This is a genomic window from Flavobacterium sp. 40-81 (assembly GCF_001898245.1).
Lineage (GTDB): Bacteria > Bacteroidota > Bacteroidia > Flavobacteriales > Flavobacteriaceae > Flavobacterium > Flavobacterium inviolabile.
Window position 1 is genome coordinate 115,173 of record NZ_MKTM01000021.1, and the last position, 57,671, is coordinate 172,843.

General features: G+C 37.7%; 54 protein-coding genes and 1 tRNA gene (2 of these 55 cut by a window edge). 39 read left to right on the plus strand and 16 right to left on the minus strand.

The annotated features are described in order from the left end of the window. The 8 genes from BGO42_RS07805 to BGO42_RS07840 form a co-directional block, all read left to right on the plus strand. Positions 1-2,683, plus strand: partial view of a DUF6443 domain-containing protein gene (locus BGO42_RS07805; protein WP_273245184.1) — the 3' portion only. 869 nt of this gene lie to the left of the window's left edge; the window shows 2,683 of its 3,552 coding nt (coding positions 870-3,552); its start codon lies off the left edge, out of view; it ends in the stop codon at positions 2,681-2,683. Further along, the gene (locus BGO42_RS07810; RefSeq protein ID WP_273245186.1) at positions 2,684-3,133 is read left to right on the plus strand and encodes a DUF4265 domain-containing protein; all 450 of its coding nucleotides are present in this window, start codon (positions 2,684-2,686) and stop codon (positions 3,131-3,133) included. It begins immediately after the preceding gene. A gap of 122 nt (positions 3,134-3,255) precedes the next feature. Continuing rightward, positions 3,256-3,618, plus strand: a complete 363-nt coding sequence (locus BGO42_RS07815) for a ribonuclease E inhibitor RraB (RefSeq protein ID WP_273245188.1) — start codon at positions 3,256-3,258, stop codon at positions 3,616-3,618. 85 nt (positions 3,619-3,703) lie between these two features. Further along, the gene (locus tag BGO42_RS07820; protein WP_273245190.1) at positions 3,704-4,135 is read left to right on the plus strand and encodes a DUF4265 domain-containing protein; all 432 of its coding nucleotides are present in this window, start codon (positions 3,704-3,706) and stop codon (positions 4,133-4,135) included. Positions 4,136-4,181: 46 nt separating this feature from the next. Further along, positions 4,182-4,514 (plus strand): DUF6572 domain-containing protein, encoded by a 333-nt coding sequence (locus BGO42_RS07825; protein WP_273245192.1) that lies wholly within the window; start codon positions 4,182-4,184, stop codon positions 4,512-4,514. A gap of 540 nt (positions 4,515-5,054) precedes the next feature. Further along, complete coding sequence (locus BGO42_RS07830; RefSeq protein ID WP_273245194.1) at positions 5,055-5,354, plus strand: hypothetical protein; 300 nt, start codon at positions 5,055-5,057, stop codon at positions 5,352-5,354. Positions 5,355-5,524: 170 nt separating this feature from the next. Next, positions 5,525-6,163, plus strand: coding sequence for a hypothetical protein (locus tag BGO42_RS07835; protein ID WP_273245195.1), 639 nt, complete (start codon positions 5,525-5,527; stop codon positions 6,161-6,163). A 157-nt stretch (positions 6,164-6,320) separates the two neighbouring features. After that, a complete protein-coding gene (locus tag BGO42_RS07840) occupies positions 6,321-6,812 on the plus strand; it encodes an OB-fold protein (protein ID WP_273245196.1) in 492 nt (163 codons plus the stop codon). An 11-nt stretch (positions 6,813-6,823) separates the two neighbouring features. On the opposite strand, the gene mobC is transcribed toward BGO42_RS07840, so the two are convergent. The 5 genes from mobC to BGO42_RS07865 form a co-directional block, all read right to left on the minus strand. Further along, positions 6,824-8,815, minus strand: coding sequence for a conjugal transfer protein MobC (gene mobC / locus BGO42_RS07845; RefSeq protein WP_273245198.1), 1,992 nt, complete (start codon positions 8,813-8,815; stop codon positions 6,824-6,826). A gap of 12 nt (positions 8,816-8,827) precedes the next feature. Further along, on the minus strand, positions 8,828-10,135 hold the full coding sequence (locus BGO42_RS07850; protein WP_273245200.1) for a relaxase/mobilization nuclease domain-containing protein: 1,308 nt from the start codon (positions 10,133-10,135) through the stop codon (positions 8,828-8,830). Further along, the gene (locus tag BGO42_RS07855) at positions 10,123-10,506 is read right to left on the minus strand and encodes a plasmid mobilization protein (protein ID WP_273245202.1); all 384 of its coding nucleotides are present in this window, start codon (positions 10,504-10,506) and stop codon (positions 10,123-10,125) included. The genes BGO42_RS07850 and BGO42_RS07855 overlap by 13 nt, the downstream gene beginning before the upstream one ends. Before the next feature lie 215 nt (positions 10,507-10,721). Further along, on the minus strand, positions 10,722-11,627 hold the full coding sequence (locus tag BGO42_RS07860) for a DUF8464 domain-containing protein (protein WP_273245204.1): 906 nt from the start codon (positions 11,625-11,627) through the stop codon (positions 10,722-10,724). Between the two features lie 95 nt (positions 11,628-11,722). Beyond that, positions 11,723-12,208, minus strand: a complete 486-nt coding sequence (locus BGO42_RS07865) for a P-loop NTPase fold protein (RefSeq protein ID WP_273245206.1) — start codon at positions 12,206-12,208, stop codon at positions 11,723-11,725. A gap of 280 nt (positions 12,209-12,488) precedes the next feature. Between BGO42_RS07865 and BGO42_RS07870 the strand changes: the two genes are divergently transcribed. The 3 genes from BGO42_RS07870 to BGO42_RS07880 all read left to right on the plus strand — a co-directional run bounded on the left by BGO42_RS07870 (position 12,489) and on the right by BGO42_RS07880 (position 15,833). After that, positions 12,489-13,064, plus strand: coding sequence for a conjugal transfer protein TraO (locus tag BGO42_RS07870; protein WP_273245208.1), 576 nt, complete (start codon positions 12,489-12,491; stop codon positions 13,062-13,064). A gap of 16 nt (positions 13,065-13,080) precedes the next feature. Continuing rightward, positions 13,081-13,512: a TraQ conjugal transfer family protein gene (locus BGO42_RS07875; RefSeq protein ID WP_273245210.1), complete on the plus strand. Its 432-nt coding sequence runs from the start codon at positions 13,081-13,083 to the stop codon at positions 13,510-13,512. A gap of 260 nt (positions 13,513-13,772) precedes the next feature. Continuing rightward, complete coding sequence (locus BGO42_RS07880; RefSeq protein ID WP_273245212.1) at positions 13,773-15,833, plus strand: hypothetical protein; 2,061 nt, start codon at positions 13,773-13,775, stop codon at positions 15,831-15,833. A gap of 54 nt (positions 15,834-15,887) precedes the next feature. Here BGO42_RS07880 and BGO42_RS07885 read toward each other — a convergent pair whose 3' ends face one another. Next, a complete protein-coding gene (locus tag BGO42_RS07885) occupies positions 15,888-16,022 on the minus strand; it encodes a hypothetical protein (RefSeq protein WP_273245214.1) in 135 nt (44 codons plus the stop codon). Between the two features lie 210 nt (positions 16,023-16,232). Between BGO42_RS07885 and BGO42_RS07890 the strand changes: the two genes are divergently transcribed. Continuing rightward, positions 16,233-16,514 (plus strand): hypothetical protein, encoded by a 282-nt coding sequence (locus BGO42_RS07890; protein ID WP_337955186.1) that lies wholly within the window; start codon positions 16,233-16,235, stop codon positions 16,512-16,514. Between the two features lie 201 nt (positions 16,515-16,715). Here BGO42_RS07890 and BGO42_RS07895 read toward each other — a convergent pair whose 3' ends face one another. Beyond that, positions 16,716-17,093: a hypothetical protein gene (locus tag BGO42_RS07895; protein ID WP_273245218.1), complete on the minus strand. Its 378-nt coding sequence runs from the start codon at positions 17,091-17,093 to the stop codon at positions 16,716-16,718. A gap of 77 nt (positions 17,094-17,170) precedes the next feature. On the opposite strand from BGO42_RS07895, the gene BGO42_RS07900 reads away from it, so the two are divergent. Together BGO42_RS07900 and BGO42_RS07905 are read left to right on the plus strand one after the other, a co-directional pair. Continuing rightward, a complete protein-coding gene (locus BGO42_RS07900; RefSeq protein WP_273245220.1) occupies positions 17,171-17,986 on the plus strand; it encodes a LytTR family DNA-binding domain-containing protein in 816 nt (271 codons plus the stop codon). A 459-nt stretch (positions 17,987-18,445) separates the two neighbouring features. Further along, a complete protein-coding gene (locus tag BGO42_RS07905; protein ID WP_273245222.1) occupies positions 18,446-18,715 on the plus strand; it encodes a hypothetical protein in 270 nt (89 codons plus the stop codon). Positions 18,716-18,783: 68 nt separating this feature from the next. Here the strand turns inward: BGO42_RS07905 and BGO42_RS07910 are convergent, their stop codons facing one another. From BGO42_RS07910 to BGO42_RS07925, 4 genes are all read right to left on the minus strand, one after another. After that, positions 18,784-20,133, minus strand: coding sequence for a TlpA family protein disulfide reductase (locus tag BGO42_RS07910; RefSeq protein ID WP_273245224.1), 1,350 nt, complete (start codon positions 20,131-20,133; stop codon positions 18,784-18,786). Positions 20,134-20,160: 27 nt separating this feature from the next. Continuing rightward, entirely contained in the window at positions 20,161-21,558 is a 1,398-nt protein-coding gene (locus tag BGO42_RS07915; protein ID WP_273245226.1) for a RagB/SusD family nutrient uptake outer membrane protein, read from the minus strand. A 16-nt stretch (positions 21,559-21,574) separates the two neighbouring features. Next, entirely contained in the window at positions 21,575-24,937 is a 3,363-nt protein-coding gene (locus BGO42_RS07920) for a SusC/RagA family TonB-linked outer membrane protein (protein WP_273245227.1), read from the minus strand. A gap of 181 nt (positions 24,938-25,118) precedes the next feature. After that, on the minus strand, positions 25,119-26,309 hold the full coding sequence (locus BGO42_RS07925) for a FecR family protein (RefSeq protein ID WP_273245230.1): 1,191 nt from the start codon (positions 26,307-26,309) through the stop codon (positions 25,119-25,121). Between the two features lie 89 nt (positions 26,310-26,398). Between BGO42_RS07925 and BGO42_RS07930 the strand changes: the two genes are divergently transcribed. Then, positions 26,399-27,532 (plus strand): hypothetical protein, encoded by a 1,134-nt coding sequence (locus tag BGO42_RS07930; protein ID WP_273245232.1) that lies wholly within the window; start codon positions 26,399-26,401, stop codon positions 27,530-27,532. A gap of 799 nt (positions 27,533-28,331) precedes the next feature. Further along, positions 28,332-29,225, plus strand: a complete 894-nt coding sequence (locus BGO42_RS07935) for a hypothetical protein (protein WP_273245234.1) — start codon at positions 28,332-28,334, stop codon at positions 29,223-29,225. A 167-nt stretch (positions 29,226-29,392) separates the two neighbouring features. Here the strand turns inward: BGO42_RS07935 and BGO42_RS07940 are convergent, their stop codons facing one another. Further along, on the minus strand, positions 29,393-29,986 hold the full coding sequence (locus BGO42_RS07940; RefSeq protein WP_273245236.1) for an RNA polymerase sigma factor: 594 nt from the start codon (positions 29,984-29,986) through the stop codon (positions 29,393-29,395). A 279-nt stretch (positions 29,987-30,265) separates the two neighbouring features. Here BGO42_RS07940 and BGO42_RS07945 point away from each other — a divergent pair, with 279 nt between their 5' ends. Together BGO42_RS07945 and BGO42_RS07950 are read left to right on the plus strand one after the other, a co-directional pair. After that, complete coding sequence (locus BGO42_RS07945) at positions 30,266-31,480, plus strand: hypothetical protein (protein WP_273245237.1); 1,215 nt, start codon at positions 30,266-30,268, stop codon at positions 31,478-31,480. 18 nt (positions 31,481-31,498) lie between these two features. After that, a complete protein-coding gene (locus BGO42_RS07950; protein WP_273245239.1) occupies positions 31,499-32,032 on the plus strand; it encodes a hypothetical protein in 534 nt (177 codons plus the stop codon). Positions 32,033-32,087: 55 nt separating this feature from the next. Here the strand turns inward: BGO42_RS07950 and BGO42_RS07955 are convergent, their stop codons facing one another. Further along, positions 32,088-32,558 (minus strand): JAB domain-containing protein, encoded by a 471-nt coding sequence (locus BGO42_RS07955; RefSeq protein ID WP_273245241.1) that lies wholly within the window; start codon positions 32,556-32,558, stop codon positions 32,088-32,090. Positions 32,559-32,953: 395 nt separating this feature from the next. On the opposite strand from BGO42_RS07955, the gene BGO42_RS07960 reads away from it, so the two are divergent. From BGO42_RS07960 to BGO42_RS08060, 21 genes are all read left to right on the plus strand, one after another. Beyond that, the gene (locus BGO42_RS07960) at positions 32,954-33,406 is read left to right on the plus strand and encodes a hypothetical protein (RefSeq protein WP_273245243.1); all 453 of its coding nucleotides are present in this window, start codon (positions 32,954-32,956) and stop codon (positions 33,404-33,406) included. 145 nt (positions 33,407-33,551) lie between these two features. Continuing rightward, positions 33,552-33,890 carry a DUF4134 domain-containing protein gene (locus tag BGO42_RS07965; protein ID WP_273245245.1) on the plus strand — a complete coding sequence of 113 codons (339 nt, stop codon included), beginning with the start codon at positions 33,552-33,554 and terminating at the stop codon, positions 33,888-33,890. A 10-nt stretch (positions 33,891-33,900) separates the two neighbouring features. Then, positions 33,901-34,329 carry a hypothetical protein gene (locus BGO42_RS07970; protein ID WP_273245247.1) on the plus strand — a complete coding sequence of 143 codons (429 nt, stop codon included), beginning with the start codon at positions 33,901-33,903 and terminating at the stop codon, positions 34,327-34,329. Between the two features lie 38 nt (positions 34,330-34,367). Further along, a complete protein-coding gene (locus BGO42_RS07975; RefSeq protein ID WP_273245249.1) occupies positions 34,368-39,887 on the plus strand; it encodes a helicase-like domain-containing protein in 5,520 nt (1,839 codons plus the stop codon). A 10-nt stretch (positions 39,888-39,897) separates the two neighbouring features. Further along, positions 39,898-40,212, plus strand: coding sequence for a DUF4133 domain-containing protein (locus tag BGO42_RS07980; RefSeq protein WP_273245251.1), 315 nt, complete (start codon positions 39,898-39,900; stop codon positions 40,210-40,212). A gap of 11 nt (positions 40,213-40,223) precedes the next feature. After that, a complete protein-coding gene (locus tag BGO42_RS07985) occupies positions 40,224-40,736 on the plus strand; it encodes a hypothetical protein (RefSeq protein ID WP_273245253.1) in 513 nt (170 codons plus the stop codon). A 3-nt stretch (positions 40,737-40,739) separates the two neighbouring features. Continuing rightward, entirely contained in the window at positions 40,740-41,552 is an 813-nt protein-coding gene (locus BGO42_RS07990; RefSeq protein ID WP_273245255.1) for a hypothetical protein, read from the plus strand. 39 nt (positions 41,553-41,591) lie between these two features. Next, positions 41,592-44,069, plus strand: coding sequence for a TraG family conjugative transposon ATPase (locus tag BGO42_RS07995; RefSeq protein WP_273245257.1), 2,478 nt, complete (start codon positions 41,592-41,594; stop codon positions 44,067-44,069). 7 nt (positions 44,070-44,076) lie between these two features. Then, the gene (locus tag BGO42_RS08000) at positions 44,077-44,754 is read left to right on the plus strand and encodes a conjugal transfer protein TraI (RefSeq protein WP_273245258.1); all 678 of its coding nucleotides are present in this window, start codon (positions 44,077-44,079) and stop codon (positions 44,752-44,754) included. Between the two features lie 11 nt (positions 44,755-44,765). Next, positions 44,766-45,269: a hypothetical protein gene (locus BGO42_RS08005; protein ID WP_273245260.1), complete on the plus strand. Its 504-nt coding sequence runs from the start codon at positions 44,766-44,768 to the stop codon at positions 45,267-45,269. Beyond that, a complete protein-coding gene (locus BGO42_RS08010) occupies positions 45,223-45,840 on the plus strand; it encodes a hypothetical protein (protein ID WP_286749039.1) in 618 nt (205 codons plus the stop codon). The genes BGO42_RS08005 and BGO42_RS08010 overlap by 47 nt, the downstream gene beginning before the upstream one ends. Before the next feature lie 7 nt (positions 45,841-45,847). Next, positions 45,848-46,477 (plus strand): TerB family tellurite resistance protein, encoded by a 630-nt coding sequence (locus tag BGO42_RS08015; protein ID WP_273245264.1) that lies wholly within the window; start codon positions 45,848-45,850, stop codon positions 46,475-46,477. Positions 46,478-46,620: 143 nt separating this feature from the next. Then, the gene (gene traJ, locus BGO42_RS08020) at positions 46,621-47,694 is read left to right on the plus strand and encodes a conjugative transposon protein TraJ (protein ID WP_502686362.1); all 1,074 of its coding nucleotides are present in this window, start codon (positions 46,621-46,623) and stop codon (positions 47,692-47,694) included. Between the two features lie 14 nt (positions 47,695-47,708). Then, complete coding sequence (gene traK / locus BGO42_RS08025; RefSeq protein ID WP_273245268.1) at positions 47,709-48,332, plus strand: conjugative transposon protein TraK; 624 nt, start codon at positions 47,709-47,711, stop codon at positions 48,330-48,332. Position 48,333: 1 nt separating this feature from the next. Further along, complete coding sequence (locus BGO42_RS08030; protein ID WP_273245269.1) at positions 48,334-48,741, plus strand: hypothetical protein; 408 nt, start codon at positions 48,334-48,336, stop codon at positions 48,739-48,741. Continuing rightward, entirely contained in the window at positions 48,722-49,993 is a 1,272-nt protein-coding gene (gene traM, locus BGO42_RS08035; RefSeq protein ID WP_273245271.1) for a conjugative transposon protein TraM, read from the plus strand. Before BGO42_RS08030 ends, traM begins: the two co-directional genes overlap by 20 nt. A gap of 24 nt (positions 49,994-50,017) precedes the next feature. Continuing rightward, positions 50,018-50,878: a conjugative transposon protein TraN gene (gene traN, locus BGO42_RS08040; protein ID WP_273245273.1), complete on the plus strand. Its 861-nt coding sequence runs from the start codon at positions 50,018-50,020 to the stop codon at positions 50,876-50,878. A gap of 41 nt (positions 50,879-50,919) precedes the next feature. Then, complete coding sequence (locus tag BGO42_RS08045) at positions 50,920-52,014, plus strand: DNA cytosine methyltransferase (protein WP_273245275.1); 1,095 nt, start codon at positions 50,920-50,922, stop codon at positions 52,012-52,014. Between the two features lie 9 nt (positions 52,015-52,023). Next, on the plus strand, positions 52,024-53,187 hold the full coding sequence (locus tag BGO42_RS08050; protein ID WP_273245277.1) for a hypothetical protein: 1,164 nt from the start codon (positions 52,024-52,026) through the stop codon (positions 53,185-53,187). Between the two features lie 31 nt (positions 53,188-53,218). Continuing rightward, entirely contained in the window at positions 53,219-54,256 is a 1,038-nt protein-coding gene (locus tag BGO42_RS08055) for a hypothetical protein (protein ID WP_273245279.1), read from the plus strand. An 11-nt stretch (positions 54,257-54,267) separates the two neighbouring features. Next, positions 54,268-54,552 (plus strand): hypothetical protein, encoded by a 285-nt coding sequence (locus BGO42_RS08060; protein WP_273245281.1) that lies wholly within the window; start codon positions 54,268-54,270, stop codon positions 54,550-54,552. A gap of 759 nt (positions 54,553-55,311) precedes the next feature. Here BGO42_RS08060 and BGO42_RS08065 read toward each other — a convergent pair. From BGO42_RS08065 to ribB, 3 genes are all read right to left on the minus strand, one after another. Continuing rightward, complete coding sequence (locus BGO42_RS08065; RefSeq protein WP_273245283.1) at positions 55,312-56,706, minus strand: site-specific integrase; 1,395 nt, start codon at positions 56,704-56,706, stop codon at positions 55,312-55,314. A 293-nt stretch (positions 56,707-56,999) separates the two neighbouring features. Beyond that, positions 57,000-57,084 (minus strand) — tRNA-Ser (locus tag BGO42_RS08070). Between the two features lie 146 nt (positions 57,085-57,230). Continuing rightward, positions 57,231-57,671: the final stretch of a 3,4-dihydroxy-2-butanone-4-phosphate synthase gene (ribB, locus tag BGO42_RS08075; protein WP_273245285.1), read on the minus strand. The gene runs 696 nt beyond the window's last position; the window shows 441 of its 1,137 coding nt (coding positions 697-1,137); its start codon lies beyond the right edge, outside the window; it ends in the stop codon at positions 57,231-57,233.

Below are 57,671 nucleotides of genomic sequence, written 5' to 3' on the forward strand. Positions count from 1 at the left end.
ATTAGATAGAGCTGTTGCCACCAGTCAAATGTATTCACCATTTGGAACACAAGAAAGAGGCTGGGTAATCACGAAATACGATGCTTTGGGTAGAACGGCCTATACCGGTTGGTTTGCATCAAACCAATCGAGAAGTTCTTTGCAAAGCCAGTATAATTCAGCAACAAATAACTTTTATGAGGTAAGATTAAAGCCAGGGATGACAACAGTTATTGACGGGGTGGGTGTTCACTACACCAATCTGACCGTACCAACAACTGGACTTAAGCTGTTAACTGTGGCTTATTATGACGATTACTTATATCCGAATGCACCGGCGTTACCCTCGCAGATTGAAGGACAAAATGTAACCACATCCGTTGTTGGATTTCCCACAGGGAGTTGGACGCGCATACTAACTAATGGTTCTGAAACCTTAAATGAACAAAGCTATCTATTGTATGATGTCAAGGGCAGGAATATCAGAACTTATACCACCAATCATTTAGGCGGTTACACACAAGTTGATACCAAGCTGGATTTTACAGGTAAAACGGTTTATGCAAAAACATATCATAAGCAAAATGGCAGTGCCACTTTACTACAGCTGACGGATTCTTTTACCTATACCGATCAGGATCGTTTATTGCTCCACAAACAGCAAATCAATGGTGGTGCTGAACAATTGATTGTAAAAAACACCTATGATGAATTAGGACAGTTAACTTCTAAAAATATTGGAGGTGAAGACAGCACTGGAGAGGTAGGACTTCAAAAGGTGGATTATCGCTATAACATCCGTGGCTGGATGACCGACATCAACAATGAAGCACCAACAGGCAGTCCTAATTTTATGAAAAGTCCAGATGATCTTTTTGGATTCCGCATAAATTACAATGAAGTAACAGAGAGCCAAAACGGTACAATTTCTAAAACAGCAAGTAGTATAAATGGAAAAGTTACACCACTATACAACGGGAATATAGCCGAAACGTTCTGGCAATCCAGCGGGGATGGTACTATACGTAAATACGGCTATGAGTACGATAACCTAAACCGGTTAACAGGTGCATTCTACCAAAAACCGAAGACATTAAATCCAATTCCTGGCTCTTATAATGAATTGGTATCTTATGATAAGAATGGAAATATAACGACCTTAAAGCGTACCGGGAATTTAGACAATCCTGTGTTTTCAATTGATATTGACGATCTAACCTATACCTATGATAATGGTAATAAGCTTTTAAGGGTAAATGATATAACAAATAATCCGGAAGGATTTGGAGATAATATTTACGGCAGTACTATAGATGACTATTCGTATGATGCAAACGGTAATATGACTAAAGATGAAAATAAAAAGATTTCATCAATAGCTTATAACCATCTAAATCTTCCCACCGAAATAAACTTTAGCGCGGGGGACAAAATTAACTATATTTACAATGCCGCAGGTGTCAAGGTTCGCAAAAAAGTAACTCTTTCTGGAAATACGACTGTATCGGATTATTTAAATGCATTCCATTACGAGAATCAAGTACTGAAATTCTTCTCCCATCCTGAAGGATATGTGTCGGTCACCAGCGGAACGTTCTTTAATTATGTATTCAATTATACCGACCATATTGGTAATATTCGTCTAAGCTGGGCTTGGGATGACCAGAATGAGGGTTTAAAAATCATTGAGGAAAGTCATTACTATCCGTTCGGATTAAAGCACCGAGCTTATAACACTAACCAATATAGTTTTGTTCCACCAGTAAATGGCGTTCCAGGCTATGCAGTTCCGACACTCGAACAGGCAGGCGGCAGAACGCCGGTAAACCCTTTTAAGTATAAATATCAAGGTCAAGAACGTCAGGAAGAGATTGGGCTTAATTGGGATAGTTTTAAGTGGCGCAATTATGATTATGCAATCGGTAGGTTTATGTCTATTGATCCGCTTGCTGAACAATATGCCTACAATTCTACTTACGCTTTCCAGGAAAATAAACTTGGATTGGGTGTAGAACTTGAAGGACTGGAATTGGTGATTAACAGAGGTAGAGAAAACTATATGAAAGATGAATATTCAGCTTTCAAAGGAGTAGTCAATACCATTAAAGGATTGTTCAGCGATAATCCGGGTGAACGAGGGGCTGCTGCAAACTCCATTGCCGATAACTTCCCAGGTGTTCAGGCTGTTCAAACGTACGATAGATATAGAAGCGGTGAAAGCATAAGCTTTCAGGAGGCTGTAGCTGCGGTTGCTGATTATGCTAACTTTGCAACGATTGTAACTGGAGCTGCAGCGGTTAAAGGGGGAAGTGTAAAAGGGGTGACCCAATCCGAAGCTTCAACGACCACTCTAAATACTAGAGTCAAAGTACAAACTGAGGCTGGTAATTTATCTGAAGCATTAACAAAAGCTGAAGCGAGAGCCGCCAAGTTAAGTGAAAAGCAAAGACCTTCGCTTCCCTTTACACAGGCAGGAAAATCGGCAGTTATAGATTTGAATAGAATAAAGAATGGAGGAAAGACAATTTGTGAAAGATGTAATATTGAGACCACGAAAGCAACGCAGTCAAAGAAGGGAGTGACTCCAGCTAAAAACGAAACACAAGTTGACCACATTCATCCAGAATCTAAGGGAGGAAGTGGAACTCCTGACAATGGGCAAGTACTATGTAGGGATTGTAATATTAAAAAAAGTAATAAATAGATGGAAAATGATTTGAATAATAAAGTAAAAGTAGGCTTTGTACAAAAAGTTGCAGATAATCAGTTTGAGACTGAAACCTTATGGTGTAAGAAGTACGGACAAAATTTTCAAGTAGATAATATTCCCTTTATCGCCAAGAGGATATCGTTAGGAGATATTGTAAAGGCAGAGTACGATGATGATGATGAGTTGTATTACTTTGAAGATTTCGTAGAATCATCTGGTAATACTACTGTTAGAATTTTCTTTTATAAAGATGAGTTGATTGATTCTACACGAGAATGGCTAATTCATAGGAAATGTAATTCTGAAGTATTACAAGCTAGAAGCATTGTTTCGGTAAACATTCCTAAAGAAGTTGATTACTTTCCGGTTAAGGCATTTCTTGAGAAAGGTGAAAAGGAAGGAAATTGGGTATATGAGGAGTCCTGTCTGGAACATCAATACTAATTAGGTGGTACTCTTTTAAACATCTAAAGCCCTTAATTATAAATTGCGAGTACAATACCAAAAATAAAGATAGTGTATCTCTTAAGTAGATTCATATAAGAATCATGATTCAGTATTTTACTATGATAACAAAAGAAACAATTATTGACTTTTTTAGAAACGTAGAAGAAGGCAAAGATTTTGATACAAGTGGGAAATTACTCTGGAGCTATTATTTTTTAGATAGAGATAGTAATAAGCTAAAAGCTTTTTCCTTGGTATTGGAGAAATTAGGTATGCGATTTAAAGACATTTTTGAAGCAGAAAAGGAACATCTTGATGATGAAACTGAGTATTTTCTCCAAATGGAACGCATTGAACACCATGATGTCGATAGTTTGGATGAGTTGAATTCAGCTTTGTACAGGCTTGCTGAGGAGTCTTTTGTCGAATATTATGACGGTTTCGACGTAGGAAATATTATCAGCACGGAAAATATTCGTTAGTTGAGGGATTAACGGGTTTAAATAATGAAACCTTAAATCATACTATAAAAATTCAGAGAGTGTAAACTAGATAAGCATTAGTACAATGAATGCAGAATTTAAACAGAAGATAAAGTTCGTCTACAAGGATTTAGAAGGAAACATCGCAATTGAAAGCGTTTGGGCAGAGAAGCACGGAGATTTTTATAAAATAAAAAATGTACCATTTTTTGCTCCCAATATTGCATTTGACGACATAATAAGTGTTGAATATGATGACGAAGAATTGTTTTTTGATGAAATAATTGAAGAGTCTGGTAATAGTACAATACAAATTATTGTGTTTAATGAAAGTTTAATTCCGGAGATAACAGGAGAAATTGAAAGATTTAATTGTGGTTGGGAAGGTAGCCATTTAAAAGGATACATTTCAGTCAATGTACCCAAAGATGTTAGCTACTTAGGCCTTAAGCAATTTTTAGATTCTAAATCTAATGATTTAGATTATAAGGAAGCGTGCCTGGCACACACAGTATAATTATTATTATTTACTACTTAAGTATCTTGTAAATTTAAATATATATATGGCAGTAGATAATAAAGATGTTATAGATGCAGTAAGTATAAACACTGAAGGAAAAGTTGTTTTAACCATTTCGGATCATCTCGAATGGAATGGGGACGAGAATAATCATATATTAATTTTACAAGAAAAGATTAATAGCTATTTGGATTTTGTGGAGGGCGACCAAATTATAGAGAGTTATCCACAAGCAATAGGTAAGCAATTTGTAATTCAAGTCGTTTTTAAATATTCGCCCTCATCCGACGGGATACTTTTTTTAAATGAAGTTGAAAATATTTTGAAGGAGAATGGTTATGTTTTACACTATTATGTTTTAACTAACGAAGATTGATTGATATAAAAATAGTCTAATTTCAGTTACATTAAATATGATTTATTATAGGCTTATACTGTTATTCCTGACCTTTTATTGCCAAAAAAACTATTCACAGGCGTCAAACTGTGAGCAAATGCATGTTGGGAAATTCGAGTTAAAATCTAAAGTATCAGGTACGACTACGATAATAAGAACGGCTACGACTCAGACGGAAATCAATAAATTAATGGATGTAAAGAGCATTTATGATATTGTATGGATAGATAAATGTACTTACGAATTACGAAATCGTAGATTGCTAAAGGGGGATACTAAGTATAATGGGGAACCCAATGATGTTTTTAAGATTCAAATTTTGAAAGTGGAAGGCATAAAGGCATGGCTTAAGACTACAGCGAATTTTACTGATTTTGTTACCGAAAGTGTGGTTTACAAGATTGAGTAGCCACCCGCAATTAAGTACAAACGTTAGAAATAAAAAATTTAAGAAGATGCAATTAGTGTCTTCTTAGACTTCTATTGCCAAAAAAATCGCCAAATTATACTAAAACAACCATGAAAACAAAAATTACAAGTACAAAGCTAATTTTCATTGGTCATTGCGTTTTGACGATACCAGTAATACTAATTTTTTCAACTTTTTGGTATCTCATTTCTACAGCTATTATAACACCGATTAAGGAGATTGGCATCATCGGTTTGGCCATTTCCTGGTTGTACTGGCTTATCGCGGCGGAATCTTATATTTTGTGGAATTTAAAAAGGACAAATGCTGAAACCTTGATTTCCGCAGCAAGATTAGGTTTGCTCCCAATTTCTAAGAATATGATTGCTAAGGTCGCTGGTTATGCGTAAACTAAATTGTTTTGTAGCAAGAAAATTAGTTGTTTTTGGGGGCAGACAGAATCTGCCCCATTTTAAAAAAATTAAGCTTTAAAAGCCCCAAATTTTTGCTTAAAGATTGTTTGCCGGAAGTTCAGCAATAGAACTTTCAGGAATATTTTTGTCAATTTTTTCAAATTAATATGGATTTTATTACGCGCATTTTTAGAACAAAACCAACTATAAACACTGTAGATGAATTTTGGACTTGGTTCCAAAGAAAAGAACGGAGGTTCTTAAAAATAGTGAGAGAACAAGTACGCATTGAGGAATGCTTTTTTGATTTGCTCTCTCCGGTATTAAATCAACTTAACTCGGAGGCATTCTTTCTACTTAACGATGAGGATGAAGGGATAATCGAGCTGATCTTTACGGCTGATGATATTATTAATAATGCTTCATTTATTGAGGGCTTGGTAGATAGTGCACCGGCGTTAGAACAATGGAAGTTTACTGCTTTCCAGCCTGCACTTGATATTGAGAAGTCTGCACTGGAAATTGCAGGATTTCATTTCAATAAAGACACAATAAGTTTTTATCAGACCAGTACGAGAAAAAGTAGTGAAAATGTCTATACAATTGTGTATTCAGATTATGATAAAAATAATGAGAATATAATTCAACGCGGTGTCTATTCGTTTTTGCAAGCTTACGTAGGAGAACTGGTTTTCAATACAAAAATTGCTCGAATAAAAGTTGTTGGAAGTGCAGATATTGAACATCAACCGTTTCCTATTGAATGTCTGAAGGATGCCATACATTGGAAAGGAACAGAAATATAGGAGCCGTAATTGGAGGTTACCTATTCCTCTGCCAATGACTGATATATCCGGTTTTTGAAGGGGGCTTCTGACCGGATTTTTTTAAACTTACCCACACTCTATTACTTTTTTGCGGAACCAAGAAATTGGTTCCGCTTTTAAAAAAACGATAATGATTATGAAAAATGAAGTTAGAGATGTAGTACTTGTAGTTTCTGCAACGATATTAATTTGTGTTTTTGCTGTATTTGGAATACGAATTGTGTTAGAAGACGGGGTTGTGTTACAAGCTTCAAAAGGTAACTGTATTCACACAGATGCAGATGCAGTATCCTATATTGCAACTCATAACGATATTGAATTCGTATTGACTCCACGAGTGATGAACCTTATTTTTAAAGATAAATCCATCAAGTCAAGTGTTTTTGAAAATAAAAGCGTACTCATTTATGGAACAGTTTTACGTAAAGATAGAGATATAGCGAATTTTTCATTTATTGAATTAAGGTTTGATGAAGTGACAAACGTTGGGTGTTACTTTGATATATCCCCACCAAAAGGGTTTTCAAATTTGCAACCAGGACAGGAAGTTAGCATAAAAGGTACTTTTAAAGGAGTTGTTTTTGACAGCATCATAATTTCGGAATCAGAATTAATTGAATGTAATTAAATATTTAGAATTCATTTTCTAATAATTAAGTGCACTAAGGCTGGATCATTCAACAACCTTTCAAACTCTGCATTAACAATGTCCTGTACGTCTTCCTTAATGTGTAAATAGTTTTGCTGAACCATGTTTGTATTGACCTGCCTGATAAGAGGTATATCCTGATATGCTTTTTCCTCTTTCTGTATCGCTTCAAAATCGTTTTGGATTTCGCAGTGAAAGGCTTTGAGTTCTATCTTCTGACTTGGCGTATCAGCGACCATTCCGACAAATTGCCCAGAACTAAGTGCTGCAATTTTTGAAGCGGGTACAGCATAATCCAATTGTTTGCTTTTGCTTATCGATGTATCACCGCTGTTGATCGAGAGACTCTCCCTATCCTGCATAATCTTTCCGATTCGTTCGGATAGCTGTTTGGCACTATCGCCAGTTACCTGTCCTGAAATGATGTTCCCTACAGTGTTGGTTATCACATCAGCCTGTTCCCTGCCATAATCTTTTCTTAGCTGACTTGCATCCTGTATTCCCAGGCATACGGAAATCAGGTTAGACCTGCCGGTTACGATTGTTGGAATTATGTCGGTAGTCAGAGTTGGAAATTCGTCAAACACCAGCATACTTTTCAGTTTGTTCTTCTGGTTTACAACTTTTAGCATACGATTGACGTAGAGCGAAAGGACAGCACCGTAAGTTTGGATTTTTTGCGGATTATTTCCCATGCAAATGACCTTTGGGTTCTCAGGATTGTTAAGATCGATACTGAAGTCATTTCCGGATAGCACATAGTAAAGCTGGGGCGATGCCAACCTAGCCAAGGCAATCTTTGCACTGGCGATCTGTCCCTCCAATTGTTCCATTACATCGTTCAGATAGGCGTTGACAAAAGGATTGATCAGCACTTCTATTTCTTTTTCTGTACGGAGCAGTGTGAACAGGGCATCATAGGGCAATTGAATTAATTCGATAACGTGCGGAAGGGTGCAGAATAGCCCGTCCTGATACTTCCGTAGAAACCAAATGACCGCGGTTACAAAGTTGATGGCACTTTCGACAAAAAACTCACCCGTTTTTTTCTGCCACTCGCGATTTAATCCGAGCAATATTGTTCTTGCACTTTCAGTAGCATCCGTAATATCGGTCATTCCTAAAGGATCGAAAACATTACCTCGATGCGAGCGAGACAGATCATCAAAGTTTATAAAAATACATTCTGGTTTGCCCTTGTACCGGTGTTTGTTTTTTAGCCAGTGATTGTAGGCGATGAGCGATAGATCAGGAAATTTAAAATCATAAACAAAAAGTGTATAAGGATCGGACTTAGCTAATGCTTGCGTGATAAAGTGTCGGATCACAAATGCCGATTTTCCGGCACCAGGGGAGCCTGACACAATCGTCGCGCGGACAGGCGAGATAATATTTATCCACGAGTCCCTAAATTTGTTTTTGAGCCTGTACCGAGCAGGTAGATTAATCGATAGTTCGTTTTCGAGGAGGCGCTCTTCCTGTGGGAAAGTTTCAGCCTCCGAATTGAAAATATCATTGTTATTAAAGCTGCTTTTAATAATCCTGGAAAGCAAAGTCCCTCCTGAAAGAATCAACAAATAGCCAATCGCAGTTAATAATATATATACTACCGCTACGATCGTAATATCTGTGCCTATAAATAGTGAAAAGTAGCTGATAAAATAAATCAGCAGCCCACAAACGATATAGGTAAACGCTATTTTATGATTGAGCTTTTGGTCCTTTTTACCCCGCGCTCCGATCAAGGAAATAATTAAAAATCCTAAAGCGATTAATTTGGGTTTATTGAAATCAGTGAGCAATCCGGTTTTAATGATATTGCTTAGTATTTTGTCCGAAAAGGGGCTTACCAATTCCCAATTTTTGAACGCGGTATAACATGCGTAATAAAAGTGTATTGCCAGTATTACGATACTAATTAACCGTGTCATATCCAGAATCTTCCTCAGCGCCTGTTCATTCTCTCCTGTCTGGTGTGCCATAGCTTTTAATTTTTATAAGTTATTATTGTTATCCCGTCTCCTGCGTTTTCTTCTTCTTTTCTTTCTTTTTAATTGGTTTGGAATAAAATCCAAGGTGTTCTCTACTTCAAGTAATGTGTCAATTAATCCTTTCTCGGCCGGTACTGAAGTATCGGATACAGCATTTGTGTCCGGTACGTGTTGTGTAAGTGGAGCTGCATTTCGATCCGTTGGGATTTCGGTTTCCGATTCTTTTGTAAGGATCTGTTCCGTTGGCTTATTATCTTTTGCGGTACAGCGTTCGAGAATTGCTTTTGCACTGTAATCTTTTCCGAGTTCACTGCCATTGAAAACACATTTGGAAGTATGATCTACATAAGTAATACCATATAGCCTGCCGTCTTCACTTGTTCGCTTTACGATAGCGATTCCCTGTTTTGCCATTAGATTTATGAACTCATCAATTGAGATACGAGAGTTCATCAGTATCTTATCCGTAACGTTCTTTATTCTGCTCTTGAAAGGTTTTCGGCTTTTAGCATTCTCCTGGAATTTTTGTTCCAGAATTTTCATTGTCGGTCTGTTATAAAAATCACTTGCTTTAATCGGTACACCTGTCGGATTACCGGCTTCGTCCAAGATTCTATACACCATACCATTTGCTTTAAACACTCTTGAGTTTTCAGTACCTCTATCGGCTAAAACATTATATTGGCTGAGAACAGCATTAAGTTCTTTTAAGCTTGTAAAGTTGTAATTCGTAAGGATTTGATTTAATACATTAGCGATTGCTTTTTTTGACTGTATTTTTCCATAATTCACTTTGCCTAGAGGGATTGCTTCCAGTTTATTATTTCGGTTGTTATTTCTACCTTCAGCTACAACCAAATTGAATTTTTTTTCAATGGCTTTACGGGCTTCCTCAGATTGGTTCTTACCAATATTCTGCATATCAATACGGCTACCATCTTGCCTTACTTTTACCGATACCAAATGAATGTGAGGATGTCCGGCATCATAGTGTTGATACACCAAATACGGTTGATTTCCAAATCCAATCCGATCCATATATTCATGGGCAATTTCCATCATTTTTTCTTGTGATAAGTTTGTTTCTGACGGATCAAAATTTAAGGAGATATGTACACTGTTACGCTTACAGTTTGTGTTTAATTCTGCCTGTTTCAACAAACGGTTGAGTTTCATCGAGAATGTTAAATTTTCAACGTCAACCGGATAATTTCCTTCACCAATACATAGGGCGACTCCCTCTTTAACTTTGTTCTCATTGTAATTGAAAATACGATGAATGGAATGACCTGTTTTGATTATTGCAACCATCTTTCCGCATACTTTTGGATCAGGCTTTTTATCTCCTCGATCTTGTTAAACAGGGTATGTTTCTCGATATCATGCTGCATGATCCAGGCTTTAAACTCTCCAATAGTTTTAAGCGTGTGAAGTTTTTTTACCGCCTGATTGTAGTTGTTACCGATGCGGTTTAACTCCATTCGAATCGGTATTAATTCAGCCATTAAATCATCATTTGATTTATCCCTATAAGCTTTTACTATCGGTCGTTCTAGGAGTTTGTCGCGAACATACTGACTTAATTTTCGGCTTGTCGAAGTGCCGAAATATTTATTTACCGTACGATATTCTTCCTCTGATAGCCGTACATGCAACCATTTTGTTTTTGCTTGATTTTCCATCTTCACTTATCATTTTTAATCGTTCAAGCTTCATTTTTACGTTATTTTGTCCTGATCTACGAGTTCCGAGTATAAGATCAAAAGAGGCGGTTGTGATACAACCGGACATCTGGCCGTTTGCAGGAACGAGGCAAACTGGCATAGCCACTTGTAAGTTTAAAGTGGCTGAAATGCATTTAAGGAGCTACAAATCGCTAATATCAGCCTTTAAGGATTTAGGGCTTTTTCCGATGGTTTTTCCGATGTAAGGTAATTTTAGCAGTTTGCGTATGCCATTCGTTAAGATCCTTGTATCCTTTATAAGTGTGGCTTTTGTCAATAAAGGTCTCATCTGTACTGAGGGCTTCTTGTGTTGCTTTTGTGCCGCCAGTATCCCGATCCAGGTAGAGGTATTTAAATTTATACTCCTGTATTTTCATCAGCGATTTTTTAAAGAAGGACAGAGAGTTTAGAATCAGGAAGTCCGGATCAGTTTGGTAATGATTTTTAGAGATCGTTTTGAAAGTTAGAAAATCAAAGAAACCCTCAAATACCATCACCTGATCCGAGCCATTTTGGATAATCGTATAATCTTTAGGCGAACTGCTGGTTTTGAAGTATTTGTTTCGGATTTCCCAGCCTCCGGAACTGTTTTTAAAACCTATGCCGAAGTAGGTTTTGCTATCGAGAGAAAAGAGAACTTCACGACAATATTGTTTGGCTATTTCACTGTCAATCTGCCTTTTTTTTAAGTAGGATAATAAAGCTTCTGAAGAGAGTTCCAGATCTTTTAATATAAGGATTTTTGCTGCCGGTTCTAACTTAGTTCTACCGGCAAATTGTGGTTGCTGTTGAAAAGAAAAACCGGTACTTAGTTTATCTAAAAAGTCGGCGACGCTACATTGAAAATATTGGGTTGCAAAATCAATCAGATTCCCTCCTCTACCCAGGCCGTGATCGTACCATTTATTAATCCGCCGATTGATTTTAAAAGAAGGTGTATGCTCTTCTCTTAGTGGTGATAGATACCAGTAATCATCGTTTCTAATTTTTGTAGGTTCATGACCTAATGTAGACAGGTATTGCACCATATCTAATTCCTTTGCCTCGGCAATGGATGGTTTTGTTTTTCTGAATTCCATACTGCACACTTCCTTTTCACCTTTATCAGTGAAACAAAGTTAAACAGGTAGTTTAGTAAAAACCTATCCTCGCTGTATTATGATTGGGGTGTTGCCTATCTTGAGTTATTGATAAAACCTAATACCTCTTCAATGGGTATCTGGTATCTTTCAAGATCATCGAAGCATATTATTTTGCCGGAATAATTTAGATTGTCAATTACCATGCCTTTAAAAATATCGGAAAAGCTACTGGATCGGGTAAAGAATTTGGTTACCGCGTTCGCTGCATTACCTATAAACTTTGTTGAAGATTTAATTACCTTGTTTTCGCTATTTGATAAGTACGGCGTCAGCCCTAAGAGCATTTGATACTCAAGCCCTTCAATCCTACTAATGCCATTTAGAGATATATAAATTGGTTTTAGTTTTTTGCAAAGCACAAGTGGATCTAGCTTTTCCTTCCAGAAATGAGTTTTACCACTTCCCCAGCTTCCATTTATCATTATTGCGTACTGCGTGTTTTCAGCCTTTAGGTAATCGTTAAAAATATCTTGGATATGGTCTGCTGTCATAGTTGAGCGCTCAATTGTTTCCTTCAAAAATAATTAAATTAAGTTCTGCATCCTAAAGATTAACCCACACCATATTTTGATTAGGAAACATTTAAATCTGCTGGGTATTTTTGTTTCAGCAAAAGCTTAATGAAAATGATAAAAGTGAGCGAGATAAAGAAAAGTTTTACAGCAGTATTTTTTTCTGCGGCTATCTGGTACTTTCTGATAACCGGTTTAGCCAGTTCCGGCTTCTGGAACGCAATCATTTTAACAGACCACAACAATGTTAATCAACCATAGTATTAACAATTTAAATAAATAATCAATGAAAAAGTACATGATTTACACAATGCTGGCAGTGCTGCTGGCTTCAGGTGCTGCTTATTCGCAGCGCTTTGAAAAAGGACAAATTGGAATTGAATTGCGGGGAGGGCTGGCAAATGGCTATTTCTTTGGCAAGGATCAGAACCCCGCTTTTTATGTTGGAGCTGCTGTTAATCTCTATACTTCAAAGGATAGCCGTTGGGTTATGGGGAGTGAGTTTTATCATAAGAGCTATGATTATCAGGATAAGTCGATTAAGCTGGGCCAGTTTACTGCCGAGGCCGGGCATTATTTCCCGATAATCTTTGATTGCAGGCAGAATATTGTTATTTCCGCAGGTGGATCGGCGGTCGCCGGATATGAACGGTTAAATTGGGGTAAGCTGGATTTGTATGATGGTGCCATTCTGCTCAATAAAGACAAATTTATTTATGGCGCAGCGGCAAGTTTGGAAGTTGAGTTTTTCCCTTCAGATAAGTTCATTCTTTTTGTCAATGGACGGGAAAGGCTGTTGTGGAACGCCGTTGATAAGTTTAACGGACAGGTAGGAATTGGAGCAAGATTAATAATCAGATAAGTTGGAGGATTAGAACATGAAAACATTTATTTTAGGTTTAGTATTATTGGTGACAATGTTTGCAACAGGTTGTAACAAAAAAGAATTGGACATACAACGTAAATTCCCGTTTACGTTGACAATGCGTGCTTTACCGTTTAAGATTAAAAAGTATTTCCCGGTTGATGTGAGACTGAGAATTGTTAGGGAACGCATTTATACTGGCACAAAATATAAATTGATATTTACCCCCTTAGAAGGAACCGGAGAACTAACAGATCAGGAAGGAAATTTCATTAATCCTAACCAGCCATTCGACCTGAAGGAAGACATCTTTACTTTAAGTTATCGCTCATATTCCGACACTGAACATATATTTGATATAACCATTGTCGATAATTTCGGTCAGCAACAAAAGATCAGGGCTAAGCTGCTTAATGATGATAGTGTAGACCAGGTAAAACGCTAAATAAATTAAAGTTAATAATTGGAACCGCCTTATAAAAAATATGAGGCGGTCTTTTTTGTTTCGCAATATTTGAGTTTAATTCTAAAAAGATTGCTTTTATAGTGTTTTTTTTGTTAATAAGTATTCAATTTATTAACAAAAAAAGCACCATAATAAGTGGAGTTCTATTTTTTTATACATTAGTGATTACATAATGCGAATGTGTTAAATATAGCCCCTTTATTTGCCACGAGTACTGTTTAAATTAAAATTCTCAAGTAATGAAAACCAACAATCTTTTAGCATCCGTTGCTCTCTTTAGACATCTTTATGATCACGATGGATATAACAATGTATATGATATACTCTATGAGTTTATTAGAGGAGCAATTATTTATGAAAGTAAAATAACTTTTACATCTGATGAGATAAAAGAGTTATTGAAAAAAGTTTACGATTTTGATATACCGGAAGGTGTAATAAAAACTACTATTCGAATTCGTTTTGAAGGTAAATATACTAAAATCGCTAATTCGTACACTTTTAACCCTGAATTGAAAGATAATTTTGATAAGATTGAAAAGGAATTAGATCAAGTAAATGAGCTAAACGACAATCTTATTAGTGAACTCTACAAGTATATTGCTGAGAAAAAAGGTGTTGTCTTAAGTTCAGTTCAAAAAGGCAAGATTTTTGAAAATTTTAGCCATTTTACAATGGATAATGGCTATTCTGATGAGTATTCTGAATTAATAGGAGCCTTTGTGGTTAGTAAGGGACATGATACAGACTTCCTTTGTAACTTAAACTCTATAAGAGAAGGAATTATTCTATACCAAGGAATTTCCTATACTGCTGATTTGAATGAGCTTGGTAAGTGGGATACAGATTTAGATATTTTCTTAGCCCCAGAGCATCTGTTTCATGCTGTTGGTTACAATGGTTTATTGTTTCAAGAGATTTTTATGGATTTATTCTCTTTAATAAGAGATATTAATCAGGGAAATAAACCTACATCAAAAAATAGAGATAAGAAAGTTAGGTTATTTTATCTACCAGAAGCTAGTATTTATGTGAACAGTATGTTTCATAAAGCTGAGCAAATCGTAGCTGGTAAAATCGCTCTTGATCCGTCAAAAAATGCAATGGAGCATATCGTTAGGGACGCTCGTTCAGTAAGTGATGTAAAAAGAAAACAAGTAAACTTCTACACACAATTAAAAACATTGGGAATTGAAGAAATAGATATCGACTTTGATGCTACAAAACACCAAATGTATAATGTTGTAGATCAAAAAATTATTACGGATCTAAGTGTAGAGGCAAAAAAAAATAGACGGCCATTTGATGAAGATTTCTGTATCGCGCAATTATCTATTTTTGGTAAAATAAACTATAAAAGACGAGGTAAAAATAATTTGCCTTTTGAGAAGATAAGTGATATTTACTTGACTGAGAACTCTGTGTCTAAATACTTGGCACATAACAATGCAGTTAAGTTTCAAGCTTCTGATACTGCTTTTGCAAAGGACATCGATTTTGTTGTTTCAAGGTTCTGGTTCAAGCTAAAAAAAGGTTTCAAACAGTCAAATGCTCCTGTACCAAAATCTTTCGATCTTATAAATAAGGCCAAGATAATTATCAGTGCCTATACCAATAATAGTATTTCACGTGAATATCAGAGAATTACAAATGATTTAAGGAAGGGAAGACTTACGGAAGAAGAGGTTGTTCTTCTAAATTTGGAACTCAAGTCTAAAACTAACGCACCGGAGTACGTTAATGAAACCAATATCGATGAAACTCTTTACTTTTTAACAGACGAAAATTTTGTTGAAAATGTCAAAAGAGAAAGAGATTATGTTAGGAAAGAGAATGTACGTAAGGATACAATCATTGCAGAACAGAGTAATGAGCTATTAGAGTACAAACGTAAAGAAGAAGAACAGCGTAAAAATGAACTTGCTAAAGAAAAAGAAAAGGATTATTTAGCTATAGCGGAAAAGGAGTGGAATAACCACTTTAAATCCAATAGAAATTGTGGAGGACTATTTTTGCTTGTTGTACTTCTCGCTTTAATATCGGTAGCTTATGGGTTTTTAAATATTAGTAATGAGTGGACAACATGGCTAGGTAAATATGCCTTCCTCAAAAACTATATTTCTGCTATATGCATCATCGCAATAGTTGTATTTGGAATGTTTGATAAGTATTATTTAAAAGATGACAAGGTTGTCAAAGGTTTTCGTTGGTTGGTTACTTTACCATCAACAAAAAGAAAGAAGGCAGAATTTATCCAATTAAGCATTGAAAAGCAAAGAGAAAAAGGTCAAAGTATTTAATTTTTTAAAGGTAGGAGATATATTGAAATCCTACCTTTTTTAGTACAAGGGAAATTATTTGGTCTGCTTACTTAACTTTATTTGACGACTTCTGTTGTCCAGCATTGCCTTGTAAGCTTTGTTAATTCCCGGTGTCCCAATGTTTGCATTTGGTTGATTAGCCTCATTGTTTGTTTTTTTAGTTTTCATAGGTTAAGATTTTGATGTTATATGTCCAAAATTACCTAATATAAATTTGACTGAAGGAGAATATAGCTGGTTTTTGCAGTAGTTGCAGTAAAAAATCAGTTTTAGATTTTATGGCTAAAATTTCACATCACATCAAATTATGCTTAGGGTTGGCATTGATTTAAGGTTTAAATTTGTATTTATTGTTGAACGTATTAAAAGTAAATGATTATGAATGTGAATGATGTGGCTAAAGTTTTTGATACGATTTTGAGCATCCCTGGGATGGGCGAAGTGGTAAAGATTGATCTAAAGATGAGTAGGAAAAATGTATTGCTTTTAAATCAGGTAATTGAGTTGGGAATTGCGGCGAAGGCTGATGATAAAACAGGGTTGCTGAGCAGTCTTTCCGAAGAAAGCCTGAGTGAGCTAAAATCCCTCTCCGAAGATTGCTTAAGTAAAGCAGGTTTGAATGATCTCAATGAGAAATTAAAGTCACTAAGTGGCAAGTAAAACGAAAGGCTGATTTATTCAGCCTTTTTTTATTTAGAATCAGGGGTTTATACGGGGAAAAGTCTTTGTGTAATTTCGTATTTTTATTTTTTTGGTTATTCTGAATTGCAACCGAGAGTACATTCGTCGTAATAAATAACGAGCACCTCGACAAGGCGTATATTAGCTCTTGTCGAGGTGTAATTTTAAATATTTCTATACTTAAGTATAGCTAAATTCAAAAGTTAGGGTGCCTGTCGCTATTGGTTTGGCACTACCATCTGATTTAACCGCCAGATTGTTTGATGAACCTGTCCATTTTGAGTGTTCACCTACTGGTGGAGCTGGATAGATTAGTTCAATTGGTAATCTGTTTGAAAAGCAGATAGATGATTGTGATCCGAAATAAGTTGAAGTCTGTGTGTTTAGATCATCAAGATAATCCTCTTGTTTCGTGCTAAGGATAAAATTGTCTTTTATCCACGTTTTAAAGTCTGCCTGAATAGCTAGTGCTTCTGTTTGCAAAGCGGCATTTGATAATAGATAGAGTTCTTTGATTTTGTCGTCTACGCCTGTTGGCGTCATTGGTTGTTTTGTCATAAAATTTAATTATAAGTGAAAAATTAATTGTGTTTTACTGCTTTTTAAAAATTGTGGAATTTTATAAATGATTTATTATGGTGTTTACGCATTACCTCAAACTTGCCGCACGTGTCGTTATTTCTGTATGTGCTTCTCTATTTATTTTGTTTTACAACCGTCCATTGGATTTAACTGATGCACTAACTTCCTTAGCGTTTTATGCTGTTTTTGTGATTAGTACTTTAGTCGCTTTTATCCTGGTTCAGATTGTTCACTCAATGACTCTTTGGTTAGATAGGCGCGTTACGTGGGATGATAATTTTGTGATACGATTTATCCTCCAAGCGGCATTGGGTTTAATGTTACCTATTATGATAGACTTTTGGTTTTTCAAGATATACTTTGCTAGTAGAGGTGAAAGTATCTACGAAAATGGGTTCTACTCTATTGATTTTCCGGCTGTATGTATTCTTCTTTTAAGCTTAAATCTCTTGTACGGATTGTTATACTATCGTACTCAAACACTCAAATTGAAACAAGAAAAAGAAAGTACAGCGTATCTGCCTCTTGAATACAGAGGTAAAGAATACACAATTGATATAAAAAATGAAGTCTTGTACTTTTCCAGTACCAATAAGCAGGTACGCGCATATTTGAAATCGGGAAATTCTTATCCCATCACTGATACTCTGACCACTCTTGCAGAAAAGTACTCAGACTACGGATTTTGCCAAATAAATAGAAGTACAGTTATTAACCTTGAGATTATAAAGGCGTTCAAAAATGGTGAAAAAAGGCACACATTAGAACTCACTTTTAAAGAAGGAATCAATCTTGAAGACCAAAATTCGACACTTTTTATCGTAACCAGGGATAATATTACCGAATTCAAAAGGAAATTCGGGCTATAATTTGTACGCTTCGGTATTTTTTCGGTAAAAAAAGTGTACGCTTCGGTAGGTATTTTGTACTGATTCGGTAGAGTTTGGTGTTTTTAGTGCATTTTGTGATGTTTTACTCTTGCTTTATATTGCAATTTGATTATATCTTTATCATCGTTGAATTGATTAGTTATCAATATGTTAATGTGTTTCTTGTTTGAGAAACACTTACTATTTGAAGGATTCCATATCGTACTATTACTTTCTAACCTAAAACTATCTGTCTTGCAGATAGCCCACTTCCAAAGTGCTATTTTTGAATAGCCAGTTTACAATCTAGTTTAAATATGTCAAAGCACAATTTGGTGAGGGCGTACCATCACCGAACAGCTATTACTATGGCAAAAAAAGTAGGGGAAGCTGAAAACCTTTTAGAGTAAGCAATCAATCAAAGTTTATGCTTTTTGATCTACAAAAGCGCCTCAAATTATGAAAACATTAAAAACTGCCGTAGCAGCATTGCTTATTGCTGGCGGTGCCATCGGAGCTTTTGCTTTTACAAAAGCTGATTCATCAAAAGTAAACAACCAGCAAACAAATCTTCATTGGTATACCCCCGATGGACAAACATCATTGGGAGTTGGTGAAAATCCAAATAATGGTTGCATTGCAGAAGGAAAAGGTTGTGCGATCGGTTTCTCGGATCCCAATGCTGATCCAACAGTAGACACACCTGATCAAACTAGAGCTTTTAATTAAATTCTAGTATTTTAAAAACAAAGGGCAGTTTTCTTCATAAAAGAGTTCTGCCCTTTGTTATTTTTAGATTATTCCCTTTTCTTATCTGAAATGACCAAAACAGAAACTAGTTGGTTTTTTTCAACTAAATCTAGCGCATATTTTTCGATGAGTTCCCTTCTTACGGCTTTAAGATTTGACAAAGGAGACTTTATTTCAATATCAGCTCTCCCTTTATATTCCGTACTATCAATAAAGATATAAGGCTTGTCTTTATTGTTTTCAGAAAGTTCTCTGACAAGCCCAAGCAAAGAGCCATTTTTCATAAAATAGGTGCCATCTTTCGTAATACCACCACTACGTTCTAAAATATGGGCTGCAGATTTAAATTTTTCACTGCTGCTCGTTCTGACCAATACTAAAGACTTCATTTCTCTTTCCTCATATTTCGCCTGGAGCCCAAAAAACGCATTCATATCTTCCAGATAATGCCTATACGCTTCTTTTTCTGTCATAAGGGGTAAAACCGTTTCGTAGTGGTATTTGTTATTTGAACGCAAAACTTCATATTCTTCTGTTTCTATATTTCCTTTAAAAAACAACCGTGAAGAATCCTTTACATCTAGAACTATTCTTTTACCAAAATCATAAAAAGGACTTTTATATGGATCGCCGGCCCTGTAGCTGCTAAAAATATCACCATAAAAATCAAGTATAGTTCCAACCCTTTTTATAGAAACTGTTTTATTTACAGAATCAACTTTAAATCTCGATTGGCTTCCTGAAAGACCTGGCACATATCCCATCAATGTTGAGTAATATTTCAATTTATCAGGATACTGCAAATAAATTTGCGGAAATTGACTTTGCTTGGAATCATAAGTAAGAAAATCACGCTTTTCAGGAAGGTTTAAATTTTTGTCTACGAGCATCTTCTTTATATTCTCAGAAGTAGCATAATGCCCTTGAGTTACGGCCTGTAGAATACCGTCACCATTAATCCATACTGAATGAGGTATTGTAGTATGGGGAAACAACTTCGATAATACAGTATCCTGGATAACTGAAATCAGTTTTGGGGTATACCTATGGAGAGCAGATCCTTCTTTTCGAATCGCATACCATTTATCCAATTCATTTTTCGAAGTTGTAGTAACCAAAATGATTTGAACTTTATCCCCAAATTCATTTTGGAGTGAATCAAGTTTTGGAAAAGCTTTTATGCACGGAGTACAATTTACATCCCAAAAATCAAAAATGATAAGCTTGTCTTTGAAGTCTGAAATATTAAATGAGGTTTGAGAGTGATTTTGAACGTTATAAATCTGTACTTTCGGAACAGCGCGTCCTATTGATACGGGAGCAAGCTGTTTTTGTTGCGCTGAGGCTGAAAGAGTCATAATCAGGGCAAAAAGTAATATAAAGTGTTTATCTAACATAATAATTTTTTTTGAGTGTAAATACCATTAATTGTAGCCCGGATTTTGAACTAAATTAGAATTGAGCAACATTTGCGGTTTCGGTATCGGATATAAAGTATCCGTAGATTGCCAATCCGGTTTTATAGTGCCTAGTATCGAATGTGCCTGATCCGTACGCTTTAAATCAAACCATCGGTGTCCCCATTCGGCAAAAAACTCGCGTTTTCTTTCTAACGCTATCGAATCTATAAGTGCCTTTTGGCTTATATTGGGAGTAATGATTGATAGTAATGTAATTCCTGCCCTTTGTCTAATCTTATCAACATCCTGAATGGCAGAGTTTAGATTGTTTTTTTGGGCTTTTGCTTCCGCCCGTATCAGATATTGCTCCGCCAAGCGCATCATCACATAATATTCTGAAACCGCAACCCCAGCAGCTGTTCTCGCTTTATATTTAAAAGGGTAGGTAAAAGAGTTTCCTGCTAAGCTGATGGTTTTTGTCCAACGTTGTTTTCGCTTGTCAGAGGCCGGAAATGACTTCAAAAGTGCCCCTGTCAATTCATAATTAGGCACTGTATTGCTACCAGGTATAAAATTGGTCCCTTCAGTCGTATTAGCAGTTGCCGGCACCGGAATAAGCTGCCATATTGCTTCCTTGCTAGCGGAAAGAAAAACACTATCAGGATTACTAACCAAAGAATACGCTGAAGAATTGATCACTGATGAAGACTGAGTTTCGGCATTATTCCAATCTTTCTGGTACAGATATACCCGTGCTAAAAAGGCGGTGGCGGTGTAAAGGTTGATTCTGCCTCTATTACCTCCGGGATACGTAACGGTAAGTAATTGCTGCGATACTTGTAAGTCTTCGGTAATTTGTTCATATATTTTTGAGGATGGACTGCGTACTAGCATTGCATTAGATTGATAGTCGGTGGAAAGAACCAATGGAACATCACCAAAAAAATTGACAAGATAAAAATAGCAGAATGCTCTTATAAGCAGTGCCTCACCCTTGACCTGACTTCGGGTAGAACTCCCAAGAGTTTTTGAATGATCAACACCCGCAATAATTGAATTCGCCTGATAGATGTAATTATAGGCAGGTGTCCAAATATTTAAATCCAATGCAGAGGTTGACGAGCTCAGTGTATTATTAAAAAAATCGTCATAAGTTATTGATGAACTGTTATGCAGTTCATCAGACGAAAGGCCACAGAAAATTGTCGTTCCCGAGCCAACAAATGAGGTGGCATTGGCACTCATGGATGAATAAAGCCCAGTGATCGCAGAGATGGCATTCGCATCGCTGTTATAGACGACATCTGATCCAAGTTGGTTAATGGGCGAATCCACGGATATCAATTTCTTACAGGAAACCGTAAAAAAAATAGACAGGAGACCTAAATAGATGGTTATGTATTTTGTTTTATCGCTGAACATAATATAAAGATTAGGGTTACATGGATAATTGAATGCCCAGCACAAATGATTTGAGAGGAGCCATTATAGAATTCAATTGTATTTCAGGGTCATTGCCTTTGTATTTTGTAATAAGCCAAAGGTTTTGACCCTGCAAAAACAGATTCAGCCGATTGACCTTTAATTTTTTGAGAATTGAATCAGAAAATTGATATCCGATGTAAATATTTCTTAATCGAATAAAGGAAGCGTCGGCATAATTGACATCTGCACCATCGCTATAAATGGCAGCATTAGCCTTATAAGCATCACTGGTGGTAGATTGAGTGTATCTTTGATACTGAGCTACATCACCCGGCTTGTGCCATACATCAAGCATTTCTACGGGCTGATTGACCCGCTGCCCCGGCACGACCCTTTGACCTTGCAACAGGCTGTATCCCATCTGTTTTCTGAACTCGAAAAAAAATGAAAGGCTCCATTGTCTGTACGTAAGATCATTGGTTATTCCACCGTAGTATTTAGGATCTAGATTGACTAAACCAACAACTCGGTAAGAAGGGGTTGAAGAAATATTTCCTGATTGATCTACAAAGTCATATACTCCTGTCTTGGGATTAACTCCCGCAGTGATGTAACCACTTCCGATATTCAGAGACTTACCGATCGCGTAAGTGTTTCTATACGATGATGTGGAGAGTCCCGGAAATTTCAACAATTTGTTCTGCGGAAACGAAACATTTACATCGGTTGTCCATTTAAACACACCAGTTGTTATATTTCGAGTGTTAAGTAAAAATTCAACACCCGTGTTTTGCACTAAGGCTGGTAAATTCTGTGTAATTGATGCAAATCCGGTTTGGGTAGGTAAAGCGTAATTGACCAATTGATTATCACTTCGGTTTCTATACCATGCTGTGGATAAAAAAATCCTGTCCCTGAGAAAACCCAGTTCTAAGGCTGCTTCCAGTTTTTTGTTAGATTCCCATCCATATTCCGCGTTGAATAATCTGGTCGGATACAGTCCGGACTTTCCATCGTAGGGGTATTGTGAATTGGAATAGGTATCCAGATATTGGTAATTCCCAATTCCGTCATTACCAGTAATACCATAGCTTGCACGAAATTTACCAAAGCTCAACCACTTTAATTCATTTTTTAGAACTGGAAAATTGGAAAATATCCAACCCGCACCGATAGCACCAAAATTCGCCCACTGTCTTCCAGGTCCGAAACGACTGCTGCCATCTCTTCGACCTGTAATATTAATAAGATAAGTATCTTTATAATTGTAATGTATCCTTCCAAATACTGCCGCATACCTATATTCGTTAAAACTATTGGATACACTTAGCGTTGGAGCAGCTGACATCGATCTAATCAGCTCGTCATTGGTGTATCCTGAAGCATTTATTGAAGAACCTGTCCCATTATTTTGTTGATAAGTTGTGCCCAATAATACATCAAGCTTACCTCCTGTAATTTCTTGATCATAGCTTAACTGGGGCTCTATAACCAGAGATTTGAAACTGTTATTGCCGAATGCAGCATTTCCTGTAGGGTTTGAAGAGGGATTTTTTGAGATTATCGGATTTGCTTTTATTTCATCCACCTCCATCAGGTTATAGCCTGAACTTAATTGTAACTTTAGATGGCTTAAAAGCCTATAACTTATCTGTAAATTAGAGTTGAGACTGTTAATAGTGTTATTATAATAGCTTTTTATAAAAGATAAAGGATTGGTAAAGGTGAAACCTGACTCGCTCCAAGTCAGATTACCTGCACTATCATAAAGTGGCATTGTATTGGGTAAAATGGTAAGCATTGATCCTGCCAGATTACCACTGCTATTATTATTCTTACTTGCCGTATAACTTGTAGTCAGCTGGATACTGAACCGTTTATCGGTAGAACTATGATTAATATTGACGTGCATACCCCCACGGTTGAAAAACAGAGATCCCGGGGAAACAGTTGTTTCATGATAGTAGTTGGCACCGATAAGGAATTGAGTCAAATCATTTCCTCCGGAAACGCTGCCCTGTATACTTTTGGTGTTTGCCGTACCCCCAAGCAGGTATTTTCCCCAGTCAGTACTGCGTTTTGTATCCCATAACAAGACATCAAAAGCGTTGCTATTGGTCATAGAAACCCCATCATTGGCGAAAGCTTCTTTACGCATAGCCAAGTACTGATCGGTACTCATCATTTTTATCATCCTCCCTGCTTGGCTATATCCTTCCTGGAAACTAACATCAAACTTTGTTTTTCCTGCTTTTCCTTTTTTGGTGGTAATAAGCACAACACCGTTAGCTCCTCTGCTTCCATAAATGGCAGTAGCATCGGCATCTTTTAGAATCTCGATACTTTCAATATCGCTTGGATTAATGCTATTGAAGGGGCTAAGGTCACCTGAACGACCTCGTGCAAGGCTATAGGAGAAAGGTCCGCCTACTTGACTGATACCATCATTATTGGTAGCAAAAGGGACACCATCGACAATAAAAAGCGGATCACTATTCTGGACTATTGAATTTTGTCCTCGAACCTGAACCGTAAAGGAAGCCCCAGTTTGACCTGAACTCTGAGTGACTAATAACCCCGGTACTTTTCCGGAAAGAATCGCAAGAGGGTTACTCACAGGTTGTTTTTCGATATCTTTTGCTGATACTGTTGCCACTGAACCTGTGTTTAAGCGCTTTGTTGTTGTACCATAGGCAATTACCTGTACTTCATCAAGCTTTGATTCGCTTTTGCTTAAAATAATCTTACTGGCATTTTTTACACTGACTTCCTGTGTCAGATAGCCGATATAGCTAACAATCAAAACTGCATTATTAGCAACGTCGGGTAAAAGGTATTCACCTAAGTTGTTGGTAGCTGTGTTTTTGCTTGTTCCTTTAACCTTAACCGTAGCCCCAATTAAAGGTTTTAAGTCCTGATCGACAATGATACCATGGACATCAATATTTGTTTGTTGTTGGTTTCGATCTGTATTTTGCTTTTCCTTGATGACAATAGTTTTTTGAACAATTTCAAAGGTGAAGGGTTGGTCTGTGAAAAGTACCTCCAAAGTTTGCTGCAACGATTTAGCTTTAATCTCAATTGTTACTTTATTGGCTTTGTTCAAAGATTTGTAATTATAAAGGAATTGGTAGCCACTTTGCTTTTTTATAGCATCTATAACCTTGATTATTGACTCATTTTTATATTTTAATGATATAGCTTGTGCTGTGGCATTTTTTGCACAAACATTGATGATAAACATCATTACAAGGCATACTGACAAATTAATGCGCATAATGATCATTCTCTTGATTGAAGGGTCAAGTCCCTTTAGCCAGGAAACTATCTGCATTTTTTGATGCGCATGGAGATTCCGGTATGTGAAAAATTTCATACTTTTGAATAGTTTGGGTTAGTTGATGTACAGCTTTTACAGGATGGTTTTGACCCCAAACATTGCCGGCAGCGTTCTGATCAACGCTACCGGCTTTTTATTTGAGGATTATTAGCACCTAAATTTTACTTTTTTTTATTTCATTGTATGGGGTTTAGTTAAACATTCGATTTGTAGTAAACTAAGGGTTGATTACGATTTTTAAGTCATTTCCGGATGAAGTATTTATGATTTTATACCTGATATTTACCAGTTCTAACATGCGCAACACAGCGGATAAGTCCGACTGTCTGGATATATCACCACCAATCTTATCCTCAGGGATCACTCCTTTATATTCCACATCAATATTGTACCAGCGGGAAATTTGTTGCATTACCTCAGGAACACTTGCCTGGTCAAAGACGAATAATCCATTTTTCCAGCCTAAAGCAGCCTCCATATTTGCAGTCTCTATAGAAAGGGATGATCCATTAAATAGGGATTGCTGACCTGGTTTAAGAATTGTCGGATTTATTTTCTTGTTCAAAGGGTTAACCATCACAGAGCCTTCTTCCAAAGTGGTTACTGTACTGTTTTTATCTGCATAGCTATTCACGTTGAAGTGTGTTCCCAGCACTCTTACTTCCTGATTGGCAGTCCTAACAATGAAAGGACGGGATTTATCTTTAGCAACAGCAAAGTAGGCTTCGCCGCTTAGCATAACTCTTCTTTCCCCGTCACGCTCTCTAAGCGAAGTTGAATAAGAAATACTGGAAGTGGCGTTGAGCCATACTTTACTTTTATCAGGCAAAATAACCTGATAGGTTTCTCCACGTGAAGTCGAGAGTGTATTTGTGCCATTTGGTTCTGATTGATTTCCGGTAATTTCATAGGTTATCAATCCGTTTTTATCTTTTGTGATCCGTACACCGGATTCTTCAGCAATTTTTCCGTTAATAGCATCGGAAAGGAATATCTTCTTACCACTAGCAAGGGTTAAGGTGGCTGCCTGCTTGCCGGGCCTAACATCTTCAGTTAAGACCTGAGCTTGTTGAGCTGTTTTGTTATTGGAGCGTTTTAAAAAGTAAATGACGAATGTGGAAATGATAAACAATGTAGCTGCAATCGTTACAGCATACTTCCATTTATAGGTTTTTGAAACCTGAGTTCTTGCCTTTATGTTCTGATAGAGGTGACCTAATTTTTCTGCTCTTTCTGTAGAGATTGACTGGTAGTCGTTCTCATCGTCCGGAGCCTGAGTAATAAGGTTGCGTAAAACTTCCTCATCGGTAGTTCCGAAGTACCGGAACAGTTCCTGTAATTCTTCCGGTGTACACCTTCCCGAAAGGAACTGTTTGTAAAGTTGTGGTATGTTTTGTGATGTTTTCACGCGCCTTTTTCTTCCTTATATGCTTGGGAAGGAAAAACACACTAGTGGAATGTGATAAAAAATGAAAAATATTTTAAAAATGTGATTTTATGCAAATACACAATGCTGCGGAATGGGAATTTGTTAAATTTATATCCACCCAATTATATAATAAAACTATGCGTACAAAGGGAGACGCTCTTGTCAATAAAATAGAGGACTCAATTACAAAAATTAATAGTCTGATAAGCATCTCGTATATGGAGAATGACTATTCAGAAATGGTGATAGCTATTGGTGGAGATCTTGAGAAGTTTCTGAAGGGTACTGTTCTGAATATTGCTAATAAAAAATTTTACGATTTGATCGAAGAATTAAAAAATCATGGTATTGCTCAAAGCTATGTTGATTTCCTTCATGATTTTAGATTATGTTACAATGGCTACAAACATAATCCTATTTATACACGAACGATTTTTGAAGTAAAAACATATTTTATTAATATAAAAGGAGCAGTGAATGAAATAATAGCAAATAGTATTGGACTTGTTTCACAACCTTATCAGAGTAGGTCAAAGCGTACTGTCTGGTTCGCAGGGTGGGATGATTACGTTGGCGGTATGACAGAATGCGGTGTATTTATACCGGATTACGACATTGATATGCCGATAGAAATTGATCATTTTAACCTACACTTTAGAGGGTGGAATGCTATAGTTGAGAAATTTACAGGCTCCAACGAGCTTTTTATGGGAAAAGAACATGTCTCGGCAAGAGCATTTAATTTTTGGAAATTCGAGAGTGACTTTGTCAATGCTGGAGCTTTTGTTGGAGACGTATCTGAATTTGTACGTGAACTTTGCAAGCATATCGCCAAAAATGAAAATGACCTGATACCTTTCTTAAAAAGGAATCATGATAGCTACTCTGTATATTGTTCCGCTGTGTTTTCGATTTTCGATGTTCTAAGAGAGGATAGCTGGACATCACAACAGAATTTAAAAGATGAAATCTTGTTACGGATGGCCTATGATTATGGCATCGACCTAAATTCTCCTCATTTGGCAATAATAGATTATTTTGACTATGTCACTGTAACCCTTTATCGTGACCAATTGAAAAACACCAATGAAATACTATGGCTAGATGAAGCTAATTATTCTGCAAAGAAAATTGGCGAGATCTCTCAAAAACTCTCTATTGGTTTTGATAGAAATTATAATATTCTGACGAAGATAAAATAAAGAAAAGATGCTGTTGAAACTGTTTGCACGTTATAAATAAAAGTTAATTAGTAGAATTTGATGAATGAAGATTGACGCCATTGATATAGTTAAGAAGTCAGAGCAATTTGCACTGGATTTGGCAAATCAGATGTCAAGGATTACTATTCGACCATTACAGAAAATATCGTTCAATTCTAAAGAGTTTAGGGATAGGACAACACTTAAAAAACAACTACATAAGATAGAAACGAGCACTAATCCCATTATATATGTCATCGAGATCAAATCGAAGGATAAAGTGAAACTATTAGTAAGCCGTTTTGAGCATTACCACACGTTAAACAAGACCAGAACAAAAAACATAGACAAAGTTAATCTATCCAGGTATAACAGGACACAGTCCAGTGTGTTGTATGTAGGTAGCTAGACAACAGATTTTGTAAACCGTTTGAAAAATCATCTCGGTACTGAGGGGGACGTGTCTATAGCTTGCACCTTTGTAAGTGGGATGATTGTTTAGAATATGATCTGAAAATTTCCACTTTTGAGGTTATCTCCCAAACCTCTGAAAACATTGACCGGTTTATTGTTGAAATTCTTGAACAACAATTCTGGGACAAGCTACAGCCTATTTTTGGTAAAAGAAGTGGACTATAAGCACGATTCAGCATTTTGCACGAGAAATTTTAGACAAACATGTGCTTCCTGCAAACATTAGGTACGTTTATATTTTGTAGATTTGTATGTACAGTAGCATGCTTCTTTATCAAAATAAATATTGCTTACATAGTAGGTATTAATAATTAAACCTCTCATCATGAGTTATCAGATCAAATGTAATTTTAAGGAAAAACTTATAGAAATTGATATTGCTCGTTACCTAGGTTGCTTCGCCCCACACTTGGGTGGGTTTTATTATTTGGAAAATGCCAATGAACAACTAACAGGCGCAGATCTTATATCCGAAGACACCAACGCGATGCCAATTTACATACAAGCGAAAGTATCGCAGGGATTAAAAACAATAAATAAAGTTGCGGCCTCTAGACGAAAGAATAGAAGCAAACTCGAAGACATAAGAGAGTTTAGGCATGACCTTGGACTAGATAAAAATGATGATCATTTTTTATACTTTCAACTTAGAAGAAAAGCAGAGCATGCACATGATTATCAGCATAACATTTTGATGAACTATGCAAATACAGGGTTTTCACATGCGTTTTATGTAGCTCCTCTATGCCTTGATAAGCATGAGTATCAAAAAGATTTTCTCAATATCAATAATATTCCATACGAACCATTTTTTTTAGGGAATTACGCACTCAGAGATTTTAATTGGACTTCGTATTACGGCTTCTTACCATTTCTAAGAAATCATATATCGATTATCCCGCATGAGCTAATTGATACACACGAGCACTTTTATGCCTATTCAAATCAGGGAATCGATGTAACATGGCATTCACCTGAGTATATCGACGATAGTCCATCAAGGCTTTCGGATACAATGATTCGAATAATGAAGGATTTCTATGATTCAAAAAATGAACAGACAATCAGTTCCATTGCTTCAAGACTGAGGGAAATGCCTATCATGCAGAACATCAAACAAACTAATGAACGCTCTATAGATCTGATTGTCCAGCATGGACAGATTCTTGAACATGAATATGGTATAAAACAGTTGTTATTAACCAAAAAAAAGAGATAGAATAATCTTATATCGTGAAAATCGTATAAATATCAGGAGGATGTAGGTGGATTAAAAAAACACAATAAGCCGGGTTTTATAGGATTCATGGAATTGTCTTGGATTTATCACACGATAAAAAAACAGGAGAAAGATAGACGAAATTAAATGGTTTATAGAAGTTTAAGCTAATATTTTTGAAGCATTAAAAGTGAAATTATGATAGCCATTCGCTCTTGTGACTGGAATATGTACTTGCGTACAATACTGGTCGCTTGCACCAAATGGTTACTAACTGTTGATGTTGATACCCCCATAATTTCTGCTGCCTGTTGGTAGCTCATACCATCTAATCTACATAACTTAAAAGCCTGCCTGCGCTGTGGTGATAACTGATCCATCGCTTTGTCCAGTAGTTCCTGACTTTCTTTCAGGTAAATGCCTTCTTCGGTGTGGGAGTAACTTTCTAAAAAAGTTGAAACAATATGCTCCTGTAGCTTTTTATCCCGTGCAATTTTCCGGTAAAGTTGATAAACCTCATTTTCAGCTACCTTATAAAGCCAGGATTTTATGGATAGGTCGGGATTAATGGTATCTCGTTTATTCCAGAGTATAACAAAAGTGTCCTGTAAGAGTTCGTCTGCGAGCTGTTCTGATTGGGTAAGCTTTAATAAGCGGTTGTAGATTCGGTTTGAATAAAGATCATATAAGGTATTAAACGCGGTTTCTTCTCCTAACCTGATTAGAAGTTCCCTTTCATCTATGGAGCTTAAGACATGCATTGCTGATACTTACCTTATATTAAGTTACTAAATACTGGTTAGAAAACAAAATTGAAATGCAATTATACTATTTCACTGTCTAATTGCAAATTATGTATTGCAAAGCGGATGGATCAGTTAAGTTAAAACCAACAAAAAAATAAGCTCTTGGCACTTCTAAAAAGGATTTTAGAATAATTTTTATTTTTCATGTAACATCTGTCATAAGGGACACACAAACCCAAAAAATAACAAAAAGCGATGCTTTATAACCAATTGTTTAATTAACACCTTATCATCATGACAGATACTTACCCTTTAGAATCAATTGATTTATTAATTACCGTAACCCTTAATCCTGAAGACAATAATGTAAAAACTTTAACTGCGGATCAGTGTGAGCAGATCATTACTTACCTGAAAAGAGAGACAACCCGTATCCAGTTAATTATCAAAACACAGACATTCACCTTACAGAGTACTAAGGCGGTGGAACTTTTGGTTAGACAGTATTACTCATCCATTATTAATATTACCGATATTGCATTTGCCAATCAAAATCGTTTAGACGATTGCCCGATTGAACTTAAAAAAGTTTATAAAACACTGCTCACCACACTCAGCGAGCTGATTTCATTTTTGGAAGCGAGGTTTGCCAAATATCTAAGTCCTGAAGAGAGGGTTAACTCTAATTATCTGGTCTTGACTAAGTCCGCTTTAAAAGTTAAACTGGATAAACTGAGGCAGCACCTCAATTATAAGGTCCTACAAGAAATGCCTCCCTCGAAGCTTATATTTAAAAGATTGTATCGTTTTACAAACACAAAAAACCATAAGTTTGAAGTTACCTTCCGGGCTATTTTTTACAAAAATGAGCTGGTGAAAGGCTTATATGGGTTGAAGTTTGAAAATAATGAAGGAAATGATGTTTTTACATCAGTTGATAAACTTCTGATTTATCTGAACTATAACAGTAAAACATACATTGACCAGCTAACACAAAGAATTATTAAGGCTTTGGAGCCATGTGACGACATAACTGAAAAAATTGAACGGCTACATTATTATCAAAAGGCTTTTAAACAGCAACATCGTAAACCCGGATTTAAGCTAAATCCGGGTTATCATGATCTTAAGGCGATTATGGATGACTGGTTTGAGCTGGAAATCCGCTATCTGGAAAGATTGGTTCAGTTTTCTATTGTATCTTTACCTAAACCAACGGTTAGTCCAAAGCCTAATACAACCGCCCCAAAGGAAATAAACAAAGTTCGTTGTATGCTTACTACCGACCAGTTAGGGTTAATTCTGCGTGGAGCGGATGAAGCAAGAATCTTAGTTGCTAAGTCCATGAATCAGGTTTTTAGAACACTTGTTCCACATTTGTCAACGCCATTCAAAGAAAATCTATCTTATGATGCTATGCGGAGTAAATCTTACATCGCCGAAGCTCGCGATAAAGACATAGCTATTCAGGCATTGGAGAAGATTATCAACAAGATAAAAGGCTATTAACCAATTAACCTACATATTATGAAAAGGAGCATTATTATTCTAATGATGACCAGTGTTGTTTGCATTAGCTGTGAAAAAGAGGAATTAACAAAGGAGAAAGCAATATTGATAATAAGGAAGAGCCAAGGTTATCCTATTGCGATCAGTCGTGAAATCTTCTGTGGTGATCCTGAACAGGCAAGAATATTATTGAAGGCGGGCTTTGAAAAGGATGGTTTAGTAAAAATTAATAAAAATCTCCACTATTCTGAACTTGGAAGTAAAGCTTTTATAGAATTTACTCCGGCAGCGGTTCCATTCCTGCTGCCTACTTCTGAAAAGGATAGAAAGATTAAAGTCCAAAATGTAAAGATTGCAGATGAGGATTTTGAAAAAATCGAAAGGATATATGCCGAACCAACACTAGGTATTACGGTTGTTGAGTATAGTACCGCTTTTAACAACGTGACACCTTTTTTCAGACTAAACAAGGACTTAGAGGTTTCCAGAAAGAACAAAAGAAAGGCTGAATTCAAACTTACTGATAATGGCTGGGAATTGGCTCAATGGTAAGTACGAAATGAGTTAAGGGGCGATAAGCCCCTTTTTATTTTCATTTTTAGCGGAATCAGAGCAGTCCTTCATCTGCAAAGGAAAAGAAGCCTTCTGTAGTAATGATGAGATGATCTAAGACTTGTATATCAAGCAATTTGCCTGCATCCACAATCTTGCTGGTTATGGTTTTATCGGCTTCGCTGGGTTTTAAATTTCCGGAAGGATGATTATGAGCCAGGATGATTGCTGAGGCATTTGCATGTAGTGCCGCTGAGAAAATTAATTTCAGATCAACTACGGTACCTGTTGTACCTCCTGTGGAAACTTCGAATATCCCTAATACTTTATTGGCTCTATTAAGTACCATAATCTTGAATTGCTCAACCATTTCAATGCGATCTTCATCCCAATTATTTAGGAAAATCTTATAAGCGTCGTCAGCTCTTGTTATGCTGGGTCTTAGAGACGCTTTTATCTTATTTCTATATACTAACTGCATTTCTGCAACTTCCAGCAGATTAATGTTATTTACCTGGCTTTCCATAATATTTAATTTTTAGTGTTAAAAAATTTGTTATGGTGCACCTTCCGGTATTAGAGAAGCAAGCCAAAAAGCAACGCAATAAATGATGGCTGATGCCGGTGGGTGGTGTTTATGGCGGAATTTTTTGAAGCGCCACCGCACTCTAATCCCGAACTTTGTAGCAAGACGAGATTTTGATTTATCCTAATTCTTTCAGGGATGTTTCCATAGAAAAAGTGCATTAAAGCCCGTTATTTTATGGAATTAAAGTAGAGTCCAACTCGAAGGGTACCAGGTAACAACAAAATGTTGGACTTGTGTGGCCTTGCTTATCGTCGCAACTTTGCCATTGAACTTAAAGAAAACAGCCCCGGTATACCAGGTCTGGAAATGTCGAACGATTAAATGAGAAGCGTATGTTTACAAACATTACCTGGACGGATTTCTTTTTAGGAATCGCCATAGGAACAGGAGCCTATTACCTGCTGGTAGGCTTAAGATACTACAGAGTTGAAATTATTGGATTTTTTTCGGGACGAAAAAAAATGAACTTCAACACTACCTTCGATGAAGAGGATTATGAAGATAATTCCACGAAAACAAAACAAAATCATTTCTTAGCATCATCAGACCAGGATTTCGAACAAATCGAGCGTCTTATAACGAAAATCAAACGTATCATCTCGGATACGGCTCAGGTACAACTTGAACCTGATGAATTTAAAGACTATATCAGCGTAACGCTGAAGGAATATCCCTTGATTAAGAATTCTCCGCTTCGGGCATCAATAAATGAGTTGATCGTCTCGGAGTGCGAAAAATATGGAGCTGTTGCCCTTAGTGAAGAGGAGGTTGATTTGTTGTGGTGACACTAGGTAACAGCTACTAGCGAAGTTGGTTTCCCTGTCCGTCCCGGTGCGTTAGGTAAAGTGTGGTCAGAATACGGTCAATGAGACGGCGAAACCACTTCGCTTTTTATACTCTTAAATTTTTAAAAATTAAAATTCGTGTGAGATGGAAATGTTGGAAAAGAAAACGAAAAAAGAAAAACGTAAGGGCTTAATTCTTACGCTAGTGCTTATTGCGGTATTGGCGTATCAATATACCGCCTATGCGCAGGATGGTATCGCCGGTATTAACGAAGCGAACCAGAAAGTACGGAGTTATTTTGCTGCTGGAACTAACCTGATGTATGCTGTAGGTGCATTACTTGGCCTGATCGGGGCAATCAAGGTTTATCAGAAGTGGAATGCAGGGGATCAGGACACCGGAAAGGTAGCTGCTGCCTGGTTCGGTAGCTGTGTGTTCTTAGTGGTTGTCGCCACGGTAATTCAAAGTTTCTTCGGCGTTTAAAATCTCGGTTATGATTACGATTCTAAAGGAAAAGTTATGGCAATACATTGTTGACCATAATCCAGACCAGATGTTCGATCTGCAGGAAAGCTATTCTGTTTCCAAGTATCTCGAAGATCAGGTTGCAAGCGTAATGGATTTTGTAAATCAACAGATCCAGGCACAAATCCCTGATTACATTATACAGGAACAATGCATGGAACAGCTTACTGCTCCCCTTAAACCGTCACGGTTTCTTTACATCAGGGGGATTGTTGAAGAAGAATTTCCAAAAGATTTTGAAAGATTGAAGGAAGACGGCACATTGACCTACGAGCTAATCAATATGATACAGGCCTGTAGGGAAACCTTTGAAAGGTTTGATTTTTCAATGGAGAATGAGGAAAACAGGCATTTAAGGTACGCCATAATAGCGGAGGTACATGATTACCTGATATAATCTGAAAGTAATGATGTGGGATGATAAAATGATTGGAGATGGCTTACAATATATCAAAAAAACTTGCGGATAATATCGCCGCAATCAGGATCGCTCTGTCCTGGGATGGTAAGAATCGTTTTGAGCAGAGCGATATCGAGCAGCTTTGTAAGTATGCCGGTTTCGGTGGTATTAAAGCCATTTTGTATCCTCCAACTACAAAGGAGGAATGGAGGAGCCTTGGGGCGACCGGGAATGATTTGAAATACTTTGAGCTCATTTGTGAACTGCATGAACTTTTAAAAGAGAACCTTAGTGAGCTTGCATACAAGGAAAACATAAAATCACTTAAAGAAAGTGTTTTAACGGCATTTTATACACCAGCAGTTGTACCTGATATTCTCTATGCCGTTCTCAGGGAGAATTCAATTTCTCCCAAACGGCTCTATGAGCCTTCTGCTGGTTCCGGCGTATTTATTGACCGTGCTATAAAAGCATTTCCAGAGATGCAGAAGGTAACTGCTGTGGAGAAGGACATGTTAACGGGTAAAATCCTTTTGGCAATTAATGCAGCCAATGCGGTTCCTACTTCAACTCACATCTGTGGGTTTGAGGAAACAGAAAAAGATGATGAGGGAAGCTATGATCTTGTTGTGAGTAATATCCCCTTTGGGAACTTTCCTGTTTATGATCCGGAATTAAAAGCTTTAGGGTTAACGGATCGTATTCACAATTACTTTTTTGCCAAAGGATTGGAGAAAGCTGCTGACGGAGGTGTTATTGCTTATATCACAACAGATGCGTTTTTGAATACGCCCCTGAACGGGCAGGCCAGAAAGTATCTCTTTGATCGTGCAGACTTTGTAGCGCTTGCCATAATGCCGGATAATCTAATGAAGGATACAGGCAATACAGAAGCTCCCAATCATCTTCTGATTGTTCAAAAGAATAACAGCAAAGTAACGCTCTCAGAGATAGAGCAACGGTTGATAGAATGCGATAAAAAAGAGAATGTATATGGTATGTTCTATCAGAACCGGTTTATTTCGGAGAATCTCACTCATATTACCGTTGGAGACCAAATATATGAAGGAACAAACCAGTATGGCAAAGCCCATAATGGTATTTGGCAAAGTGGAAGCATCGATGCCATAGCGGAGCGGCTAAATATAGTTCTAACGGATGGGATTGGAAAAAGACTGGATAAGCATCGATTTAAAAAAGCGATCGTTGTAGATCAGGAAGAAAAAAATCCATCAGAGAAGCTGGAAATTAACTATTTACCCATGCCCGAAAATTCAAAAGCCGAATTTATCGGGCAGTTGGGCCTCTTTGATGTCGTTCCGGCCGATAACATCAATCGTGCGGCAGCCTATATTAATGACCTTGACCAAACTGTCGTCCAAAAACAATCGGCCAGAATGGTCGGTGTTATAAGAACAACGGATAACCCCGGCCATGAAGCAATAGTTCTGGTCACCGCTAAGGATGCCAAAAACCGCTATCTGTATAAATTATACTCCAATGTCAATGAGGTAAAGCATCTTTCGGCAAATTGGATGGTTTCGGGTCTGGTCAGTACTGAGATGCGGCAACTTTCGGTTTATTTGGAGGGGTATGACCATACATTCAAATATGAAGGGGACAGTACATTATCGGTCTTTTTTGCAAATTCTAAAAGTACACCAGATTATTTTTCACCGATAAAACCTTTCTATACAGATGGAACATTGGTGAGTTATGGAGGAACTATTGGTATTCTGGAAAAGGTCGATCAGGATTACAATAGGGCAAGTTTCAGAAGCCTTAATCTTACAGACAGTAATGCTTTCTTTCAACACTACATTCTTCTAAGGGATAATTACTTCGGTTTGGCAGAACGGGAACTTTCCGGAGAAGATATAAACGAACGGTATCGCGGAAAAGTAAATGAAACCTATGATTTTTTTATAGCAAAGTACGGGCAGCTTAATAATCCGGCAAATCGCAAGTTAATCCTTGAAGACAGGGCATTGGGACACACAGTGCTTTCTTCCCTGGAGCGAAGAGATGGTGTACAATTTGTCAAATCAGATATCCTTACCCAGAGTATCTTTAAGAAGCAGGAATTATTAAAGACGGAAGATCCGTTAGAAGCATTAGCCAGAAGCCTTAATGATCTGGGATATGTTGATATTGCATTTATAAGTTCCGCAATGGGCATCTCGGATGAAGAGTCTATTGCGGTTTTGGATGAGCGGATTTATCTGAACCCAAACGGAGACATTTGGGAAACAAGGGATAAATATCTGAGCGGTAATGTTCACCAAAAACTTTCCGATGTTAAAAAAGCATTGGAAGCTCAGTCGGAAAACGGGCAGTACAAGCGAAGCCTGGATGCCCTAGCAAAGATCCAGCCGGAACGGATACCGTTCGACCTGCTGGATTTTAATCTTGGCGAAAGATGGATACCCGAATCGTATTATAACCAATTTGCTACTGAATTGTTTGAGGAAAAAACGAAGATACATTTTTTGCGATCATTAGATAGCTTCAAGGTTGAAGTAAGTCACAACACTAAGGTCGATAGTGAGTATGCAGTGTTTCCCAAGAGTGGAAGAACTATGTATGGTTACACCATTTTGGAACATGCCCTTGAAAATACGGCACCGTTTTTTACCTATGAAATAAAAATGAATGATGGGGCAACAATACGTCAGCCAGATAATGATGCTATACAATTGGCGCATCAAAAGATTGAGCTCATTCGAAACAATTTTGTCAATTGGCTAACGGAACTGGGCAATGACCAGAAGAAAGAGCTGGAAGATATTTATAACAACACCTATAATTGCTTTGTCTTGCGGGAATATGATGGAAGCCATCTTAGTTTTCCAGGGTTGGACAGAAAAGCATTGGGTATCGAAGACTTGTACAGCTCACAAAAAAATGCTGCCTGGCGAATTATTCAGAATCGTGGTGGGTTGATTGACCATGAGGTAGGACTTGGTAAAACACTTACCATGATTGTGGCCGGACAGGAAATGAAACGGCTTGGCGTTGTGCAAAAGCCTGTTATTACTGCTTTGAAAGCAAATATTGGTGATATAGCGGAAACATTTAAAAAGGCCTACCCAAGTGCGAGGGTTTTGTATCCTAGTGATCGTGATTTTGAACCTAAGAATCGCTTAAGGTTGTTCCATGAAATCAAGAACAACAATTGGGACTGTATCATAATGACACATGACCAATTTGGAAAGATACCCCAAAGTCCGGAAATCCAACAGAGCATACTTGCAAAAGAATTGGACAACATTGAGTTAGATCTTGAAACGGTAAGGAATATTGGGGGCGATATTTCAAAAAAGATGTTGAAAGGTTTGGAAATCAGAAAGAAAAACCAAGACATTAAGTTGAAAGAGGTCCAGGAAAGTATTCAAAGCAGGAAAGATGAGGGAATAGATTTAAAAACGATGGGTGTTGACCATCTCTTTGTTGATGAAAGTCATAAGTTCAAGAACCTCACCTTTACCAGTCGGCACAATCGGGTCGCAGGAATCGGAAACATGGAGGGAAGCCAGAAGGCGCTGAACATGCTGTTCTCCGTCAGACAGTTTCAAGAGTTGTACGATGCAGACTTGTGTGCAACATTCCTTTCCGGTACTCCAATTTCGAATAGTCTAACGGAAATGTACCTCATTTTTAAATACCTACGGCCAAAGGAAATGAAAAGATTGGGGATTGAAAATTTTGATGCTTGGGCAGCAGTATATGCAAAGAAAACTACAGATTTTGAATTTAATGTTACCAATGAGATCGTAGCCAAGGATAGGTTTAGACATTTTATAAAAGTTCCAGAATTGGCTATGTTCTATAACGAAATTACGGATTACAAAACGGCTAAACATATCAATCTTGACAAACCGGAGATTGATGAGATACTGGTTAACATCAAACCAACATCGGAACAGGCAGATTTTATTCAGAACTTAATGGAGTTTGCTTCTACTGGTGATGCCACATTGCTTGGAAGGCAAGAGCTATCAGACTCCGAAGACCAGGCCAGAATGCTCATTGCAACTAACTATGCAAAAAAAATGGCTGTGGATATGCGGTTGATTGATGAGGAAATTTATGGCGATCATCCGAACAATAAAATCAATACAGCAGCGCGGAATATTAGTGAGATCTATTGGGAAAGTATTAAACATAGGGGTACTCAAATAGTATTTTGTGATGTAGGAACCCCAAAGCCAGGACGATTTAACGTGTATGATGAACTAAAAGGGAAACTGGCACAAGACTTTGACATCCCTGCCCATGAAATAACCTTTATTCATGATTCGGCATGGGATGGTTCTAAAAAGAAGAACCTCTTTAAAAAAATGAATGACGGAGAGATTCGCATTCTTGTTGGGAGTACAGAAAAAGCAGGAACTGGTCTTAATGTTCAAAAGCGTATGGTGGCTATGCATCATCTGGACATTCCCTGGAAGCCATCGGAACTTGACCAAAGGAACGGTCGTGGGGCAAGGCAGGGAAATGTTATAGCCAAAGAATGTTACGATAACAAGGTTAAGAATTTTATTTATGCCGTTGAACAAAGTCTTGATAATTATAAGTTCAATTTGCTGAAAAACAAGCAGACTTTTATTTCACAGATGAAGAATTGTGAGCTGAACGTGAGAACAATTGATGAAGGTTCGATGGATGAACAGAGCGGCATGAATTTTTCAGAATATATAGCCATTTTGTCGGGTGATACCTCGTTATTGGAAAAAAGCAGACTCGAAAAGAAAGTCACTGTTCTGGAGGGCTTGAGAAGTTCTCACTTTCGCGAGTTGAACCGGTACAAGGCTAGTTTGGAGGAAAGAAAAAAAGGACAGGCAAATGATACAGTCACATATAATAAACTTGCAGAAGATCTTGTCAATTACCATAAATACCTACAGTTTGAAAAAGATGGAACAAAGGCCAATCCTGTGAATTTAATTGGCTGTAAATCTGATGATCCAGAAAAAACAGGTGCGCATATTATCGATATGTACAAAAATTGGAAACCTAAAACTGGTGATCCTGATGTTCAAAAAATAGGTTCGTTATATGGATTTGATTTGTATGTCCGTAGGCAGGAAAATTTCTTTACCGATAAAATTGGAAGTGCATATACTATTAATTTTTTTGCTCAACGGGGAAGTGACGGAATAAAGTATACCTATAATCAGGGGCATCCAAATATTGATAACCACAAAATTGCAGCGAGACATTTCCTGAATGCAATTGACAGGATTGATAGTCTTGTTTCAAAATATGGACGGGAATTAAAAAATTACACACAGGAAATTCCAAAACTTGAGCAGCTTTGCGCGCGCTCATTTTTACATGATAAGGAGTTGCAAACCCTTAAAAATGAATTAAGTAATCTGGAAAGGGAAATTTCAATAAATATAAACCAAAAGCGTCTGCTTGCAAATGGTACGGTTGAGGATGCCCCTATTATTGAAATGGTAGTCAGTGATTCGGAACTATCCGAAAAAGCAGATGTAATGGATTTGGTTTCCACAAAACAGCAACGGAGAGGGCAACGTATAAAATTTTAAAACATTCACAATGGCAAATAGCGTTTACAAAATTAATAAGGGTATTAACCAGTCAATAGAATTTAAAGGTTTGAAGGCGCAATACATCTGGTACCTGGGCGCGGGCGTGGTAGGATTGCTGATTGTGTATTCAGTTATGTATATCATAGGTCTGCCAACACTGGTTTGCCTTGGTGTAATTGGTATATCCGGAACCTTAGTGTTTATGAAAGTATACCGCATGAGTAACATGTATGGGGAATATGGGCTGATGAAAGAACTTGCCAGAAGGCAAATCCCTAAAAACATTAAATGCAATAGCAGGAAGGTTTACCGTGGTTTTTGAAGGGAGGTGATGTGGAAGATGAAGAATCAAAGAATGAACTGCTCAGGCTCAGGCAAAAAGGTGTATTGCCAGAACTTGAAATTGCCGGGCAGGTTTATGAGGTTGACTGGTGTAATCGTTTGCTAAGGGCTTTAGATAATCCGGAGGTGGAACCGATTTCTTTCTCCGAACAAGGAGGGAATTTTTACGGGGATTATTATTATCTGCCCTATGATTTTAAGGAAAAAAAAATAGTTGACCTTGATTTTGATGCGACAACCTTACCAGAAAATGTGGTTATCGTAAAGTTTCCGGGAGGATTGAAGCTTGATCCTTTTGCTGTAGCCAGGGAAAATGGATTGAACCAAAGGAAATTTGTCGAAAATAATCCAATTTCAAAAAGAATAATAGCGGAAGTAATACCACTGAATCAGACCGCATTGGTAAGGTTTGTTGAGTTAAACAAACAAAAGCAAATACCGCAAATAGCAAAAAAGTCCTCTGCGAGCATAAAAAACAGAAAAGGGAATGGTTTAAGTAAATAGGAGATGAAAAGGGAACTACCAATATTTAACATCAACGGTACAGAGTTCATTGTTGATGTTGAGAACTTACAATTGAGGGAAAAAAATAACGACAATAATGTTATTTCATTCTTAGCAATGAACGAAATGAACCGGGGGTATCAATTTATCTACAATACGATCGGTAATAACATGTCCATCTTTGCAGGTACTGACCAGTATAATGTCATTGTCAATGTGCCCGAACTGGTTGATCTTGATCCTGTTGGTATGGCACAAAAGTATGGCTGTAAACTTGAAGAGGTGAAGTCAAAAACAGATTTTGATCTTATGGTTGACCAGAAGGCATTGAACCGCCGGATGTCAGGAATATTGCCTACGATAAATATTGAGGGTGATCTGTTTTATGTTGATGTGGCTAAGGATTGCCTCCGGCCTGCGGATGATTTCATCTCCAATGGAATTAGCTTTACCGAAATTGAAGAGCGCTTTGATGAGGAAAGGAATGCTTATGTAATTCCCTATGACAAGCAAAAAAAAGAGTATCAGAAACTTGATTACGAGAATATAACAGCAATCCCAAAAGATTTAGTGGTTGTTGCTTTTCCTGCAGAGTATGATTTAGATCCGATTGGCTTCAATCGTAAATACCGCCAAAGGGAGTTCCAAACTCTGAAAGAAGTCAATGTACGTTCGCATTTCAAGGCTGATGTAGTATCCTGGGAAGAATTTGGAATGGTAAGGCTTATCGAGGAAAATCTGAAGAAGCAAAAACCGGTTAATGAAAAGATGGATGACAAGGCAGATAAAAAGCAACGGAGAAGCCGCAGGCTATGAGTTAGAAAGCTAAAGGAAAACAGTTAAAGCAATAATGAGATGGATACATGGATGAATGAATTGATGCCTGTTATGGGAGTGGAACACGATTGTATCCTGTCCAAACAAGGCGATATAACCGTAGCTTTTAAAGTCGAGTTGCCGGAGATTTTCACCCTATCGGACAACGAATATGAAACCTTTCACCAGAATTGGATAAAAGCAATAAAGATATTGCCAAAATTTACCGTCTTGCAAAAGCAAGATTGGTTTATCGACAGCAAATACAAGGCAGACTTTACCAAAGACGATACCAGTTTCCTGTCAAGGTCAAGTGAGCGTTTTTTCAACGAACGTCCTTTTTTAGACCATAGCTGCTATATCTACCTGACCAGGAAACCGGCAGGACGAAAAGCAGGCAGTTCGTTATTTTCGAATTTAATCAGAAAAAGTATCGTCCCTGAAGAAACGCTGAATGCGGGAATACTTCAAGATTTCCTTGATTCCTGTGGGCAATTTAAGCATATACTGGAAGAGTGCGGCTTTATCTCTTTAAAAAGGTTAAAGCAAAATGAATTGCGGAGCAGCCGCCGCCAGATGGGAATTGTGGAACGGTATTGCAATCTGGCTGAAAAACAGGACTCGTTTCTAATCAAGGATATTGATTTTAGTGACGGCATTAAAGTAGGCGATCAGTATGCACAGTTATACACGCTTGGTGATGCTGCGAACTTGCCAGCACTTTGCGGTAGCCGCATAAACTATGACAGATACTCTACTGATAAAACAAAATTCAGCATTGGATTTGCCAGTACTCTAGGGCAATTACTTTCTTGCAATCACATTTACAGCCAGTATATTTTTATCGATGACGGGCAAAAGACGATTCAAAAATTGGAGAGTAAACGGTTGCGGCTGCAATCGCTATCCGCTTATAGCAGGGAGAATACCATAGCCAGGGACGCAACTAATGATTTCTTGAATGAGGCTATCAGTCAGCAGCGCCTACCGGTAAAAGCACATTTCAATGTCTTGGTCTGGACGGATGAAAGGGAAAAGTTAAAGGATTTAAAGAACATGGTCTCCTCTGCTCTTGCTCAAATGGATGCTGTAGCCAAACAGGAAACAGTAGGTGCTGCGCAAATATTTTGGGCAGGAATTCCGGGCAATAGTGCCGATTTTCCGATGAATGATACCTTCGACACGTTTGCCGAACAGGCAACGTGCTTTTTGAATCTTGAAACCGGGTACCGCAGTTCATTAAGTCCGATGGGTATCCGTCTTGGCGACAGACTTACCGGTAAGCCGGTACACGTCGATATTTCTGATGAGCCTATGCAAATGGGTATATGCACCAATCGGAATAAGTTTATTTTGGGGCCAAGCGGTTCCGGGAAAAGTTTTTTCACCAACCACATGGTACGCAGCTACTACGAGCAAGGCACGCATGTCGTTCTTGTTGATGTAGGTCATAGCTATAAGGGACTTTGTGATATGGTAAAGGGCTACTACTTCACATACAGCGAAGAAAATCCAATCCGGTTTAATCCCTTTTACATTGGCGAAGGTGATAATCTGGATACCGAAAAGAAAGAGAGCATTAAAACGTTGCTCCTTGCGCTCTGGAAGAAAGACGATGAGCAGTTTAAGCGGTCTGAGTATGTTGCTATGTCCAATGCGATAGGTGGTTATTACCATTTTTTGGATAGTAGTAACCCGGATGTGTTTCCATGCTTTAATACATTTTATGAATTTTTAAGGGATCAGTATGTTGCGGTTCTAACTGGCGACAAGGTAAAGGAAAAGGATTTTGACATTGATAATTTTCTATATGTACTGCGCCCTTATTATAAAGGTGGTGAGTTTGATTATCTGCTTAATGCAACCGAGAACCTTGATCTTTTACAGGAACGGTTTATTGTTTTCGAACTGGACAATATAAAAGATCACCCTATTTTGTTTCCGGTCGTTACCATCATTATAATGGAAGTATTCATCAATAAAATGAGGAAAATGAAAGGACTTCGTAAGATGATATTAATTGAAGAAGCTTGGAAAGCCTTGATGAAAGAGGGATTTGCTGAGTACATCAAGTATCTTTTTAAAACAGTCCGGAAATTCTTTGGCGAAGCAATAGTGGTGACACAGGAAGTAGAGGATATTATCTCCTCACCGGTAGTAAAACAAGCCATCATCAATAATAGCGACTGTAAAATTTTGCTTGATCAAAGCAAATACCAGAATAAGTTTGACCAGATACAGGAACTTCTTGGACTGACCGAAAAGGAAAAGGCTCTGGTATTATCGGTTAACAAAGCCAATGATCCCACTAAAAAATACAAGGAAGTATTCATTTCTCTTGGCGGTGTATTATCCAAAGTATATCGGACGGAAGTATCTGTTGAAGAATACCTCGCTTACACCACTGAACAAAGTGAAAAGGTAAGATTGATGAAGCATGCGGATCAATTCGGAGGGGACATTCTAAAGGGTATACGTGCAATGGCGGAAGAAATTCGATTAAGTAAACTTAAATAACTGAAAAATGAAAAGGTATATTAAAATAATGGTAATCAGTATCATGATCGCCACCACGGTACTGCCCGTTCAGCGGGTACATGCAGCCGGGATATTCGGACTATTCGGGGCTGCGGTGGCGAAGGCTATTAAGGCTATTGATTTAAAAATCCAACGGGAGCAAAACAAAGTGATCTGGCTTCAAAATGCACAAAAAGCAGTTGAGAATGCACTCTCAAAATTAAAACTAAAGGAAATTGCCGAATGGACGGAAAAACAAAAAGAGCAGTACCAAAAGTACTACGAAGAATTACACAAGGTTAAGAGCATTATCAGCTATTACCAGCGCATCCGGGAGATCACGCAAAAGCAGTTAAGAATGGTACAGGAATACAATCGTGTTTGGGGTCAGCTCAATCAGGATGATAATTTCACAGCAAAAGAAATCAATTATATGGGGCAGGTCTACTCCGGTATTTTGGAAGAGAGCTTAAAGAACCTGAATCAGATCACTATGGTGGTTCAGTCGTTTACCGCTACAATGAGCGATGCAAAGCGATTGGAGATTATCAATGCCGCTGCCGACAGGATAGAGGAAAACTATAATGATCTGCGGGCTTTCAATCAGCAGAATGCCATTTTGAGCATTCAACGCACTACGACACTGGCGGAAAAAGATCATCTTAAAAAGCTATATGGGCTATAAATCCGAAAAGTATGGAAAGGCTGCTAGAAGATATAAAAAGTGCTTTTGATGAGATCGAAAACAGGCTGATAACTAATGGATACAATGTTTCCAATTTCGTTATAGACATGCAAGATGAAGATAGCCTTAGGAATGGATTTGACTTTTTTTTGGAAGATAAATATTTTGACTACGGGCTTGAACATGTATTAAGCTTCAAAACTATCATACACAAGAATGAGAAGACAAAAGAGCTGATTAAAGCTGAATTTCTGATCTATTATAAAGAAGAATTAAGAAAGTTTACGCTTATCGAAGTAAATATAAGCTTAACAGCAAATAAAGAACAGTTTAATAAAACACTGACGACTCCCGATGTTTATTTACCTGCTTGTAGTCAGGCGATCAAAATAGCTAGGGCTGAAAGAAGGTATCAACAGAAAAAAAATAAGTTTAAAGGATATGAAAGGACTGGTTATAATAGTATTTATGAATCTGTGGTCAGGCATAGGGCTAAAAGCACAGACATGGAATGAGTGGTTCAATCAAAATGCCACCCAGAAAAAATATCTGAAGCAACAAATAGCCGCATTACAAGTGTACATCAACTATGGTAAGGAGGGCTATAAGATTGCTAAGGAAGGATTGTCTACGATAGGAAATATGTCCAGGGGAGAATTTAATTTACATGAGGATTATTTTACCTCTCTAAAAAACGTCAATCCAAGAATCAAAAATTATCAGAAGGTAGACGATATCATTACCTTACAGGTGCGTATACTAAGCGGATATCAGCAATTAAGGCCGAAGATTAATCAAAGTGATCTGTTTACAAGTTCAGAACGGGCATACCTTAATGGTGTTTATACCCGATTGTTGGCACATTCTGATAAAACCTTGGATGAACTCCTTATGGTCATAACAGATCAGAAACTCGAAATGACAGATGAACAAAGGATCAGTAGGGTCGACAATTTACATAGGGAGATGCAAAATCATTTTGGTTTCTTTCAAAGCTTCACTAAAGAAAACCAAATCATGGTGGTGGCCAGGTTAAAGGAAAAGAACGAAGCAGGAAACAGCCGTGTTTGGCAGGGCATAAATTAATAGGTAAATGAAAAGGATTGTTTGGATAATATGCCTGGTTCTAGCCGGTATGGTAAAGAGCCGGGCTCAGGTGGCGGAAAGTGCTCAATTGGCTCTCAATATTGAAAAGTTGGCTCAGTTTAAGCAGATACTTAGTGATATGAAAAAGGGCTATCAGACGCTTTCAGGAGGTTATAATACCATTAAGGGAATTTCACAGGGTAACTTCAATATCCATAAGATATTCCTTGATGGATTGATGGAAGTGAGTCCGACCGTTCGCAATTACAGAAAGGTTGGTGAGGTAATTAATTTCCAGGTCATATTGGTACAGGAATATAGAAATGCCTATAACCGCTTTAGGATCGATGAAAATTTTTCGGTAAGCGAATTAGGTTATTTGGCAAAGGTCTATGATAACCTGTTTAAGGAAAGTTTGCGGAACCTTGATGAACTCATAGGTGTGGTCACTGCCGGAAAGATGCGGATGAGTGATGATGAGCGCATTAATGCAATAGACCATATCTACTCGGATATGGAAGATAAGTTGCAATTTCTGAGACACTTTAATAGTAAGACAACGGTACTTTCCATGCAGCGTGCAAAAGAGCGCAGAGATTCCGAATCCATCGGTAAAGTCTATGGTATAAATCATTAATTCAGGTGAAAATGACAAAGTGGATCAAAGCCCTGGTAATTGTGGGAATGTGGCTCATAATACCGATTAATAGTCATGCTCAGGGCATGGCAAACGAAATGAACAGTCTTCATAATGTCTTAGAACAGCTGTATGATGAAATGATGCCCTTATGTAGTCAGCTTATCGGTGTCGGACAGGGATTAGCAGGTTTTGCGGCGCTATGGTATATAGCTTCAAGAGTATGGCGGCATTTGGCTAATGCAGAACCGATAGATTTTTATCCCCTCTTTCGCCCATTTGTAATCGGTTTTTGTATCGCCATTTTTCCAAGTGTAATTGGAATTATCAATGGCGTAATGAAGCCGACTGTAACTGCAACAGCTGCGATGATGGAAGGATCTAACAAGGCAATAGCAACTTTGCTGCTGGAAAAGGAAAAAGCGATTAAAGGCACTAAAAAATGGCAAATGTATGTTGGCGAAACCGGTTCAGGAAACCGTGAGCAATGGGTTAAATATACTTATCCGGAATTGGCAGGTCAGAGTGAAGGTCTTTTGGGAGGGTTGTCTATTGATTTCGAGTTTTTCATGGAGAAACAGATGTACAATTTCCGCAACTCGGTAAAGGAATGGATGAGTGAGGTATTGCGGGTATTGTTCGAAGCGGCGGCACTTTGCATTGATACCCTAAGAACATTTCAGCTCATTGTGCTGGCTATTCTGGGGCCGCTGGTGTTTGGGCTCGCGGTATTTGACGGTTTCCAGCATACCCTTACTGTATGGCTGGCTCGATACATTAATATATTCCTCTGGTTACCTGTGGCTAATGTTTTTGGAAGCATTATCGGGAAAATTCAGGAAAATATGCTCCGTATTGACTTGAGCCAAATAGACCAGCAAGGGGATACATTTTTCAGCCGTACAGATATGGGATATCTCGTATTTATGATTATCGGAATCATAGGTTATTTCACTGTACCGTCGGTAGCTAATTATATAGTTCATGCCGGGGGAAGCGCTTTAGGACAAAAAGTGACTTCATTGTTTAGTAACTCTTCGATGAATGCCGTCAATACCGGTAGACAAGGTGTTGGTATGGCCGCGGACACACTAGGTAATGCGGTTGGAAGAATTCAGCAGGATATGGCATCCTATGCTACTTCATCGCCTTATTTTAATGATGGGAAAAGCTCTGCGTCTGACTATATGGGAGATAAGCTAAAAGGCAATTCATAACTAAATGCGGAGCTATGTTTAAGAAAATGAAAAATATCGATACCGCATTCCGTCATGTCAGGAGTTTTACAATTGTTGTGATTATAGCCTGTGCGGTCATAGTCTGTTTCGCTCTTTATAAGAGTTTTAGTTTGGTATCTAACATGCAGGGAAAAATATACATACTATCCAACGGGAAAGCTTTGGAAGCTTTTTCAGCAGACAGAAAAGATAACATTCCCGTAGAAGCACGTGACCATGTTAAAACATTCCATTCCTTTTTTTTTACATTAGATCCTGATGATAAGGCAATACAGGCAAATGCAACCAAAGCACTTTATCTGGCTGATGGCAGTGCCAAAAGAATTTATGATGATCTGAAGGAAACGGGCTATTATTCCGGGCTGATCTCAGGTAATGTCAATCAAACTATCACAGTGGACAGTGTGGCGGTAAACGTTAATGATTATCCGTATGCTTTTCGCTGCTATGCCACACAGAACATTGTCAGGCCTACCAGTATCACTACACGAAACCTGATTACCGAGGGTGCTTTGCGCAACGTAAGCCGAAGTGATAATAATCCGCATGGTTTTTTGATCGAGCGCTGGAATATCATTGAGAACAGGGATTTAAAAACAGAAAACAGGCGACAATAATATGGGACTTTTTAAAGAGAAAAAAGATGTTGAAAAGGTATCTGTGCCTTTCAATGGCTTTAATAAAGTTTACGGCTATGTGCAAGCTAAATGGGTTGAAGGCATGAAGATCGCTACCGCGGAAATGTCTAAGAAAAATTGGCTGGTTTTACTGGTTGTCTTTGTCTTGCTCGGTACGGCTTATAACTTCTGCGTGGTACTTCAGGCGCTAAAGGGTAAGCAAAGTCCCAGTCCCATCATGCAAATTGCTCCGATAAAGAAACCAGCCAATATCAGTAACACCGGGGAACCAATGCGACCGGCTACCGCAAAAAAGGATTATTTAAAACTATTGGATAGTGTACAGAAAATAGAAAAACAACTTAATTCACAATTAAAATCAAACAATTATGGAAAAAAAGATGATTAGACAGCGCAAGTTTTTCCTTGTACTTCCGGTCTTAGCTTTACCATTTATGACCATTTTTTTCTGGGCATTGGGAGGTGGTAAAATGGAAGCATCGGAATCAAAAGAGGTTAAGAAAACTGGATTTAATGCTTTACTGCCGGATGCGAATCTAAAAGAGATTAAGGCAATGGACAAAATGAGTTATTACGACAAGGCAAAACTGGATTCGGTTAAATTTCAGGAGCTCATTAAAAATGACCCCAACTATCAGGATATGTCTATGGGAGCTGGTTCTCCTGATTATGCTGCCACAGGTTTAGGGAACTATTCCGGACTCAATACTTCATTAAACAGAAGAAACAGTTTTAACAACCCTAATGAAGAGAAGATTTATCAAAAATTGGCTGAACTGAACAGAGAAATGAATAAACCTGCGATAACTAACGCAGCTTATTCAAACGTTCCGAATTATAGCAATGGTTCAGTCAGTTCTCCAATGGGCACGGGCGATGTAGACAAACTGGAACAAATGATGAAAATGATGAATCAGTCCAACGGAGAAGATCCTGAAATGAGACAATTAAACGGTATGCTGGAGAAAATCTTAGATATTCAACATCCCGGCAGAGTACAGGAGAAATTAAACCAATCTTCCAAGATGAAAAAGGGACAGGTATATCCTGTAACCAACAAGAGTTTAGAGAATGTGGTTTCCTTATTGCAGTCAAAGCCAGGAGCGAACGAAAAAGGCAATGCATTCTATGCATTGGAAGATATGGGTGTTTCGGAGAATGTTCAGAATGCGATACAAGCTGTGATTCATGAGAATCAAACACTGGTGAACGGTTCAACAGTGAAATTAAGACTTGTCCAAGATGTTCAGATAAACGGTGTTATTATTCCAAAAGATCATTTTTTGTTTGGTGTAACAGCACTAAATGGAGAAAGATTGGGAATCAAGATAGATAATATCCGGTTCGGGAATTCATTATTTCCGGTGGAGCTTACCGTATATGATCTTGATGGAATGGATGGTATCTATATACCCGGTGCCATAACAAGGGATGTTGCCAAGCAATCAGCCGAGCGTTCGATGCAAAATATAGGAATGACAAGCCTTGATCCTTCCTGGGAAATGCAGGCTGCCGGAGCTGGCATTGAAGCAGCCAAAAGTCTGTTTAGTAAAAAAGTAAAACTTATAAAGGTGGTTGTAAAAGCCGGCTATCAGGTTCTTTTGCGTGATGAAAAACAGAAACAGAGCTTAACAGATTAAATATTAACTATAAAATTCCAAAAGATGAAGAAGATTAGTGTAGCGGTAGTGATGATAATGGGATTTTTCCTTTTTATAGGCGGCAATTTAAGTGCATTGGCACAAAAATCAAACAAGGTTAAAACAACTTCGATTCAACCTTACAGGTTAGAAATATCTTTCCTTAAGACCAGTAACATTGTCTTCCCGCAGGCTATTGTGAGTGTGGATCGAGGCAGTCGAGATATTTTGGTGCAAAAGGCAAAAGGAGTGGAAAATATACTTCAGATAAAGGCTGCAAAAGAAGATTTTCAGGAAACAAACCTTACGGTGGTAACTGCTGATGGAAAAATCAATTCTTTTGTTATTAATTATTCCAAACAACCGGCGATGCTCAATTTGTCATTAACCGATGACGTTTATAAGCCCGGTACCGTATTTCTGAGCCCTGAGCATATTAATAAATATGAAACAGAAATCTATGCTCAAAAGGCTCTGACCTCTAAAAACAGGGTAAAGCGCATTACAGACGTAAAGTTTGGAATGCTATTGCAATTGAATGGCATTTTTATCCAAAACAACTTGCTGTATGCCCGAATTAAGATAGAGAATTTCTCAAACCTGAATTATGATGTAGAACAGCTTCGTTTTTTCATCCGTGACAAGAAAAAATCCAAGCGTACTGCTTCGCAGGAAAATGAAGTCATGCCAGTTTTCGCATACCAAAATACCGATAAGATTATTGGGAAGTCCGCACAAAATATGGTGTTTTCATTGCCAAAATTCACAATTCCGGACGACAAACTGCTGATTATTCAACTCATGGAAAAAAATGGCGGAAGACATTTGGAGCTGGAAGTAAATAATACAACTATCGTCAAATCCACTGTACTGCCAAAAATATAGGCTAGATAACTGAATAACTAACTAAACAGAAGGGATGGAAAATGATGAGACATGGAAGTTTATTTAGTGGAATAGGCGGCTTTGATCTTGCCGCAGAATGGATGCAGTGGTTTAATATTTTTAATTGCGAAAAGGACTCATTCTGTAGGCAAGTGTTGACTTATTATTGGCCTGAAGCAGAAAATTATGAAGATATATTCGAGTTCGACGCAGCTCAGTATCGAGGATGTGTTGATATTATCACAGGAGGCTTCCCCTGCCAGCCGTTCAGTCAGGCCGGACGGAGAAAGGGCAAGACAGATGACCGCTACCTCTGGCCGGAAACTCGCAGAGTTATTATGGAAGCAAGACCTAAGTGGATCGTTCTTGAAAACGTTGCTGGACTGTTCACCATTTTGGAGCCAGAAAGTTTATCTCAAATGGAAATCGAAACGATTGAGCTTTTTTGTTCAAACAGTAAGCAGGAAGCAAACAAGACAATCATCAAGCTTCAACGAAGAGTCATTGGAAGTATTATTTCAGAAATTGAATCAGCAGGATATGTACTACCTCGACTTGAAGACGGGACGCCAGTCGTTCTGTGTATTCCAGCTGCATCCGTCAACGCCCCGCACCGCAGAGACAGAGTCTGGTTTGTTGCCTACTCCAAACACCATACAGATTGGCAGGATTTCGATAGACAGTCAGACCCTGGAAGTGAGCGAAAGGACAATGAAGGACGCATTGATCATGATAGCGGCATCCAACGGCCTGATTCCCACAGTTACGGTAATGGACGGGACGGGCGCGACATCAAAAATGAAATCTTCGCAAGTCAAACAAGGCAGCATGCACAGCATGACGCTGGTAAGATTGATCGCGATGCTTCCTACTCCGGTAGCGAGAGATTGGAAGGGAAAGACAGCAAACGAACTGGAAAGCCTGCCTGGAGCCGTGAAATTCCTCATTGGAATGGATGGCCAGCTCAACCCGCGATTTGTGGCGGAGATGATGGGCTTTCCCGCAGATTGGACGCAATTACCTTTCCAAAATGGCGAATGGAAAGCGTCAAGGGGTACGGAAATGCCATAGTGCCACAGGTTGCACTGGAATTATTCAAGGCTATAGAATCAGTAGAGAAACAATCAGGACATTAAACATTGATTATGAAAATAAGGAAGGACAATTATCAAAAAATTCTTGAATACTTCATCAGAAAACGTGAAGAAGGCTATGAATTTGTGGCTTTTTTTGAAGATACCAACCCGACTGATAAAAGCGAACTATTTTTTTTTTCTACACAATTAGACGTTCAGGAGTTCTGCTATGAAATGGCAACAGATATAGATAAATATGATTATCTGGCGATAAGGTCTGCCTATAGAACAATGGCAGAAGCCCATCAAGACAATAGTCTTATGCTAGAAAAAGATGGCGTTGTTGATTTGGAATCAATGGTTGCTATGCGATATCACCGATTAGAAACAGAAAAATTAAACCACAATCAAAATGCAAAAGTTATGAACGAGAAAAACTTAGAATACCTGGCAAATCAGGTAAAGTACACAGGTTTTGGAGAGGAGTTCGAGAATGAACTCAGGAAAAAGATAAAAAAAGAACCGGACGAATTCTCCCTGAAATATTCAACTTCTTTTGGAAAGGATAAGGTAGATGCGAAGTTGAAATTTAGCAAATCAAAACAAACTGATATGTATTTCTTCAATTCATATCAGTTAGGCATGGAGAAACAGAATGCTCATAAAGTTGAGCAAACTTTTTATATCAATAAGGGTAACAATATCACTTTAAAAGAAGCATACAACCTGCTAAGCGGACGTGCAGTAAATAAAGACTTGACCAACAGTGAAGGACAATTATACAACGCGTGGGTGCAGCTTGATTTTAAAGAGACAGATGAAAGCGGAAATTTTAAATTGAAAAAGTACAGTGAAAACTACGGTTATGATCTTGAATCTGCCTTAGAAAATCATCCGATTAAGGAATTAAATAACGAAGAGTATAAAGGCAATCTTATTGATTCCTTAAAAAAAGGTAATCTGCAATCCGCTACATTTATCAATGATGGGAAGGAAGAAAAACGTTTTATTTCGGCCAATCCTAAGTTCAAGATTATAAATCTGTTTGACAACGATATTAAAAGGATTGGAAGCAAGAAAAATCAAGAGAAAGATAATAAGAAGGATCAGACAGAAAAAAAGGGTAACACTCAAAAAACAGGTAAGGGTAATAAAACCGCTGATACATCTGAACCCGAGGCTCCTGATGTACCGGAACAAAGAAAGCGTAAAGGTAAATCACAATCTGCATAACTAATGGTAATCCTAACTTAAGATTTTTGATATGGACAATCAGGATAACAGAATAGAGAGAGAACTCAGTCAATGGAAATTAAGAGAAGGAAGGCTTGAAAAGTTACTATCTTTCAGTCTATCTTCAAATAAGGCGCTTCTAAAGGAAAAGCTCATTTTTTTTGACAGAATTACTACAAGATATGCAAGTACCCTTAATCCGGATGAACGCTTTGCATTAAGAGCTTTAAAACATGAAAGAAGAGATATTGAGAGAAGATTATACCCAAATCCTCTGCTACGTCTTTTACGTCGCCCTTTAAGGGAAAAAATTGTTGCTAATCAGGAGTCTCGTCAATTGGAAAACAATAGCCGCGAGTTACAACGAGAAATACAAAAAGCAGGCTTTGCCTACCTGACAAAAGATATTGAAAAGCAAATGAAGAGTGGTCAACCTCAATTTTCGGTGTCATCGTCACATTACATTAATGAAACAGAGAGCCTACAGCATCGGCTTTCTTTTGCTAAAGATTCAAGCGGAAACTATTGTTTTGAAGGATATAGCACTGCCCTGTATAATGAAAAAAAAACTGAAGAGAGTAGGCAACAGTTTTTTAAAACTGAAAACGGACTAGAAATCAACTCGATTGAGAGCTACAACCTTTTGTCAGGAAGAGCTGTAGAGAAGGACGGCAAATGGTTACAATTAAATTTTAATGACCGTGACCCTCAGGGAAATTATCGAATGAAAGAATTTCATTCCGATTTTGGATATCAGCTTGACAAGGTATTAGACGGATTGCCGATTAAGGAGAAACAGGATTACGACTTGATTAGGAAGTTGAACGATAATTTGAAACAGGGAAATCGGGAGGTGGTGAGCTTTGTAAAGGATGGCAACTTGCATAAATTCTATTTAGAAGCCAATCCTCAATATAAATCGGTGACAATTTATGATGAACATTCAAAGAAGGTTACTTTAAATGCTGCCCTCGGTAACAAAACCTCAGAAGGATTAAAAACTAGTCATAAACTCAATGAACAGCAAAAAGAAGGTGCTGTGAAGCGTAATGGTGTGAAGCTTTCCTAAATCGATGTACTATGAATGAAGTTAAACATTTATCGGATTTCTTTTCTGCCATAGAAAATGATGGGAGGATCAGTATTACCCATATCGGGATTTATGCTGCATTATTGCAATACAGGAAGTTGAAGGATTTTGTAAACCCTATTCAGGTTTTTAGCCATGAGATAATGAGAATTGCGAAAATATCCGCACAGACTACCTATCATAAATGTGTGAAGGATTTAAATGAGTACGGGTATATTAATTATCAACCATCTTATAAGAATAACGTAGGTAGTAAAATTTATTTTAATGAATAGCCAATGCATCTTTTAAAAGAGACTAAGGGAGTAAGGTGTTTTCCAGACTGGAGTCTGAAAATTAGCATAGTAGAAATATAGTAAACGGTCAAATATTGGAGGAGAAAGATTATGGAGGGAGGATTAAACAAAGATGACCTAAGGCAATTTGGATTAATGCTTAGGAATGAGATTAGCGAAATGCTAACTAAACGGGAGGCTACTGATCGTCCAGACCTACATCCGGGATGGATAAAAAGTAGGAAAGTCAGGGCTATGCTTGATATGTCTGCCGGAACATTACAGAGCTTAAGAATATCTGGAAAAGTTAGGCATAAAAAGGTGCTGGGTTCCTACTACTATAGTGAAGAGGATTTGAAATCGCTATTCGCTGAAAATGAGAACCGCAGATGACTTTTGAACTATTACAAGCTTATCTTCGGCTATTCGAAAAGGATAAAAAGCTTAATGTATGGCATCAGGCATTACTGAATGCGATCTTACATCTTGCATGTCTACAAAAGCAAAAGAAAGTTATCAGGGTTAGCAGGCGACGACTTATGGCTTTTTCCCATATTTCAACTTTGCCGACCTATCATAAATACTTTAAGGAGCTTCAAGATATGGGCTACATCGCTTATAGACCTTCATATCATCCTGGCTACAAAAGTGAGATTGAACTATTGATAAGCCCTAAGATCAGCATAAAAAAGGTATAAAATAAGCCCTCCCGTTTCAATAAAGCAGGAGGGCTTATTTTTTAAGATTAGTCTTTAATAATCAGCCCGTTCTTTCAAGTAACCTGTTGCGCAGAATCGACATTTGGGATTCGATATCCTTTAGTTCCGTAATATCGAAACTTGGAGAATTCTCGGCACCGGTAATTTTACCTTCTATTTCTGTCAGTTCCATTTTCAGTCTTGCCAGCATTTGTATGGAATCTTCTTTGGGGTTTTCCAGAGCCGCCAGCTTTTGTTTAAGCTGCTTCATTTCAAGACCTATACTCAATTCCTCAGTAATCGCATATTCTTCGGTCTGGGATATATTGGCATGGCCTAGCATTTCTTTAACTATGTTAATAGGGACACCATTCTTTAGCGTTATGGTAGAGGCAAATGTTCGTCTGGCCTTATGTGTGTTTAATTGAAAATCAAAATCACATAAGGTTGCTATTTCTTTCAGATATTCATTGGTCTTTTGGTTTGACCTCACCGGCAGAACTGAATTTCTTTGAAGGCATAACGGATCGTTTTCATATTTTTTCATTATCTCAATTGCCTTAGGTAATAATGGAATCTTGGTAGAAGCATCGGTCTTCTGACGGTTGGATATAATCCACCACTCTCCATCGATACCTCTTTGAATTTCGCTTTTTTGCAATTGATATACATCTATATAGGCAAGGCCTGTGTAGCATTGAAAAATAAAGATATCTCGGACGATAGTTAATCGTTCGGATGAAAAGGAGCGATTTTCTAATATATGCAACTGGTCGCTTGTAATTGGCTTTTTTGTCGGTTTAGTCCTCTTTTTCTTAAACTGTCTAAAAGGATCAGTACTAATAATTTCTTTGTCAATCGCCCTTATTATAATTTTTTTAAAATTCGAAATGTATTTTAACGTACTGTTATTATTGCACTTCCTTTCAGTTCTCAGGTAAAAATCATAGTCCTTTATAAATTCAAAGTCCAGGTCTTTAAAATCCATATCATCGACTTTATATTTGAACATCATAAAATCCTTGACATGGCTTAACGCAGTATTATATCTTGTTGCTGTTGCTATAGCAAATTCTCCAATTTTTGCCAAAGTTTCTATTTCCGTATTATGTTCTGCAAACTCCTGTAGAACTTTATTATGGCGATCTTCCTTGCCGTTTATACATGAAATAAGTTTTTCGGATGTAATTGCTTTTCCCATACTTAACAGTTCAGTTTTATATTGAACTATTTTTGACGTTAATAAGTCAAGAAATGAATTGAGTACCCGTGCATCTTCCTTATTTCCGATGGCTCTCTCTGTCTTTTGATCCCATCTTTTAATATCCCATTTCTGATTTGTGGAAGTGTCTTTCGGTCTGCCGTCTACTGTGATTCGGGCATATACCATTCTCATGTCATTTGGTTTTCTTGGTGTCTTCAGAAAGAAGGTCATCCCATAACTGCTCTCTAACATAATCTTTACTTTTTTAGGTTAATAAAATTCGGATTATATTGCGCTAAAATCAAGATGTTAACGTGCTTTACCTGTTGATATACAAATAGTTAATGTGGTTTTTGTGGCACATTAGCTAATTTTTTTCCTGTGCCACGATTGTGACACAAAACTTTTGGGTGTTTTTGAAAATTTTGCGTGTAGTAGTAAAAAACAAAAAAGTCTGCAATTATTAAAATTGCAGACTTCATGCGGTTTTACAAGTTTTTTAGGAGCAAAAACAGTCTTAAGATTTTGACTTTTCAGCTACTTCGCGGAGAAAGAGGGATTCGAACCCCCGGACCTGTTACAGTCAACAGTTTTCAAGACTGCCGCAATCGACCACTCTGCCATTTCTCCAATACATCGCAACCATTTCCTGATTGCGGTTGCAAATATAGTGCGTTTTTCGGTTTTTACAAGCCTTTTTTGCTTAAAACTATCGAAAAAACAAGTGGTTTGATATAACTTGCTTACAGTGATAGTTTTAGAAAGGTAAATAAAAATTAAAAACCTACGTATTCCGTGATTTCAAGTCCGTATCCGATCATTCCCACACGTTTTGTCTGCTCGGAATTGGATAATAAACGGATTTTACAGATATCCAAATCGTGCAACATTTGCGCTCCGATACCAAAATCTTTAGCGTCAATTTTAATTTCCGGTGCTTTATGTACACCCTGTGACTGCAGATTTTTAAGCTCCGACAAACGGTTTAGCAGGTCGGAGGACTGTATTTCCTGATTGATAAACAAAATAGCACCCTGTCCTTCTTCGTTAATACGTCGGAACATATCGTCAAGACGTTTGTCGGCATTATTGGTCAGCGTACCTAAAATATCGTTGTTAACGTGTGTAGAGTTGATTCGGGTCAGTACCGGCTCACCGGCGCTCCAGCTTCCTTTTGTCAAAGCAATATGCACCTGTTTGTTTGTGATTTGCAGGTA

Bases quoted from the DNA above. Each gene is read 5' to 3' on its own strand.
- BGO42_RS07895 (WP_273245218.1), bottom strand. From the start codon at position 17,093: ATGACAAAACAACCAATGACGCCAACAGGCGTAGACGACAAAATCAAA.
- traJ (WP_502686362.1), top strand. From the start codon at position 46,621: ATGCCCTTATGTAGTCAGCTTATCGGTGTCGGACAGGGATTAGCAGGT.
- BGO42_RS07920 (WP_273245227.1), bottom strand. From the start codon at position 24,937: ATGAAATTTTTCACATACCGGAATCTCCATGCGCATCAAAAAATGCAG.
- mobC (WP_273245198.1), bottom strand. From the start codon at position 8,815: ATGGCACACCAGACAGGAGAGAATGAACAGGCGCTGAGGAAGATTCTG.
- BGO42_RS07915 (WP_273245226.1), bottom strand. From the start codon at position 21,558: ATGTTCAGCGATAAAACAAAATACATAACCATCTATTTAGGTCTCCTG.
- BGO42_RS08045 (WP_273245275.1), top strand. From the start codon at position 50,920: ATGATGAGACATGGAAGTTTATTTAGTGGAATAGGCGGCTTTGATCTT.
- BGO42_RS07990 (WP_273245255.1), top strand. From the start codon at position 40,740: ATGAAAAGGGAACTACCAATATTTAACATCAACGGTACAGAGTTCATT.
- BGO42_RS08055 (WP_273245279.1), top strand. From the start codon at position 53,219: ATGGACAATCAGGATAACAGAATAGAGAGAGAACTCAGTCAATGGAAA.
- BGO42_RS07820 (WP_273245190.1), top strand. From the start codon at position 3,704: ATGAATGCAGAATTTAAACAGAAGATAAAGTTCGTCTACAAGGATTTA.
- BGO42_RS07940 (WP_273245236.1), bottom strand. From the start codon at position 29,986: ATGCATGTCTTAAGCTCCATAGATGAAAGGGAACTTCTAATCAGGTTA.
- BGO42_RS07955 (WP_273245241.1), bottom strand. From the start codon at position 32,558: ATGGAAAGCCAGGTAAATAACATTAATCTGCTGGAAGTTGCAGAAATG.
- BGO42_RS07970 (WP_273245247.1), top strand. From the start codon at position 33,901: ATGATTACGATTCTAAAGGAAAAGTTATGGCAATACATTGTTGACCAT.
- BGO42_RS07910 (WP_273245224.1), bottom strand. From the start codon at position 20,133: ATGTTAGATAAACACTTTATATTACTTTTTGCCCTGATTATGACTCTT.
- BGO42_RS07855 (WP_273245202.1), bottom strand. From the start codon at position 10,506: ATGGAAAATCAAGCAAAAACAAAATGGTTGCATGTACGGCTATCAGAG.
- BGO42_RS07810 (WP_273245186.1), top strand. From the start codon at position 2,684: ATGGAAAATGATTTGAATAATAAAGTAAAAGTAGGCTTTGTACAAAAA.
- BGO42_RS07890 (WP_337955186.1), top strand. From the start codon at position 16,233: ATGAATGTGAATGATGTGGCTAAAGTTTTTGATACGATTTTGAGCATC.
- BGO42_RS07950 (WP_273245239.1), top strand. From the start codon at position 31,499: ATGAAAAGGAGCATTATTATTCTAATGATGACCAGTGTTGTTTGCATT.
- BGO42_RS07870 (WP_273245208.1), top strand. From the start codon at position 12,489: ATGAAAAAGTACATGATTTACACAATGCTGGCAGTGCTGCTGGCTTCA.
- BGO42_RS07945 (WP_273245237.1), top strand. From the start codon at position 30,266: ATGACAGATACTTACCCTTTAGAATCAATTGATTTATTAATTACCGTA.
- BGO42_RS07930 (WP_273245232.1), top strand. From the start codon at position 26,399: ATGCAAATACACAATGCTGCGGAATGGGAATTTGTTAAATTTATATCC.
- BGO42_RS07905 (WP_273245222.1), top strand. From the start codon at position 18,446: ATGAAAACATTAAAAACTGCCGTAGCAGCATTGCTTATTGCTGGCGGT.
- BGO42_RS07830 (WP_273245194.1), top strand. From the start codon at position 5,055: ATGAAAACAAAAATTACAAGTACAAAGCTAATTTTCATTGGTCATTGC.
- BGO42_RS07875 (WP_273245210.1), top strand. From the start codon at position 13,081: ATGAAAACATTTATTTTAGGTTTAGTATTATTGGTGACAATGTTTGCA.
- BGO42_RS08000 (WP_273245258.1), top strand. From the start codon at position 44,077: ATGAAAAGGTATATTAAAATAATGGTAATCAGTATCATGATCGCCACC.
- BGO42_RS08050 (WP_273245277.1), top strand. From the start codon at position 52,024: ATGAAAATAAGGAAGGACAATTATCAAAAAATTCTTGAATACTTCATC.
- BGO42_RS07965 (WP_273245245.1), top strand. From the start codon at position 33,552: ATGGAAATGTTGGAAAAGAAAACGAAAAAAGAAAAACGTAAGGGCTTA.
- BGO42_RS07860 (WP_273245204.1), bottom strand. From the start codon at position 11,627: ATGGAATTCAGAAAAACAAAACCATCCATTGCCGAGGCAAAGGAATTA.
- BGO42_RS07880 (WP_273245212.1), top strand. From the start codon at position 13,773: ATGAAAACCAACAATCTTTTAGCATCCGTTGCTCTCTTTAGACATCTT.
- BGO42_RS07980 (WP_273245251.1), top strand. From the start codon at position 39,898: ATGGCAAATAGCGTTTACAAAATTAATAAGGGTATTAACCAGTCAATA.
- BGO42_RS07840 (WP_273245196.1), top strand. From the start codon at position 6,321: ATGAAAAATGAAGTTAGAGATGTAGTACTTGTAGTTTCTGCAACGATA.
- BGO42_RS07900 (WP_273245220.1), top strand. From the start codon at position 17,171: ATGGTGTTTACGCATTACCTCAAACTTGCCGCACGTGTCGTTATTTCT.
- BGO42_RS08030 (WP_273245269.1), top strand. From the start codon at position 48,334: ATGGGACTTTTTAAAGAGAAAAAAGATGTTGAAAAGGTATCTGTGCCT.
- BGO42_RS07850 (WP_273245200.1), bottom strand. From the start codon at position 10,135: ATGGTTGCAATAATCAAAACAGGTCATTCCATTCATCGTATTTTCAAT.
- traK (WP_273245268.1), top strand. From the start codon at position 47,709: ATGTTTAAGAAAATGAAAAATATCGATACCGCATTCCGTCATGTCAGG.
- BGO42_RS07825 (WP_273245192.1), top strand. From the start codon at position 4,182: ATGGCAGTAGATAATAAAGATGTTATAGATGCAGTAAGTATAAACACT.
- traN (WP_273245273.1), top strand. From the start codon at position 50,018: ATGAAGAAGATTAGTGTAGCGGTAGTGATGATAATGGGATTTTTCCTT.
- BGO42_RS07995 (WP_273245257.1), top strand. From the start codon at position 41,592: ATGGATACATGGATGAATGAATTGATGCCTGTTATGGGAGTGGAACAC.
- BGO42_RS08010 (WP_286749039.1), top strand. From the start codon at position 45,223: ATGAATCTGTGGTCAGGCATAGGGCTAAAAGCACAGACATGGAATGAG.
- BGO42_RS08015 (WP_273245264.1), top strand. From the start codon at position 45,848: ATGAAAAGGATTGTTTGGATAATATGCCTGGTTCTAGCCGGTATGGTA.
- BGO42_RS08065 (WP_273245283.1), bottom strand. From the start codon at position 56,706: ATGTTAGAGAGCAGTTATGGGATGACCTTCTTTCTGAAGACACCAAGA.
- BGO42_RS07835 (WP_273245195.1), top strand. From the start codon at position 5,525: ATGGATTTTATTACGCGCATTTTTAGAACAAAACCAACTATAAACACT.
- BGO42_RS07935 (WP_273245234.1), top strand. From the start codon at position 28,332: ATGAGTTATCAGATCAAATGTAATTTTAAGGAAAAACTTATAGAAATT.
- traM (WP_273245271.1), top strand. From the start codon at position 48,722: ATGGAAAAAAAGATGATTAGACAGCGCAAGTTTTTCCTTGTACTTCCG.
- BGO42_RS07975 (WP_273245249.1), top strand. From the start codon at position 34,368: ATGGCTTACAATATATCAAAAAAACTTGCGGATAATATCGCCGCAATC.
- BGO42_RS08060 (WP_273245281.1), top strand. From the start codon at position 54,268: ATGAATGAAGTTAAACATTTATCGGATTTCTTTTCTGCCATAGAAAAT.
- BGO42_RS07815 (WP_273245188.1), top strand. From the start codon at position 3,256: ATGATAACAAAAGAAACAATTATTGACTTTTTTAGAAACGTAGAAGAA.
- BGO42_RS08005 (WP_273245260.1), top strand. From the start codon at position 44,766: ATGGAAAGGCTGCTAGAAGATATAAAAAGTGCTTTTGATGAGATCGAA.
- BGO42_RS07960 (WP_273245243.1), top strand. From the start codon at position 32,954: ATGTTTACAAACATTACCTGGACGGATTTCTTTTTAGGAATCGCCATA.
- BGO42_RS07885 (WP_273245214.1), bottom strand. From the start codon at position 16,022: ATGAAAACTAAAAAAACAAACAATGAGGCTAATCAACCAAATGCAAAC.